General features: G+C 34.3%; 48 protein-coding genes and 1 riboswitch (2 of these 49 cut by a window edge). Of the genes, 3 read left to right on the top strand and 45 right to left on the bottom strand.

Annotation, left to right across the window (positions count from 1 at the left end; translation table 11 throughout):
- From NQ558_RS13160 to NQ558_RS09830, 7 genes are all read right to left on the bottom strand, one after another.
- Nucleotides 1–949, bottom strand: the 5' portion of a protein-coding gene (locus NQ558_RS13160; protein WP_040446402.1) for a S8 family peptidase. It extends 854 nt beyond the left edge of the window; only the first 949 of its 1,803 coding nucleotides appear in the window; its start codon is at nucleotides 947–949; its stop codon lies beyond the left edge, outside the window.
- Nucleotides 950–1,095: 146 nt separating this feature from the next.
- Nucleotides 1,096–2,085 carry an aldo/keto reductase gene (locus NQ558_RS09805; protein WP_005360843.1) on the bottom strand — a complete coding sequence of 330 codons (990 nt, stop codon included), beginning with the start codon at nucleotides 2,083–2,085 and terminating at the stop codon, nucleotides 1,096–1,098.
- A gap of 14 nt (nucleotides 2,086–2,099) precedes the next feature.
- Nucleotides 2,100–3,017: a SufB/SufD family protein gene (locus NQ558_RS09810; RefSeq protein ID WP_005360842.1), complete on the bottom strand. Its 918-nt coding sequence runs from the start codon at nucleotides 3,015–3,017 to the stop codon at nucleotides 2,100–2,102.
- A gap of 25 nt (nucleotides 3,018–3,042) precedes the next feature.
- On the bottom strand, nucleotides 3,043–3,771 hold the full coding sequence (locus tag NQ558_RS09815; protein WP_005360833.1) for an ABC transporter ATP-binding protein: 729 nt from the start codon (nucleotides 3,769–3,771) through the stop codon (nucleotides 3,043–3,045).
- Nucleotides 3,764–4,774, bottom strand: coding sequence for a S66 family peptidase (locus NQ558_RS09820; RefSeq protein WP_005360831.1), 1,011 nt, complete (start codon nucleotides 4,772–4,774; stop codon nucleotides 3,764–3,766). The genes NQ558_RS09815 and NQ558_RS09820 overlap by 8 nt, the downstream gene beginning before the upstream one ends.
- 13 nt (nucleotides 4,775–4,787) lie before the next feature.
- On the bottom strand, nucleotides 4,788–8,450 hold the full coding sequence (gene addA, locus NQ558_RS09825) for a helicase-exonuclease AddAB subunit AddA (RefSeq protein WP_005360829.1): 3,663 nt from the start codon (nucleotides 8,448–8,450) through the stop codon (nucleotides 4,788–4,790).
- The gene (locus tag NQ558_RS09830) at nucleotides 8,434–11,868 is read right to left on the bottom strand and encodes a PD-(D/E)XK nuclease family protein (protein WP_005360827.1); all 3,435 of its coding nucleotides are present in this window, start codon (nucleotides 11,866–11,868) and stop codon (nucleotides 8,434–8,436) included. Before NQ558_RS09830 ends, addA begins: the two co-directional genes overlap by 17 nt.
- A 191-nt stretch (nucleotides 11,869–12,059) precedes the next feature.
- Here NQ558_RS09830 and NQ558_RS09835 point away from each other — a divergent pair, with 191 nt between their 5' ends.
- The gene (locus NQ558_RS09835) at nucleotides 12,060–12,500 is read left to right on the top strand and encodes a hypothetical protein (RefSeq protein ID WP_005360825.1); all 441 of its coding nucleotides are present in this window, start codon (nucleotides 12,060–12,062) and stop codon (nucleotides 12,498–12,500) included.
- 541 nt (nucleotides 12,501–13,041) lie between these two features.
- On the opposite strand, the gene NQ558_RS09840 is transcribed toward NQ558_RS09835, so the two are convergent.
- The 16 genes from NQ558_RS09840 to aroD form a co-directional block, all read right to left on the bottom strand.
- Nucleotides 13,042–14,955, bottom strand: a complete 1,914-nt coding sequence (locus tag NQ558_RS09840; RefSeq protein ID WP_005360823.1) for an NAD(+) synthase — start codon at nucleotides 14,953–14,955, stop codon at nucleotides 13,042–13,044.
- Nucleotides 14,956–15,298: 343 nt separating this feature from the next.
- Nucleotides 15,299–16,081 carry an N-acetylmuramoyl-L-alanine amidase gene (locus tag NQ558_RS09845; RefSeq protein WP_005360822.1) on the bottom strand — a complete coding sequence of 261 codons (783 nt, stop codon included), beginning with the start codon at nucleotides 16,079–16,081 and terminating at the stop codon, nucleotides 15,299–15,301.
- Between the two features lie 91 nt (nucleotides 16,082–16,172).
- The gene (locus NQ558_RS09850) at nucleotides 16,173–16,496 is read right to left on the bottom strand and encodes a hypothetical protein (protein WP_040446399.1); all 324 of its coding nucleotides are present in this window, start codon (nucleotides 16,494–16,496) and stop codon (nucleotides 16,173–16,175) included.
- 202 nt (nucleotides 16,497–16,698) lie between these two features.
- Complete coding sequence (gene dapB / locus NQ558_RS09855) at nucleotides 16,699–17,454, bottom strand: 4-hydroxy-tetrahydrodipicolinate reductase (protein ID WP_005360819.1); 756 nt, start codon at nucleotides 17,452–17,454, stop codon at nucleotides 16,699–16,701.
- A gap of 96 nt (nucleotides 17,455–17,550) precedes the next feature.
- Entirely contained in the window at nucleotides 17,551–18,435 is an 885-nt protein-coding gene (gene dapA / locus NQ558_RS09860; RefSeq protein ID WP_005360818.1) for a 4-hydroxy-tetrahydrodipicolinate synthase, read from the bottom strand.
- A 157-nt stretch (nucleotides 18,436–18,592) separates the two neighbouring features.
- A riboswitch (Lysine riboswitch) is annotated at nucleotides 18,593–18,791 on the bottom strand.
- A gap of 162 nt (nucleotides 18,792–18,953) precedes the next feature.
- Entirely contained in the window at nucleotides 18,954–20,231 is a 1,278-nt protein-coding gene (locus NQ558_RS09865; protein ID WP_005360817.1) for a glycosyl hydrolase, read from the bottom strand.
- Nucleotides 20,232–20,369: 138 nt separating this feature from the next.
- Entirely contained in the window at nucleotides 20,370–21,863 is a 1,494-nt protein-coding gene (locus NQ558_RS09870) for a glycosyl hydrolase (RefSeq protein WP_005360809.1), read from the bottom strand.
- Nucleotides 21,864–21,877: 14 nt separating this feature from the next.
- Nucleotides 21,878–23,422 carry a glycosyl hydrolase gene (locus NQ558_RS09875; protein ID WP_005360807.1) on the bottom strand — a complete coding sequence of 515 codons (1,545 nt, stop codon included), beginning with the start codon at nucleotides 23,420–23,422 and terminating at the stop codon, nucleotides 21,878–21,880.
- A gap of 202 nt (nucleotides 23,423–23,624) precedes the next feature.
- Nucleotides 23,625–24,890 carry an InlB B-repeat-containing protein gene (locus tag NQ558_RS09880; protein ID WP_040446397.1) on the bottom strand — a complete coding sequence of 422 codons (1,266 nt, stop codon included), beginning with the start codon at nucleotides 24,888–24,890 and terminating at the stop codon, nucleotides 23,625–23,627.
- Between the two features lie 94 nt (nucleotides 24,891–24,984).
- On the bottom strand, nucleotides 24,985–26,142 hold the full coding sequence (locus NQ558_RS09885; RefSeq protein ID WP_040446395.1) for a fibronectin type III domain-containing protein: 1,158 nt from the start codon (nucleotides 26,140–26,142) through the stop codon (nucleotides 24,985–24,987).
- A 306-nt stretch (nucleotides 26,143–26,448) separates the two neighbouring features.
- Nucleotides 26,449–28,161, bottom strand: coding sequence for a glycosyl hydrolase (locus tag NQ558_RS09890; protein ID WP_040446394.1), 1,713 nt, complete (start codon nucleotides 28,159–28,161; stop codon nucleotides 26,449–26,451).
- Between the two features lie 225 nt (nucleotides 28,162–28,386).
- Nucleotides 28,387–29,016, bottom strand: a complete 630-nt coding sequence (locus tag NQ558_RS09895) for a single-stranded DNA-binding protein (RefSeq protein WP_005360799.1) — start codon at nucleotides 29,014–29,016, stop codon at nucleotides 28,387–28,389.
- A gap of 185 nt (nucleotides 29,017–29,201) precedes the next feature.
- Nucleotides 29,202–30,071: a fibronectin type III domain-containing protein gene (locus NQ558_RS09900; RefSeq protein WP_005360797.1), complete on the bottom strand. Its 870-nt coding sequence runs from the start codon at nucleotides 30,069–30,071 to the stop codon at nucleotides 29,202–29,204.
- 114 nt (nucleotides 30,072–30,185) lie between these two features.
- The gene (locus tag NQ558_RS09905) at nucleotides 30,186–31,145 is read right to left on the bottom strand and encodes a D-2-hydroxyacid dehydrogenase (protein ID WP_005360791.1); all 960 of its coding nucleotides are present in this window, start codon (nucleotides 31,143–31,145) and stop codon (nucleotides 30,186–30,188) included.
- 154 nt (nucleotides 31,146–31,299) lie between these two features.
- Nucleotides 31,300–31,857, bottom strand: a complete 558-nt coding sequence (gene efp / locus NQ558_RS09910; RefSeq protein ID WP_005360790.1) for an elongation factor P — start codon at nucleotides 31,855–31,857, stop codon at nucleotides 31,300–31,302.
- An 83-nt stretch (nucleotides 31,858–31,940) separates the two neighbouring features.
- Nucleotides 31,941–33,245: a type I 3-dehydroquinate dehydratase gene (gene aroD, locus NQ558_RS09915; RefSeq protein WP_198006733.1), complete on the bottom strand. Its 1,305-nt coding sequence runs from the start codon at nucleotides 33,243–33,245 to the stop codon at nucleotides 31,941–31,943.
- 276 nt (nucleotides 33,246–33,521) lie between these two features.
- Here aroD and NQ558_RS09920 point away from each other — a divergent pair, with 276 nt between their 5' ends.
- Nucleotides 33,522–34,391: a shikimate dehydrogenase gene (locus NQ558_RS09920; protein WP_005360786.1), complete on the top strand. Its 870-nt coding sequence runs from the start codon at nucleotides 33,522–33,524 to the stop codon at nucleotides 34,389–34,391.
- A 192-nt stretch (nucleotides 34,392–34,583) separates the two neighbouring features.
- Here the strand turns inward: NQ558_RS09920 and NQ558_RS09925 are convergent, their stop codons facing one another.
- The 17 genes from NQ558_RS09925 to lgt all read right to left on the bottom strand — a co-directional run bounded on the left by NQ558_RS09925 (nucleotide 34,584) and on the right by lgt (nucleotide 51,316).
- Nucleotides 34,584–35,090 carry a YqeG family HAD IIIA-type phosphatase gene (locus tag NQ558_RS09925; RefSeq protein WP_005360784.1) on the bottom strand — a complete coding sequence of 169 codons (507 nt, stop codon included), beginning with the start codon at nucleotides 35,088–35,090 and terminating at the stop codon, nucleotides 34,584–34,586.
- Nucleotides 35,091–35,106: 16 nt separating this feature from the next.
- Nucleotides 35,107–35,556, bottom strand: a complete 450-nt coding sequence (nrdR, locus tag NQ558_RS09930; protein ID WP_005360782.1) for a transcriptional regulator NrdR — start codon at nucleotides 35,554–35,556, stop codon at nucleotides 35,107–35,109.
- Nucleotides 35,557–35,682: 126 nt separating this feature from the next.
- The gene (locus tag NQ558_RS09935) at nucleotides 35,683–35,943 is read right to left on the bottom strand and encodes a PRC-barrel domain-containing protein (RefSeq protein WP_005360778.1); all 261 of its coding nucleotides are present in this window, start codon (nucleotides 35,941–35,943) and stop codon (nucleotides 35,683–35,685) included.
- Nucleotides 35,944–36,009: 66 nt separating this feature from the next.
- The gene (sigG, locus tag NQ558_RS09940) at nucleotides 36,010–36,786 is read right to left on the bottom strand and encodes an RNA polymerase sporulation sigma factor SigG (RefSeq protein WP_005360776.1); all 777 of its coding nucleotides are present in this window, start codon (nucleotides 36,784–36,786) and stop codon (nucleotides 36,010–36,012) included.
- Between the two features lie 157 nt (nucleotides 36,787–36,943).
- Entirely contained in the window at nucleotides 36,944–37,645 is a 702-nt protein-coding gene (sigE, locus tag NQ558_RS09945; RefSeq protein ID WP_412098421.1) for an RNA polymerase sporulation sigma factor SigE, read from the bottom strand.
- Between the two features lie 36 nt (nucleotides 37,646–37,681).
- Entirely contained in the window at nucleotides 37,682–38,512 is an 831-nt protein-coding gene (locus NQ558_RS09950) for a sigma-E processing peptidase SpoIIGA (RefSeq protein ID WP_005360772.1), read from the bottom strand.
- 92 nt (nucleotides 38,513–38,604) lie between these two features.
- Complete coding sequence (gene ftsZ / locus NQ558_RS09955; protein WP_040446391.1) at nucleotides 38,605–39,735, bottom strand: cell division protein FtsZ; 1,131 nt, start codon at nucleotides 39,733–39,735, stop codon at nucleotides 38,605–38,607.
- 129 nt (nucleotides 39,736–39,864) lie between these two features.
- Nucleotides 39,865–40,641 (bottom strand): cell division protein FtsQ/DivIB, encoded by a 777-nt coding sequence (locus NQ558_RS09960; protein ID WP_005360766.1) that lies wholly within the window; start codon nucleotides 40,639–40,641, stop codon nucleotides 39,865–39,867.
- A 32-nt stretch (nucleotides 40,642–40,673) separates the two neighbouring features.
- Nucleotides 40,674–41,840, bottom strand: a complete 1,167-nt coding sequence (locus NQ558_RS09965; protein ID WP_005360764.1) for an FtsW/RodA/SpoVE family cell cycle protein — start codon at nucleotides 41,838–41,840, stop codon at nucleotides 40,674–40,676.
- A gap of 54 nt (nucleotides 41,841–41,894) precedes the next feature.
- Complete coding sequence (murD, locus tag NQ558_RS09970) at nucleotides 41,895–43,259, bottom strand: UDP-N-acetylmuramoyl-L-alanine--D-glutamate ligase (protein ID WP_005360762.1); 1,365 nt, start codon at nucleotides 43,257–43,259, stop codon at nucleotides 41,895–41,897.
- Between the two features lie 19 nt (nucleotides 43,260–43,278).
- Nucleotides 43,279–44,253, bottom strand: coding sequence for a phospho-N-acetylmuramoyl-pentapeptide-transferase (gene mraY / locus NQ558_RS09975; RefSeq protein ID WP_005360760.1), 975 nt, complete (start codon nucleotides 44,251–44,253; stop codon nucleotides 43,279–43,281).
- A 1-nt stretch (nucleotide 44,254) separates the two neighbouring features.
- Nucleotides 44,255–45,958 carry a peptidoglycan D,D-transpeptidase FtsI family protein gene (locus NQ558_RS09980; protein WP_005360758.1) on the bottom strand — a complete coding sequence of 568 codons (1,704 nt, stop codon included), beginning with the start codon at nucleotides 45,956–45,958 and terminating at the stop codon, nucleotides 44,255–44,257.
- Nucleotides 45,959–46,068: 110 nt separating this feature from the next.
- Nucleotides 46,069–48,021: a peptidoglycan D,D-transpeptidase FtsI family protein gene (locus NQ558_RS09985; RefSeq protein ID WP_005360757.1), complete on the bottom strand. Its 1,953-nt coding sequence runs from the start codon at nucleotides 48,019–48,021 to the stop codon at nucleotides 46,069–46,071.
- A 2-nt stretch (nucleotides 48,022–48,023) separates the two neighbouring features.
- Entirely contained in the window at nucleotides 48,024–48,497 is a 474-nt protein-coding gene (locus NQ558_RS09990; protein WP_005360755.1) for a hypothetical protein, read from the bottom strand.
- Between the two features lie 3 nt (nucleotides 48,498–48,500).
- Entirely contained in the window at nucleotides 48,501–49,436 is a 936-nt protein-coding gene (rsmH, locus tag NQ558_RS09995) for a 16S rRNA (cytosine(1402)-N(4))-methyltransferase RsmH (RefSeq protein WP_005360752.1), read from the bottom strand.
- Between the two features lie 148 nt (nucleotides 49,437–49,584).
- Nucleotides 49,585–50,043, bottom strand: a complete 459-nt coding sequence (mraZ, locus tag NQ558_RS10000) for a division/cell wall cluster transcriptional repressor MraZ (RefSeq protein ID WP_330030749.1) — start codon at nucleotides 50,041–50,043, stop codon at nucleotides 49,585–49,587.
- Between the two features lie 361 nt (nucleotides 50,044–50,404).
- Complete coding sequence (gene lgt, locus NQ558_RS10005) at nucleotides 50,405–51,316, bottom strand: prolipoprotein diacylglyceryl transferase (protein WP_005360750.1); 912 nt, start codon at nucleotides 51,314–51,316, stop codon at nucleotides 50,405–50,407.
- A 311-nt stretch (nucleotides 51,317–51,627) separates the two neighbouring features.
- Here lgt and ychF point away from each other — a divergent pair, with 311 nt between their 5' ends.
- Nucleotides 51,628–52,725 carry a redox-regulated ATPase YchF gene (gene ychF / locus NQ558_RS10010; protein ID WP_040446387.1) on the top strand — a complete coding sequence of 366 codons (1,098 nt, stop codon included), beginning with the start codon at nucleotides 51,628–51,630 and terminating at the stop codon, nucleotides 52,723–52,725.
- Between the two features lie 122 nt (nucleotides 52,726–52,847).
- On the opposite strand, the gene rpe is transcribed toward ychF, so the two are convergent.
- From rpe to rlmN, 5 genes are all read right to left on the bottom strand, one after another.
- Nucleotides 52,848–53,510, bottom strand: coding sequence for a ribulose-phosphate 3-epimerase (rpe, locus tag NQ558_RS10015; protein ID WP_005360748.1), 663 nt, complete (start codon nucleotides 53,508–53,510; stop codon nucleotides 52,848–52,850).
- Nucleotides 53,511–53,666: 156 nt separating this feature from the next.
- Nucleotides 53,667–54,551, bottom strand: a complete 885-nt coding sequence (gene rsgA / locus NQ558_RS10020) for a ribosome small subunit-dependent GTPase A (protein WP_005360747.1) — start codon at nucleotides 54,549–54,551, stop codon at nucleotides 53,667–53,669.
- A gap of 60 nt (nucleotides 54,552–54,611) precedes the next feature.
- Nucleotides 54,612–56,636 carry a Stk1 family PASTA domain-containing Ser/Thr kinase gene (gene pknB / locus NQ558_RS10025; RefSeq protein ID WP_005360746.1) on the bottom strand — a complete coding sequence of 675 codons (2,025 nt, stop codon included), beginning with the start codon at nucleotides 56,634–56,636 and terminating at the stop codon, nucleotides 54,612–54,614.
- Nucleotides 56,637–56,650: 14 nt separating this feature from the next.
- Nucleotides 56,651–57,430 (bottom strand): Stp1/IreP family PP2C-type Ser/Thr phosphatase, encoded by a 780-nt coding sequence (locus NQ558_RS10030; RefSeq protein ID WP_242652107.1) that lies wholly within the window; start codon nucleotides 57,428–57,430, stop codon nucleotides 56,651–56,653.
- A protein-coding gene (gene rlmN / locus NQ558_RS10035; RefSeq protein WP_459539772.1) for a dual-specificity RNA methyltransferase RlmN crosses the window boundary here: on the bottom strand, nucleotides 57,423–57,671 show its end. It continues 810 nt past the right edge of the window; only the last 249 of its 1,059 coding nucleotides appear in the window; the start codon falls outside the window, past its right edge; it ends in the stop codon at nucleotides 57,423–57,425. Before rlmN ends, NQ558_RS10030 begins: the two co-directional genes overlap by 8 nt.

The raw sequence follows: 57,671 nt of genomic DNA on the forward strand, positions 1-57,671 counted from the left end.
ATGCCGAAACCTGTAGTTCCACATCCTCATTAGAAAAAGCATAACCTGATGTATGTCCAATGCCGTCTCCCTCATTTCCCGTTCCAATCTGTACTGAAATTCGGTTTCCGTCTATAACCGAATTAATATATGAGGATACTAATGTTGTTCCATCATGAGAGCCATATGTGTTGCCAAAACTAATGTTAAGTGATAATGGCATTTTATATTCGTTTGCTGTTTTTACAATAAAATCTATTGCCTCCATTAGTCGCGTTGTTCTTGGAAAAGAATTTTCTGTTGCTGTTGCCATTTTTACAATTACCAATTTGCTTTTTGTTGCAATTCCAAGATTATTATTTTTATTGTCTGCAAAATTTCCAGCAGCAATTCCGGCAACATGAGTTCCATGTCCTGTTAAATCCCTTGAATTAACTTTCGTATAAGAGTTTTCAAGCATCAAAGCCTGATTAATATCCGATTCACTATAAACCGTATCCGTTACCTGATCCCACAATCTTAAAATTCTCGTACTTCCGTCCTGATTTCTAAAAACCGAATTGGTGTAATCGATTCCACTGTCAGCAATGCCAACAATAACGCCTTCTCCAAACAAACCCATTCCATTATTTAAAAAATTGTCCTGTTGCACCTGATTAATACAAGACTCTCTCTTTCCATTTAGTACGCTATATTCTAATCTCTTAGGTTTTTCAATAAAAATAATTTGCTCTAAATTGCTAATTGCATCAATTAAGTTTTTAGGTGTTGTTATAACTGCATATCCATTAGATAATTCTCTTACGTTAACATTAGGCAATCTCCTCAGTTCATCCAAATCCCCCTGATATCTTATAATTAACTCCCAAATATCATTTTCTATTCCCACAGATAATTCCTGAGACTTTTCCAAATCTTCTTCCGGCAGATTCAATGCAATATTTAATGTATTATCTATTTTTTCATTCATAAAAAAGACCTCAAACATATTTCTTTCCGAAATCTTTAACTAAACTTAATCTAACTCTAATTGCTTTTTGCAATACTTATTAAATTTAATTAAATAATCTCTATCACTGAAATATATTTAAGGTCTTTAAATATTATTCTTTGAAATTAAAGTGCTATATCATTAATCTTCTTTATTTCTTCATCTGAGAAATCTGTATTTTCCACAGCCTTAATGTTGTCAAGAATCTGTGATGTTTTTGAAGCACCTGCAAGTACAGTTGTAACAATACCGTCTTTAAGAATCCAACTTAAAGCCATTTCTGCCAGTGTCTGGTTTCTCTCTTTTGCGATTTCATTAAGTGCTCTTACCTTATTCATTCTCTCTTCTGTTAATGATGCTGCCTGAAGGAAACGTCCATCAGTATTTACTCGGCTGTCCTTTGGAATACCATTAAGATAGCGGTCTGTTAAAACTCCCTGATCCAATGGTGAAAAAGCTGCAATTCCCTTGCCAAGTTCTGCTGACTTATCCTTTAATCCATTATATTCAATTGTTCTGTTTAAAATTGAATAGCTATTCTGATTAATAATAAATGGTACTTTCAAATCATCTAAAATAGCTGATGCCTTAGCCATTGTTTCACCATCATAATTAGATAATCCTACATATAAAGCCTTTCCGCTTTTTACTGCCTGAGCCAATGCCCCCATTGTTTCTTCCAATGGTGTTTCAGGATCCATTCTGTGATGATAAAAAATATCAACGTAATCAAGTCCCATTCTTTCAAGACTCTGATCTAAACTTGCAAGAAGATACTTTCTGCTTCCACCGTCCCCATAAGGTCCGTCCCACATTCCATATCCTGCTTTTGTTGTGATGATTAGTTCATCACGATAGGCACTCATTTCTTCTTTCAAAATACGTCCTAAGTTCTTTTCTGCCGCACCTGATTCAGGACCATAATTGTTTGCCAAATCAAAATGTGTAATCCCATTATCAAAAGCTGTGAAGCATAAATTCTTCATATTCTCATAAGGTGCAGTACTTCCAAAATTGTGCCAAAATCCTAACGACACTGCCGGAAGTTTTAATCCGCTTGTTCCTACTCTGTTATACTTCATGTCCTTATAACGCGTTTGTGCTGCCTGATACATAAATTACATCCTCCTTATTTTAGGAAACCGTTAACAATTTGTTCTTCGGCTTCCGCTTCTGTCAGACCTAAAGTTTGTAACTTAATAAGCTGTTCCCCTGCAATTTTTCCTATAGCTGCCTCATGAATAAGTGAAGCATCTAAATCATTAGCTGTAATTTCCGGTATGGCACTAATCTTTGCATTATCCATAATAATGGCATCGCACTCTGAATGACCATTACATCTTGCATTACCGTTAATTACAGAATAAAAAATCTGTTTTGAATTATCCCTTGCCACAGAACGGGAAATAACATTGGCACTTGAACCGTCACCATCCATGTCAACTTCAAAACGTGTTGTTGCTGTCTGGTTTCCGTGAGTCATAATTCTCTCAGTAATTACAATCTTGGCATCCTTGTCAAGTTTTCCCTTTGTAACTCGGTTAGTGGAATCTATTCCCTTAATCTGAACAGTTTCCATTTCCATATATCCACCCTCTTCTATATTTACAATAGTTGTAGGGTTCATAACATTTTCACCATTCCCATCGCCTTTGCCATAATGCTTTTCAACATATTTTACTCTGGCATTCTTACCAATGTAAAATGTATGAATTCCATCGTGTCTAGAAAGCTTGTCCCCACTATTGTGAATTCCGCATCCTGCTACTATAAGTACATCTGCACCTTCACCAATATGGAAATCATTATATACACATTCCTCCAAACCTGTCTTGCTGATTACAACAGGGATGTGCACACTTTCATTTTTTGTTCCCGGCTTAACATAAATATCAATGCCGTCTTTGTCTTCTTTAGTTACAATATCTATATTTGCAGTTGTATTTCTGCTATCCTTTTTGCTATTTGCCCTGATATTATAAGCACCGGCAGGAATCTCATGTAATCCTGTAAGTTGCTCAAATAATTCCATCTGTATTTTATCCATAACAATTCTCCTTACACAATTCCATCTATGCTTTTAATTTCTTACATATGCCATCGCTATTAGTACCAAGTACCATTGGAAGAATCTCTTCCTTGTTACCGTGAGCCTTAATCAACCCATCTGCCAACAAAACAATGTCATCTGCTATGTTTAATATTCTTTCCTGATGTGAAATAATAAGAATAGAATTATTATTTTCAAGCTGCATCTTTTCAAACACTTTAATCAAACTATTAAAACTCCAAAGGTCAATTCCCGCTTCCGGTTCATCAAATACAGAAAGCTCTGTTCCCCTTGCAATAATAGTTGCTATTTCAATTCGTTTTAGTTCTCCACCTGAAAGACTTGCATCCACTTCTCTGTTAATGTAATCTCTTGCACAAAGTCCAACCTCTGACAAATATTCACAGGCTTCACTAATAGTAAGCTGCTTTCCTGCTGCAATTCTTAAAAGGTCTAACACTTTAATTCCCTTAAAACGTACAGGCTGCTGAAATGCAAAACTTATTCCAAGCTTTGCTCTGTCTGTAATTGACATTTCCGTAATGTCCTGCCCATTATATAATATCTGACCTGATGTTGGCTTTATAATACCCACAATTAATTTTGCAAGTGTGGACTTACCTGAACCGTTTGGTCCTGTTATTGCAACAAATTTTCCTTCATCTATTTTAAGATTTATGCCATTAATTATATTCTTTAGCTGTCCCTTTTCATCAGTCACGCTAAATCTAACATCTTTTAACTCAAGCATATTCTAAAACTCCTTTTCCATTTTTGCTTGTAACTTTAGCCTTAGCTCCCATTATAACAGAAAACTGAGGTCCTTTGTGTCCTATATCACTATCAAAAATAATAGGCACGTTTAAATCCCCAAGTACAGACATAACTGCATCCTTATATGGTTGCTCTATCCATGTATTATACATTAATGGGCGACCAAAAACAAACCCTGTTGCATTTTTAAAGTAACCTTTTTCCTTCATTTGCCATAAATGAGTTATAAGAACCACGTCTTCCATGTTAAAACTTTCAAGAACCCATACAATTCCGTCATCTTTATACTTTTCAATAAACTGTTCTGTTCCGTCATATTTTGTTCCAATTAAGAAAGCCAATACATCAAGACAGCCTCCAACAAGTCTTCCTGAAATTTCAATTTTTTCCTCACCTCTGCCATTAACCCAGTTGACTTTCTCATCATTACAATATCCTTCAAAACCTGTTACATATTCGTGTCTGTCTGATTCATAAAAATCAAAAGATTCCTGTTTCTTTACAGTTCCTTCCAGAACACCTAACGCATTTTCAACAGGTTTCTGCCATGGTTTCATTCCAAAATCACTTATATGACAACCATAAACTGCTGCCACGTCACATTTTGTAACAATTGGATAAATCAATGTTGTGTTATCTGAAAATCCCTGAAACCATTTAGGATTATTCTTAATACTTTCAAAATCCACATATTCAAGCATCTCCATTAAATAATCCCCACCTGCTACTGAAAATATACAGGAAACATCTTTATTTTTTACAAGTTCATTAAACTGCTCTCCTCTTTCTTTTCCTGTCGAGCTACAACCTCTCCAGTCAGACGTATATACATTGTCAGTAACCTTAACATTGTATCCTCTGTTTTCAAAATTCTTAATTGCATTCTTTATTCTTTTTTGTTTTAATTCATTTACAATACCGCTTGAAGTTGCAGTAACTCCAATGGTATCACCTTTTTTAATGTATTTAGGAAAAATCATATTGTACTCTCCATTATTTTATAGTTATCTGCTGACCAAGATGAACTGAATAAATAATCATTTCAGAAACCTTATTAACTCCCGGCTCACTGCCAAGTATCTGCTCAATTGCAAGTTTGTAGCATTCTAACTGAACATGATATCTTTCAACAAGTTCCTCCATTGTGTCAACTTTGTCTGTCTTGTAGTCTACAATAACATATTTATCATTTTCTACAAAGCATAAATCAATTATCCCCTGAATAATCATTGTTTCTTTTGATGTGGTATTGCTGTTAATTTCACAAGCCGGAACTCCCATTAAGAAATGCTGTTCCCTATATAGCTGATTATTAGCATATGCCTTCTTCATTCTTCTAAACAAATCAGACTTTGTAAAATCAATTATATCCTTTCGCATAACAGATGCTGCACCCATTCTGTCTATTAAACCTGCATCAACAAAACCGTCAATCATCTTCTTCACTGTTTCCTGATTATATTCTTCAAGTTCCATATCGAGAAGTTCAAAAATTCTATGGTACGCTGTACCTCTCATTGCACCTGTAAGATATTGTGGCTCATCAATATCTTCTTTTTCAAAATCAGGTATAATTTCCGGTAATTCCACTTCTTCTCCAAAAGCCTGAAATGCATCCTGTTCTTCTTCCTGCTCCATACCTTGGCTTTGCTTCTTAATTTCCGTAACGCTTGCCTTTGAATGAAGAGTAATATCTTCAATATATGGATACTGAAACTGAAACCTTTGGAAAAGTTTTTCAATTGATGTATTTTCTTTGTTTGCCAACTGCTTCATTTCCATAAGCATAGTTTCTTTTTTAATACTGTCTGTTATATCTTCTGCTGCAAGACCTAATATAACATCCGGCTGTTCTTCCACTTTCACTTTAATAAAACTATCCTTATCATATAAAGGATTACCACATTCAGTTGCATCTTTATCTGTTCTTACACAGTCAAAAGCCTTATTTCTGCCAATTGTTTTTCCAATTAGCTCCATTATGGTTTTTGCACCAATAACATCATTATAAAGCATTAATTCACTATTATCATATATCTGACTTTCAAATTCTCCAATCTGCTTTTCAGCATTCTTAACAAGCCCTGTAATATATAATTTCTCTTTTGCTCTTGTTAATGCAACATAAAGAATTCTCAATGTTTCTGCCACATCCTCTTCCTTATTAGACATTCTGATATATGTTTTTAAAAGAGGTGTCTGTTTAGTCTTTAATTTATTATTAATGCAGTCTATTCCTATGTTTCCATCTGCCCCTGACACAAGCTGATTTGCCTCATTCTTGCTTGTTCCATTAGTATTGCACAAGAATACTACAGGGAACTGTAATCCTTTACTTTTATGAATGGACATTATTCTTACTATATTGTCATTCTCATTAACTGTTGATGCCTCACCGTCATCTTTTGCAAGATACTGAATCTTCTCAATATATCTTAAGAAGTTAAACAGACCCTTGTAACTTGTTTCATCATATGCCACAGCTTTCTCTTTTAATGCCTGAATATTTAAAAGACGTTTCTTTCCACCGGGCATTGATCTTATATAAAAAGCATAACCTGTTTCATCTAACAATGTATTAATTAAATCATATACAGTTGTATACGGAACCATATTTCTAAATTTTGTAAGTGTATTCAGAAACTCTGTCAGTCTTGTTCTAAGTTCAACATCACTTCCTGATAAAGAATATTGTTCTACACAATCATAAAAACTTTCACAAACATTTTCTGTTTTTATAATTGCTAACTGATTTGAATCAAAACCAAACATTGGAGAAGTAAGTACTGCTGCCAAAGGTATGTCCTGTCTTGGATTATCTATAATTGACAACATATTTGTAATAGTCATAACTTCCATTGTTTTATAATATCCTGTCTTTGATTCTGCAAAAACAGGTATTCCATTATTCTCCAACTGCTCTCTGTAAATATCACTATTATCCTTCATACTTCTTAAAAGAATAACTATATCTCCATATCTTACAGGTCGCATGTCTTTACCTTTTTCAGTTATCTTTAACCCGGTTTCAGGATTAGTAATCTCTTTTATTTTTCTTGCAACATAAGCTGCCTCATCACTTTTATCTCCACCTTCAACCATTACAAATTCTGTTAAATTATCCTGTCCTGCAGGTGGCTCATCATAATCTGCTCCAAGTACAAGGCCATTGCCGTTTTTGTAATCAATGCCTCCCACTTCTTCATGCATTACAAAGTCAAATAAAAAGTTTACACTCTCAATTACTTCCCTACGGCTTCTAAAATTCTTGTCAAGAACAATCTTCACACTGTCTGCACTAGGATCATCTGAAAAACTATTATATTTTTCAAGGAAAAGTTTAGGTTCTGCATTACGGAATCTGTAAATGCTCTGCTTCACATCGCCTACCATAAACATATTATTTATGCCAAAACCTTTAGTTATGGCTGACAAAATAGCTTCCTGAATAATATTACTGTCCTGATATTCGTCAATCATTATTTCCTTAAACTGAGTTGCCATATTTTTTGCTGTTTCAGATGGTACAAGATTTCCATCCTTATCATATTCATTTAAAATATGTAAAGCAAAAAACGCCTGGTCGTTAAAATCCATTATGCCCTTTTCTTCTTTCTGCTCCTTAAGTCGCTTCATAAATTCAAGGGTTAATTTTCCAATATATTCAACACTTGATTTTGTTTCACATATGCTTTCAAAAACCTGATTCAACGTTAAATTAAACTGTTTAGTTGTTAAATCTTTTATTGCCTTTGTGGCATCGTTTTTTATTGCCTTAACCTGCTCCTTCTTTCTCTCATTACAATCCTTCTTACCGGACACTCTTGTTGATGGAATATTCTGAAGTTCACTTTGCATTGCGCTATAAGTTCTGCTTTCAGTTATCTCCTGTAACTTGTCAATAATAGGCGTAAGAGCTTTGGCGCACTTTGGTCCATCCTCGCTTTCAGATATTGTAAGAGCTATGTTAAGCTGGCTTAATATTCCCTCTAACCTGTTTTTCTGCAATTCCAAATATCCCTGCATCCACTTGGACTGCTCCATTTCTTCTTTAGATGAAACATCATATACACTTATGGCTTCTTTAATCCATTTCTCAGGCTCAATCTGACCTGAGGCAAACTTATACATTCTAAGAATCAGTTCACCTATACTGTCGCTGGTCTTTCCTGTTGAATATTTTTCGGCCAATTCCATAAACTCATCATCAGCCGCCAAATAATACTCTTCCAACATTTCTTCCACAATATCAGATTGAAGCATTTCTATTTCGTTCTCGTCGGCAATTCTAAAATTAGGATCTAAGTCTATCTTATCAAAATTATCCTTTACAACTCTTGCACAAAAACTGTCAATTGTAGAAATATTGGCATTATGAATTAAGGATAACTGCTTCTGAACATTTAAGTCATTGGGATTATCCTCTTCCATCTTCTCCAATGCTTCGCGAATCCTCTCCTTCATTTCAGAAGCGGCTGCCCTTGTAAATGTAACAACCAAAAGCTGATTCACATCAGTAGGATTTTCTTCATCTGTTATCATTTTTATTATTCGTTCTACTAAAACTGCTGTTTTGCCTGAACCTGCTGCTGCTGAAACAAGTATGTTTCTATCTCTTGTATCAATAACTTTTTGCTGTTTATCTGTCCACTTCATTACACTTCTCCTCAATATCACTTAGTGATACTTTTTCAACCTGACGGTATCTGCTTCCAAGTTTTCTGTCAAAATTACATATTCCACCAAAAGGACAATAATCACATGCACCTTCTACCGGATTAATGCTAATGTCCCCTTTTATAATCTTATCCTGCATTTCTCCTGCCATATTTGAAACATGATTAATAAATTTAGAATAAGTTTTTGTTTCAATGGCTGTACTTCTTGCATCAACACCGCTTTTTGTAATATTAACCGGCAATATTGCTGAAGAACCTGTTTTTGTAATAGTGTTATGGTCCATTGCATTTACAATTTCAATCTCTTTTGCCACAAGACCTGACATTCTATATGCCTTAAAACGCTCCCCTTCTATAGCCATCTTTTTCAATTCTTCATCACTTAACTCACTGTCCGGATTATTTTTTCTAAAATCACTCACAGCTTTCTCACAGTCAATTTCCGAAACATATGGATCATAAACATGAAAATACAAACCTGCTGCCGGATAAACATTCTTATCCGGATTATTTTTCTTAATGTAATCCACAGTGTCCTTTAAATAAACCATTAACTGCATCTGCAATCCCAAGAAAGTTTCCGTAACATTAAAAACTTTGTTTCCTGATTTATAGTCAATTACCTTAACATATATATTGTTTCCATCTTCAAAAGTGTCCACTCTGTCTACTCTTCCGTGGGCAATTCGCAGCTCGTATTCTCTTGGCAGGAAATTTCCTGATCTGATATGTTTAACCAATGCATTTACAGTTTCTGTTGATGTATCTTTAACCTGCTTCTTTATAAATGCAGACCTTGCAATATCATTTAAAGCATCATTTTCATATTGCTCCATTACTTTTTCAATGCTGTCATTTATAATATTTTCACTTTTTTTGTCATCCAAGTCTGCCCATTTAATATTATTCGTATTAATGGTATCAAAAAATTCCTTAATTGCTGAATGATATAAATTACCTATGTCAAATGCGGCAAGTTCAAATTTCTTTCGCTCTCCTAATTTCAAGCCATTATTTAAAAACTGAGAATATGCACAGGCTGCAAAACGTTCCAATCTTGTAATTCCAATATTTTCTTTATTTCCGTACAACTGTCTTGCAACATTTTCATCCAGAATTGGATTCTTTGCTGAATAAAAAGCTCCGTCAAACATTAAGTTTATGACCTTGCTATATTCCTTATTCTTCATAACTGTTGCCATCAACTCTTTAAAGATTCCACTGTCACCTTCCTTCGAATATTCATATATATTCTGAGAAAGGTAATCCAAAGCTTTACTTCTTGTAGTAACCTGGTTTAAAGTTATTTCACTTTCATCCTCATCTATAATCTTAAGATTTTCAAAAAGATTCATTAAAGTACTTATTATATAAGACTTTCTTCTTGTTGCCCCGTCTGAACCCGACTTGCTGAAAGTAATGCACATCTTCTCCGTAGGCTTGGCAAATATTGTGTACAAATAAAATTTCTGTTTAAAAACATTGTCCGTTGCCGTAGGAGCCAGAATATAATTATTCTTTTCTAAAAACTCTCTATCTGTATCCGTAATTATTCCCCCTGCCTGACCTGCTTTTGGAATAATTCCGTCATTAACTCCCATAAAGAAAATAATTCTCTTAGTATCTTTCAATCTTGTTCTTTCAATATCACCTACCATAACTGTATCAAGTCCCGGAGGTATAATTCCCACTTTCACACTTTCAAAACCTGCTTGAAGAATCTGCTTATATTCCTTAATTGTTAAAACTTCATCTCCCATTAATTCAACTATTCTGTCTAAAAGAGTTATGATTGTCACATAAACCTGCTCATACTCTTTGGCTCTGCTAATCTCACCCTGATTCTGAAATTCAATTCTATAATCGTCAATCTGTCTTTGCATATTATTAGCCTGTACAAACTGATATACCGCCTTAGTATACTCTCTTACAGTAGCCTTTTTCTTTTTTAATTCTTCTCTTAAAGGTCTGATAATCTCAACTAGCTTCTCCCTTGCCTGATTAACCATATCAAGTTCTTCAGCAGTCATTCCTTTGTAAGCCTTCTCCCAAAGTCTGCCATAACTTTTAAAACCACGTCTTCCTGACTGCAAAACATAATTCTCCATTATGTCTACAGCCTCCCTGTCAATTGGAAGAAAACCTAATCTGATAAGATGAAATACTGTTTCATAAGAAAAATCCTTTTCAACAATCTCAATTGCCGCCTTTATTCCGTCAACAAAAGGATTTGAAGCAATATTATGCTTGTGGTCAATAAATGCAGGTATATTATTCTTGGAAAACTCTTCCTCAATATATCTGTAATAACCGTCCATATCACCTGTAATTACAGCAATATCATTATATCTATATCCTTTGTCCACAATAAGCTCCGAAATTCTGCCTGCAACATAAGCTGCCTCTTCTCTTGGATTGGACATACTGTGAACTTCCAACGCTTTACAGTTCTCTCTATATTTAGATGAATTATTTCTAAACAGATTCTTTTCCAAAAAAGTTAACTCTTTATTATCTCTAATTCTATATGGAGCCTGTCCTTCTCCAACAATTACAGTTTCCTGTTGCTCAATATTGTTTCTGTTGATTATATCTTTAAGCTTCCATAAAGTATCCTTGCTTAGATTAAATAATTCATATTTGCTAATTGCATTATTTCCTTTGCTATACGCATTTCTCAATGACTGAAATTCATCTTCCGGCAATGTAATTGCAATCTTTACCCCTGCGCAATGTTTAATCAAAAGTTCAAGAACCTGATACTGAATAGGTGTAAATCCTGTAAATCCATCTATGTAAAAATAAGTATTTTTTATAAAATCAGAACTAGAAATATATTTGCAAAAAATAGTTAAAACGTCCTCTGTTGTTATAACCTTCTCTTTAATATACTCATTAAAAGCATCACTTATAATTTCCACATCATTAAGCTTATGTCTGAGCAGTGGCTTAGAATCGCATTCTGCCTTCATATTATTTAAAACGTCATCAGTAATCCCGTACTGCTTAAATTCCGATACAATAGTCTTCATCTTCTCAGCAAATCCGGGCATTGATGTCTTAGACTTATAGATTGTAAGTTTATCCTTACACTGTTCCATAACCTTTCTCATAATAAGAGTCTTGCCTAAGTCATCCATAACTTTGTATTCATTAAACCCCTGCTCCTCAAAAACCGTATAGGCAAGTCTTGTCATGCTTGTAACTTCAATATTAAAACTTCCCCTATTAGGATGCATTGTAAGAATCTGCTTCTGTGTTTCCATAGAAAACTGCTCCGGTACAATTGCAATAAAATTCTTATTTCTATATTTCAAAGACTTCTCTATTAACTTTTCATATAAATAATGGGACTTTCCGGCTCCCGCTCTGCCAACAATAAATTGTACTGCCATTTATTCCTCTTTTCTTAAATCTTATTTACTATTATCCTACTAACTCTTTACCAATGCTACTAGTATATCAACTTTACTAATATAATATCAATATGCATAGGACAAAAATGTCCCATATATTTTTCTTTCATATTTTTTAATCTTTAATAATAAATTAGAATATAAGAAATAAAATTTTTGAAGGAGTTTGTATGGCAAAAAGTCCAAAATTTATGGTATTTCATCTAAGGGAGCTTATTTATACCTTAGTCTTCATACTCCTTGGTATAATCCTGATTATATCACTTGTAATAATGTTTTATAATAGAGGAAACAAGCAGGAAAAAGAGGAAAATACCGGAGTATACGAACCTGGAGTTTACACATCATGTGTCACACTTAACGGCAATCCCATGGATGTAAAAGTAACACTTGATGATAATCACATTAACTCCATAACGGTTGACAATGTTAGCAACACAATCACAACAATGTATCCTTTAGTAGAACCTGCTTTCAACGATATAGCAAATCAAATAGTTACAAACCAATCACTTGAAAACATTAAGTTTGATGACAATAGCAAATATACATATACAATATTATATAATGCTATACTAGATACAATTGAGAAAGGGAAAGTTGGGGAATAGCAAAAATTTTTATAATCAATATTGGTTATTCTTATTTTTGCTTCGTATGAATTAATGTTTTTGCGTGATTATTCACCCTAAAACAGTATGATGAATTGTTCATTTGGATTTACGTGTCATATGAATTGTTTTTTGTATGACACGTAATTTATTTTGGGAATTACGGTCTATATGAAATTTTTGTCGTATGACACGTAATTTTTCTTTTTTATTTTACAATTTACGTGTCATATTGAACTTTTCTTCATTTCACACGTAATTCATTTCTTCAATTACGGTCTATATGAAATTTTTGCTATATGACACGTAATTCAGCTTTTTCATTTTCTATTTTACGTGTCATATTGAACTTTTCTTCATTTCACACGTAATTCATTTCTTCAATTACGGTCTATATGAAATTTTTGCTATATGACACGTAATCACTTCAGGATATGATACTGAATTGTCTCAGGATATGCTAATTCCTTTTCTATGTGGCAACTCCTTCCAACTGATGTATGACAAAATCATAACAATTATCTCCACCATAATTCTTCAACTACTCTATGTTTTCCAACTGGTTCATCCATTCTCTTACACAGCCATCGCTTGGCATTCGCAAGTCTCCTCTTGGTGAAACTGCTACTGTTCCTACTTTTGGTCCGTCAGGAAGGCAGCTTCGTTTAAACTGCTGTGAGAAGAATCTTCTGTAGAATGTTTTTAACCACTTTAATATTGTTTCTTTGTGGTATATTCCTTTAAATGCCATTTTTGCAAGAAAATATATTTTTGTTGGTGTGTATCCAAATCTCAAAATATAGTAAAGGAAGAAATCGTGTAGCTCATAAGGGCCAACTAAATCTTCTGTTTTCTGAGCAATCTTGCCGTCTTTAGGTGGCAATAATTCAGGGCTTACAGGTGTATCCAAAACATCATTTAAAACATCTGAAAGTTCCTTGTCTTCACATGTATCTGAAAAATATTTTACAAGGTGTCTTACAAGTGTTTTTGGAACGCCTGCATTAACACCGTACATTGACATATGATCGCCATTATATGTTGCCCATCCAAGTGCAAGTTCTGACATATCTCCTGTACCAATTACCATTCCATTGTGTTCATTTGCAAAATCCATTAGCAAATATGTTCTCTGCCTTGCCTGTGCGTTTTCGTATGTTACATCGTGAATGTTAATATCATGTTCAATCTGGTTCATATGAAGAACTGTTGCTTCACTAATGTTTACTTCCTTAAAAGTACATCCCAACTTTTCAATCATTGAAACTGCGTTAGTATATGTTCTGTCAGTTGTTCCAAAACCGGGCATTGTAACTGCAATAATTCCCTTTCTGTCAAGATTTAACTTATCAAAAGCTCTTGCTGTAACCAACAATGCCAATGTTGAATCAAGGCCTCCTGAAATTCCCACAACTGCGTTTTTGCAATTAGTATGCTCCAATCTTTTCTTAAGTCCCATTGTCTGAATTGAAAGAATTTCCTCGCATCTTTTCTCTCTTTCATTAGTATTTGATGGGACGAAAGGTGCATTATCTATCACTCTTTCCACTTCAAAATCTATTGGCTCCAATTCCACTTCAACTTCCTCATAAGACAATTCTTCATCAGGAATAAAAGTAGTCATTTTTGCTCTCTCCGCTGCTAATCTGTCAAGGTCAATATCTGCGTAAATAGTCTGATTTTCAAATCTCTTAGACTGTGACAAAATATTACCGTTTTCAGCTATAATATTGTGCCCCGCAAAAACCAAGTCCGTTGTAGATTCACCCTCTCCTGCATCTGCATAAATATATGCGCTAAGAGTTCTTGCTGACTGACCGCTTACCAAACCGGTTCTGTAAATATCTTTTCCTGTTGTTTCGTCACTTGCTGAAAGGTTTGCAATAACTGTGGCTCCTGCAAGAGCATGGCTTGTACTTGGTGGATTAGGAACCCACAAATCCTCGCAAATTTCGATTGCAAAACTAAAGTTTTCAAAATTAACACAATTAAACAAAATCTCTGTTCCAAAAGGTACTTCTTCTTCGCCAATCATTACATATCCGTCTTTATTTTTGCCACTTGTAAAATGACGTGCCTCATAAAATTCAGAATAATTAGGTATATAAGTCTTTGGCACAAGACCTAAAATCTCTCCATCATAAATAACTGCTGCCACGTTATAAAGCTTACTTCTATAAATCATTGGCAATCCAACAATTGCCACAATCTCCTTATCTTCGCAATGCTCTGAAATAAACTGCAAATGAGTTTTTGCCATATCAAGCATTGATTTCTGCCAAAATAAATCACTACAAGTGTACCCTGTAATGCACAACTCAGGAAAAACCACAAGCTGAGCTCCATTATCATACACTTCATCTATAATCTTGCAAATCTGTGCTCCGTTATAACCACAGTCACCTACTTTTATTTTTGGTGTTGCCGCAGCAACCTTTACGAATCCATTGTTCATTTTATCTTTAATCCTTTCCGATTTGATATATACTGTTATGCCCTATTTTGTACACATTAGCATATTTCTATCTTATATGTATCTTTACTTTTCAACTTATATTCTAGATTTATTCTATATTAAAATATTACATCTTCTTATTGTATCAACTTTGTTAAATCATTTCCACCTTCATAGTTAATTTTTTTCATAAAATAAAAGATAGTGTAATTATCGGTTTTCAACCATCCGAAAGTTACACTATCTTTTTCTGTATTTTTATTCCTAATATATTTTTCAATAATAAAATATATCAACTACAAAATATTCCGGCAACAGAGTACTCTTAATTATGATTCAAGCTTCAACTTACCACAAAAGTATTATATCCAAGCAACCTTAGTTTCAATTCCATTGCCACCGCATTATCCAGTGTTCTGAAGTCTCCAACTCTTACTTTAAATAGATTGTCTTCCATTACAACTCTTGACGGGAATCCCTGTCTTCTAAGCTGCAGGTTAAGGCTTTCAGCCAATTGTCTGTTTCTAAAAGCCCCCACCTGAACCGAATAGCTCTGACTATTGTTAGGTTTACAGTCATTTGCATGAATGCCTCTGTCATATAAAGTATCAATTATTGCATCGGCAATAGCCTGAGCAATTTCGTTTTGTTTATTATCGAAGATTTCATTATCCACAGCCGAATTAATAAAACCTGCCTCAATCAAAACAGCGGGCATTTTTGTTCTTTTTAAAACTACAAGATTAGGTCTTTCCACTACTCCTTTGTCAGCAAAACCAAGTGCCACAAGGTTCTCGTTAATATTTCTGGCAAGTTCAGCCTTTAATCCCTGGTCATTGTACACCAGTGTTTGCACTCCGTTGTACATGTCTGCGTTAGGTGCAGAATTTCTATGGAATGAAACAAATAAATCTCCCCCCATATTGTTGGCAATTGTTGCTTTTTCAAAAGGTGTATTATAAATATCTGTAGTTCTTGTATATGCAACATCAAAGCCTGCGTTTTCCAAAAGTTTTCCCACAGACATAGCAAGACCCAGGGCTTCATCCTTCTCCTGTCTTCCATTAAAAGTCGCTCCTGGGTCTGATCCGCCGTGTCCCGGATCTAAAATTATTTTATAAGCCATAACAACCTACGATTATCATTATCATAATATGATATGCTAAAAGTCTAAAAATAGTACCAATTACGGCTGTTTTCGTTTGAAACTATATAATCTACTTCTTTGTTGTAGTTGTCTTATTGTTGTTCTTTGTCTGATTCTGATTATTTGTTGTATCAGTTGTATTTTCATCATTGCCATCCCCAACAATATCATCTACACCCTCTTCTATATCGTCACCAATATCTCCTATAACACCATCATTTTTGTTGTCAACTTTTCCTGAATTTCCACCCTGTGTAGTATTTTCAGAAGATGACTCCTGATTTGTTGCTGTAGTTGTTTCGTTGTCTGTTGTGGTATTATTTCCACAAGCCACAAAACAAACTGACATTAATGCCATAGTAAATACAAGTAAGTAATTTCTTAAAGTGTTCATACTATAAATCCTCCAACTTAATTTAAAATTTTGTTCGGTATAGGATTATTTTTTGCACTTTCAAAAAAAATATACATTTTTAAAATTTTTCCTCAAAAAAGAAAATGCACAGAGAATACAAAAAGCATTTTCTGTGCATAAAAAAGTTTCAAATTTAAAATAATTTCCATATAAAATTCTAAAAAAACTTTCTATATTAATCTTATCCGATTACATCTGCCATATTGTACATTCCGGCTTCTTTTCCTGCAATATATTTTGCAGCATCAATAGCCCCCTTAGCAAAAATTGCCTTCGAGTATGCTGTATGTGAAATCTGGATTACTTCATCTGTTCCTGCAAAGATAACATCATGTTCACCAACAATTGTACCACCACGAACTGCTGAAATACCGATTTCATTATGTTTTCTCTTCTGTCTTACTGTACTTCTGTCATAAGTATAATCATATTCATTATCTAATACCTGATTCATACAATCTGCAAGAGCTAAAGCTGTTCCACTTGGAGCATCAAGCTTCTGATTATGATGTTTTTCAACTATTTCAATATCAAAACCTCTGTTAGCAAGAATATCTGCTGCTGTTCTAAGAAGCTTCATTAAAGTGTTAATTCCAAGTGACATATTGGCTGACTTAAGAATTGCTACCTTTTTGCTTGCCTGATTAACTTTTTCAAGCTGTTCTGCACTAAGTCCCGTTGTACAAAGAACAACAGGTGTACCTGTTTCTACAGCATATTCAAGTAATCCGTCAACTGCCTGTGCTACTGCAAAATCTATAATAACATCAGCCTTAACTGTGCATTCCTTAATTGATGGAAATACAGGATACTCATTCTGAACGCCTGTGTAAGCATCAATACCTGCTACTATCTGAACATTCTCATCTTTTTCAATAAATTCTGTTACAACTCTTCCCATATGGCCATTGCAACCATGCATTATTACATTTACCATTTTAACCTCCGTAAGTCTTTATTACACAGCGTGTCCTAAAGCTATTATCCCACCATTGTGCATGCACCGGTGGGATATGACTTTTAACACTGTAATTTATAAAATTCCGTATTCCTTCATAGCTTTCTTAAGACCTTCTTTATGTTCATCTGAACATTCTGTTAAAGGTGCTCTCATAGGACCTGCCTTGTAGCCTAAAATGCTCATTGCAGCCTTAACAGGAATTGGGTTAACTTCGCTAAATAATGCACCAATTAAATCAATTGCTTCTAACTGCATCTTTGTTGCCTTTGCAATGTCACCATCCATAAATGACTGAACTGTATCATGAACCTGCTTTGGTGCAACGTTAGACCATACTGAAATAACACCCTTACCACCTAATGATAAGATAGGTAATACCTGATCATCATTTCCTGAATAAATATCAATGCATCCGTCAGCTAAAGCTGCTAACTTAGCAACCTGTGAAATATTACCTGATGCTTCCTTAATTGCAACTACGTTCTTAACTTCCTTTGCAATCTTAACAGCTGTTTCAGGAAGGATGTTTGTACCTGTTCTTGAAGGAACATTGTACATAATAATAGGAATATTTACAGCATCTGAAATAGCCTTGTAATATTCATATAAACCTGCCTGAGTTGCTTTATTATAATAAGGTGTTACACAAAGTAATCCGTCAACACCGATTTCTTCTGCTTTCTTAGATAAATTAATTGATTCTCTTGTACAGTTAGAACCTGTTCCTGCAATAACAGGAATTCTTCCTGCTACCTTTTCTACACAATATTTGATAGTTGCAAGATGTTCATCATCATCCATAGTTGATGCTTCACCTGTTGTACCACATACGATAATTGCATCTGTATGTCCTGCAATCTGATCTTCAATAATCTTTCCAAATTCTTCAAAGTTAATTGATCCATCTTCATTAAATGGTGTAATAATTGCTACACCTGCGCCTGTAAAAATTGACATTTACAAAACCTCCTAAATTATATGTATTTCATTAAACTTTAGTATGCTATTTTAAGCCTGTGTGGTATTTTGAATTTCCATTAACCGGAGCATATTTTGTAACTTTTTACAAAACAAAAGGAGCTTTCATAGCTCCTTATAAGTACCGCACCGAATGCTTATAAGTAGCTCTCCATCAATGTGATTGTCGATAATGGCTCTCCATCAAATGATGACAGTCATACGGCTCTTAACCGTATGCCCAGGATAAATCTTCCGGTGGATTCTCCTTCGGCGCTACATCCTTTCCAACATAATCATCTGCCTCCGGGGCATCTTATAATGTACTGATAGGTAGCGCAACCTCTACTATTATTTAACTAAAGTAATAATATCATTCATAGGCTTTAGTGTCAACACGCCTTTATATATTTTATTCTGAAATGCCATAAATGATACTATGTATTAATATTTTAACTAAGTTAATCAATGCCTGATTATTTGTAATAATTTTCTTATTTAACATCTAATATGTCTGATTATTTTACCGTAATATAATACTTCTTTATTACATCTTCCTTCGGATTAGCTTTAGCCTTAACAGGATTGTTTCTATCATATCCTTTAGGCATTCCTAATTTCTGATATAAATATCCTAAATCAGTGATTTTGCCTTCATAATGATTAAGCAAACCTGAACCGCCGTTTTTGTAATCCGTTGGACTAAACGAGAACCACGCGTAACGTTCCACATAATCTCTTTTATCAAGTCCGGCAATAACTTTTTTCATATATCGCATTACTACTTTTCTCTGGAATTTAGTTTTACCCGGATCTCCACTAATGGCAAATTCAGTAATCCAAATAGGCTTATGGTACATTTCCCATGTTTCATCAACAAGGTCGAGAAATGCCTGTGCCCCTTCATCTGCATACCAGTTCCAATAATGATGTATTGGTATAAAATCCACATCCATGTTCTGTTCTTTCATCTTCTTCATAAAAGGCACAAACCAATTATCTGACCATGGCGGACACAAAGATGTTGCAGGTGCTCCAACACGTATTCCTTTATTCTGAAAAGCTTTCATTCCCTTAACTGCCGTATCAACATCCAAGTTTGCCTGATCCTCTCTGTCAGGCTCGTTGAAAGCTAACACTGACTTATACCCCATCTTTGGAAATACTGCAATCTGGTCTTTATCTCCCGGAAATGACGACCACATCATAGGTACAAATTCCATCTCCTGAAATGAGTCATAACTAAAAGGTGTCATGTCCCAATTATAATACCAAGATGTACCCCAATCTGTTGCTGTTACATTCATAGACATATCTTTATTAAGACAAAAGCCTTTCTTATTTACAAAGAAAGTGTAAATATCAGAATAAACAACTGATCCATACTGCATATCAGCTTCCACATATATTTCATGGGATTGTATCTTCGTTGTGTAATATTCAAAAGATGTAGTCTTTGAATCTGTTTCTGCCACTTTTTCATTATCTATATATAACTTATAGCCTTCAACCTTTCCCATATTCTTGGCTGATTTCCATTCAATTGTTATATATCCTGCTGCTTTAAGTGAACCTGATGTCGGTGTAATGAAGGCATCACTTTTCCACTTATCCTTTTCTTTTACAATCTTCTCTGCTGCAGAGATTCTGGCTTTCTGCTCTCTTTTTGCAGCCTCTACATTTTGATGCTTTATTATTGCAACAATACACGCTGCAAGAACAGTGGCTCCCAAAATCAATATTAATATAATTTGAAATATTCCTTTTAATGATATTCTTTTATTTTTAGAAGTCATAATCTATCCTCTCTACATTTGCTAATGACACAATTTCAGATTTTTATTTTAATGTCACATACGTAAATAATATCAAAAAGAAGAGGCTATTAAAACCCCTTCTTTTAATATGCTGCCATTTTAGGCTACTTAATCTAATTACTTTTTAACTGTAATTGATTTTACTTTGCTGTAAGAACCATATAACTTCTTGTTTCCATTTATTACATAAGCTCTTACTTTAAAGTAATATTTAGTCTTCTTATCTAATTTCTTAACTGTATATGTATTCTTCTTTGAATTCTTCTGCCAGTATCCGTTAAACTTCTTGTTATCAGAATATTTAATCTGGTATCCCTTAACTTTCTTGATTTTCTTAATAGATACTTTAACTTTTCTGCCTTTTACATTTTTAAGTTTAGAAATCTTTGCTCTTGCAGGCTTATTAACCTGTGGCTGAGTATTGTTGTTATTATTGCTACTATTGTTTGAGCCATTGTCTGATGAAGGCTGATACTTATTAACTGCACTTCCCTGAGCTGCAAGCTCTGTTGGGTTACCGTTATTTACATAAATATTGCCTAAATCTGTAAGCTTACCTGTTGAATTAGTCCATAATGCTGATGCACCGTTACTATTGTCTGTAGTGTTAAATGAGAACCATGAATATCTTTCAACATAACTTCTCTTATTTAAACCTTCAATAGCTGTTTTTAGGAATGCTTCAACCTGTTTTCTATTTGAAGCATTGCTATACCCCCAACCACTTACTGCAAACTCAGTAATCCAAATAGGTTTATGATACATATTATAAGTTGCGTCTACCACTTCTTTAAGGAATGTATTTGCTCCTGCTGCACCACCATATGTTCCGTAATAGCAATGTAATGGAATAAAATCAATAGTACTCTTGTCAACCAAATCACTATCCATAAATGTTCTAAACCACGTTCCGCTATTCCATGCCGGACAAAGAGCCGGTGCCGGTGCTCCTAAGTAGTCACTTTTTCCTGTTAATTTTGCCCAATGAGAAGCTGCTACATTAACATTAATATTACTGCCACCAACATCACCTTTCATATCTGGCTCATTGTACCCAAGTAAATATTTGTAATTTTTCTTAGCAATTGCATCTAACTGAGACTCACTACCTGTTCCCCAAATCATAGGAACAAACTCAATTTGCTTATATGTTGTGTAAGAAAATGGTGTGGTTCCCCAAGTATAATACCATCCCATATTCATAGCTACAGGATCAAGTCTTCTACCCATATCATTATTAACTGCTAAACCTTTCTTAGAAACACCAAACTTAACTGTTTTAGTATATTCCTTACTACCATTTGACAGTACAGCTTCAATCCATGTTGTATGATATTTCACACTTGTTGTGTAATAATCATATCTGTTTGTATTAGTTGAAGTTACATAATTTCCGTCAATGTATATATTATATTTTGAAACAGTTCCACTAGTAGGATTATTCCAATCAATGTAAACATGACCTGCCCCAACAATACTTTCATTTGTAGGACTTGTTATCTGAAATTCTGTAGCTGCCTTGACGCTTTCAGTGAATGTACCTGTTACATTCACTGAAAATGCCATAGCTACTACCAAAACTAAAATTGTTATTTTTTTTAATACCTTCATATTTATGTCCTCTTCTATCTAGTCTTAACTTTAACTTTATCTTTGCTGCTCCATGCGCAATATAATCTCTTTCCATCAAGAGTCTTATATGCTCTTACACGTACATAATATTTAATTCTCTTAAGCTTTTTCTTCTTAATCTGTTTTTTCTGTTTCTTTGTGAACTTAATCTTAATTGTTCCGTTTAATTTCTTAACATATTTGCTCTTTGAGCCTTTCATGTTCTTCTTAACACCATACTGTACCTGGTATCCTGCTGCTTTTGAAACAGCTTTAATCTGATACTTGAAAGCTTTCTTTTTAGCTTTTGCACTATATAATGTTGTTGGCATGGCTAATGCACAAGCTGCTGGTGATGTATTAGTTGAAATGTAAGAACTTACACCATACGTTTTTGCATTATATCCTAAAGGATTTCCAATCTGTGCATAAATCTTTCCTAATGTTGTTAATTCACCAGTCTTGTAATTAAAGATACTTGATGAGCTTGCTGCATCTTCTTCTATATTTGGACAGAACCATGAATATCTTTCAACATAGCTTCTTTCATTAAGACCTTTAATAACGATCTTCATAAATTCCTGTACTTTTGCACATCCTGCTGCATCGTTAATGCTGAATTTCCAGAAAGCAAATTCTGTAATCCAGATTGGCTTATGATAAGTTTCCCAGCATTCATCAATTGCCTGAAGGTACTGAAGTGCTGACTTAGCTCCATCATAGCTTTTCTGGTATGAATGAACTGCTATAAATGACATAGCATTCTTCTTGTCTGCTGCCATTGAGTTCCAGAATGGTGTCCACCAATCGTTTGACCATGTAGGGAAAACTGAAACTGCTGGTGAACCAAGTCTTACATTACCTTTGTTATTTACACAGTCATTCCATCTATACTGCATAACATCAGGTCTTACATTTGATTCCCATGTTAAATCAGGTTCATTATAAGCTAATAAATACTTATAACCTTTGCTCTTAACATTATCAAAAATCTCGCTTGTTTCTGTCATGCTGTCGCCCCAAATCATTGGTACAAATTCCAAATCATCAAACTTCTTGTTTGAGAAGTTCATATCTTTAAATGACTTCCAATCCCAGTTGTAATACCAACCAACATTCATTGAGGCTGGATCTACTGCTGTACCCATATCTTTAGTGTTTACACAAACACCTTTCTTTGTTACATAAAAACGTCTGTTAGCTGTCTGAACGTTTGAACCGTTCTTTAATGTTGCAACTACATATACATTATGTTCACTTACCTGTGTTGTATAGAACTCTGTACTCATAGTCTTGTCTGATGAAGGTGATACTGTTACTTTTAAATCACCATCAACATAAACTTTATACTGTGATACGTCTGTTAATGTGTTATCCCATTTAACATCAATGTATCCTGCGCCAATTAACTTGTCCTGTTTAGGACTTACAATGCCATTAGCCTTCCAATTGTCTGTTGCTGTATCAGCTTTTACTGTAGTAGGTCCGCTTATTGCAATACCTGTTGCAAACATTGCCAATGCCAAAACAATTGAAGTGATTCTTTTAAATCCTTTCATATTGTAATCTCCTTCCTATAAAAAGTACCCTCTTTGTTATATATATTTTACAATTTATATTTGATAATAAATTGTTTGTTTTTAATTTTATTATTTTCTTTTTAAAAGAAAATAAAAGGGCGAAAAATACTGCATACACCATACAATATCTTTTCACCCTTTCACCTGCTCTAAGATTAATATTATGTTATCTAAAAATTAATTACTTTATGAATACTTTCTTCTTAGCTGAGAACTTACCGTATACCTTCTGTCCTGTAGAATCTTTTGCAAAAGCTCTAACCTGAACATATGTGAACTTTCTTGATTTAAGTTTCTTAATAGTATACTTAACCTTAGTAGTTGTCTTAGTCTTAGCACCCTTCATGTTCTTCTTTGCAGAATACTTAATCTGGTAACCTGCTGCATTCTTAACCTTCTTATATCTAACTGTTGCTTTCTTCTTAGCACCTTTAACCTTAATTGATGGTTTTCCAGGCTTAGCTGTCTTATTAAATACAGCAACAAGTTCTAAATCACTGTTAACTGCTGAACCAAAGTTGTACATAGCACCTGTAGCTTTGTTCTTGAATCCTGCTAATGTGTAGCCTTTCTTTGAAAAGCTTGCTGGTGTAACCTGGCTTCCTGCATTAACATACTTAGCCTGTGACTGGCTTCCGTCAGTAAACTTAACTGTATACTGATCACCTGCAATAACCTTTAAATCCTTAACATAAACTGTTCCCTTCATGTTAACTTCTTCTGGGAATGTTTTGATGAATGCACCTAAAGCGAACTTAAGTCCCATAACATCTCCGCCAAATGCCTTTCTTGTATCTGGAATCTTAACTGTAGCTGTTACTGTCTTATAATCATCACCATTCTTTACTGTGATATAACCACCACTAGTAGCACCTGAAACTGATGTGAAGTTTACACTTGGTTCACCCTTAGATTTCTGATCATATGCTTTGAATAAGATATGTTTTGAATCTATTGTCTTTTCTTCCTTTGTTTCTTCGTTTGTAACAGTACCCTTTAATGTACTTTTAATCTTGAAAGAAATTGTATAATTACGACCTAATTCAACCGGAATGTCACTAACTGTCATTGTTAATCCCCATGGATTATCTCCAACTAAAGCGCTTGTGAACTTGTTGTACTCTCCATCCCATCCTGTGTTCTTAACAAACATTTCCATATTAGATGTTGATATTTTACCATTCTGATCTGTAAGCCATCCTTCTGTTACGAAATCTTTTCCGGCAACCTGTCCATTAGGATATTTGTCTGTTCTGATATTTTCTAATGCTTTCTTCCAAACTCCACCATCTTCTTCTGTTAAGATAGAAAATGAACTAACCTTAGCATTTGTTGCAACATCTGCTCCATTAGAAGCATGTGCTGCTGAAACAACTCCTGTCATTCCAACAACCATTGTTAATGACATTGCTACTGCTGTAGCTTTCTTTAAAATACTCTTTCTCACTTTAAGTCCTCCCGACTAACATAAACTCTTCTTATTGTTACAGTTACCCAATGCATACGCATTGGGTAACCTAATAGTTTATAAATTTTATGTATTATTTTTTAATTTTAACTTTTACAGTCTTGCTCCAAGCACCTGTTTTGAATCCTGTTGCTTTAGCACGAACTTTAATCTTGTATGTCTTGCCCTTCTTTAACTTCTTAACTGTTAAAGTAGCTTTCTTTGCTGTATAAGTTTTATTTCCAACCTTAACTTCGTACTTCTTAGCGTTTGCTACTTTTCTCCAAGTAACCTTAACTGTTTTAGCCTTGTTATTCTTAGCCTTAACTTTAGCTACTCTTGCAAGTTTTTTAGCTGCTGGCTGTGCTGGCTGTGCTGGCTGTGCTGGCTGTGCTGGCTGTGATGGCTGTGATGGCTGTGATGGCTGTGATGGCTTTGTTGGCTGTGTTGGCTGTGTTGGCTTAGGTGGTTCTACTATAAAATCTGGATTCTGACCCTTATCTGTAATAGTGAAATCACTTACACTAACAGTTCCTTTCCAACACTTTTCTACTTCTGTAATAATGTTTGAAACATCTGCGCCAGCGAAATCTGCCTGTGCATCAAATGCACCTAACATCAATGTTGTTTTAAGTGTGCTAGCAGATACCCAGTTTGTAAATGTAAATGTAAATGTCTTATCCTTTGTTCCTAATGTAATAATCTGATTTGAAGCATCATTTGCAAATTCAACTGGAGCCTGATCATATGGTGCCAAGTCTTTTGTTTCAGTTCCAAATGCAACATAAGCATGTTTTTTCTTATCTGCATGAGCCTTAAATGAAACTGTATAAATATGTCCCGGTGTCATAGATGTCTGATTTATCGCCTGAATTGACCATGGATTAATTCTGTCTGTTGGAAAACCTGTATTAACCTTCCACTGGCAATCCCAACCATTATTGTTGATTACCATATCAAAACCTGTTGCTGACTTTGTTGCTGACTTTTCCTGATTAACACTTTCTTCTCCTTTTGTTAACCAGCCATCAATTTTTTCACCAGTTCCGTTCATTGTAACTGAACCAATGTATCCTTCATTGCCTTCTTCAGTTGGACTGTACTGTCCTCCCTGAACAAATGACCAATTTGAAAGTGCAACTGCTGTATCAGCAGCCTTTACACTACTTGAAACACCAACGCCAATAGCCAATGATGCTACAAGTGTTGTTGCTGTAATTCCAGCTAAAACTTTGTTGAAAACTTTTCTCATTTTCAATTCCTCCTTAATTTTTAATTGTTTTAAATATTGCTTGAAATTCATCCCATTTCAATTGTTTTGATTATATCATAAACGTTTTTATTCTACAACACTTAAATGTTTATTTTTGCCAATAAAAAAAGTTTTATCATAATTTCTATGTGTATTTTCACTTATAAACAAATACTTCTATGCTATTGTAAAAGATTTTACTTGTGTAATTTATTTAAAAAAAATAAATATCAAAAAAATATTTCTACATATATTATATATTATTTTGTTTTTAAAAGGAACAGCCTTATAACTGTTCCTCTTTTACTATTTGCGTATAACTATTTTTTTAACATTTGACCATTTGCCGATTCCCGCACTATTAATTGCTCTAATTCTAAAATAGTATTTTTTCTTTTTTGACAATCTGTTTATTTTTATATTTGGCTTTGTTGTTTTCTTTGTTTTAACACCTTTCCTAAACTTCTTATTTAAAGAATACTGTATCTGATATTTTGTCTTTCCGCTTACTTTTTTCCATGTTAGTTTCACTGTTTTCTTTTTCACATTTCTAGCTGAAATTATTTTAACCTTATCGGGTTTATTTATTTTTTTACCTGTGGTCTGATTATTTTTTCCGGTAGTTGGTGAAACTGATGTTGGATTGTTTGTTGTTTCTGTAATTTTTTCTGTAGTCTCTGGTGTTGTCTGTGGAACATACACATACATTTCGTTATCAGATATAGTTTCTGCATTGTAACCTTCAGGGTTACCTAAATTGCAATAGATTCTTCCTAGATTTGTATACAAACCTGTTGCATATTCAAACATAGCTGTTCCGCCTGATCCGTTATATATATCTATATCATTTGTACTGTCTATGTCATATGGGAACCAACAATATCTTTCTACATAAGGTACTTTGTCAAGTCCTTCAACTAATTTTGTCACGTATTCTTCTACCTGCTTACGTCTTTCTTCATTCTCATAACTAAAATCTGTGTATGTTCCCTTTACACCAAATAAAGACATTTCAGTAATCCATATTGGTTTATGATATGTATTCCATAGTCTTTCCACAGCATCAAACAATCCTTGAGGATTTATTTGATTTCTGTAGTAATGAAGAACTACAGCATCTACATCTTCTCCAATTCCTTCTGACCATTTTTTTGTAGCATCATCTTCATAATCCTTATATAATCCCCACTCTCCCTTTGGTGTCTTACATATGTAATCACCGTTCATAAATCTTTTCAGCCACATAGAATCACCACCCGGTGCTGCAGGTGCCGGTGATACTTTTCTTAATTTAAGTGGTGATATATATTGTTTCCACACACTTACTGCATCAAAAAACATTGGTATATTTGCCTGTTTTTCAATATCAGGTTCATTAAATCCCAATATATAATTGGATGTTGTTTTTAAATTTTCCATATTTTCTTTATTGTCGTCACCAATTCCCCACATCATAGGAATATGTGCAACATTGGCATCTACATTGTTGTTAAATGATTCTGTTGACCAATTGTAGTACCATGAACAATTTAACTTACTTAATGTGATTTTATCACTCATGTCACCGCCAAGTGCAAGTCCTTTTTTTGAAACATAAAATGTTCTTGGTTCTGATGTTATAGTCTGACCATCCTTTTTTGCCTCTACAGTAATTTCATGTTTGCTAACTGTATTGGTGTAGACTTCTGTCTTTCCTTCATCACTTGATGTAAAAGACTTTGTTTTTGATACAGCTGAAACTTTTTCTCCCAGTTCAGATCTTACTATACTATTTCCATCCCAGTATACAGGTTGTCCATCAAGGTATACTGAGTATGTATATCCTTCCATGGAATTGTCAAATTCAACATCAATATAACCTGCTCCAATCAACTTTCCTTCTGCAGGCGTTTTCACAGCGTTTGCTTTCCATTCATCTTCCCGTGTAACAGCACTGACATTTTTTGTGATTCCAAGACCACTTACTACTAATGTTAATGAAAGTACTGTAGCCACAAATGACTTAAGCATTTTTTTCATGTTCATTCTCTCCTTCTTTAATTATAATCTTTTATTCAATATTACGACATGGAAGTATAAAAGTCAAAGTCTTTTAGATGTTTTGCCCAAATATTTGTATCGATTTTATTTTTCCATAAGTATGTATTCATAGTAGAACATTTTTATGTAATAAAAATGTTGAAGCAATATTCTATCACATAAAAACAATGCTGTAGCACCACTTAGGTTACTACAGCATTATTTTTAATCGTCAATATATTCAAGTTTGCTTACAGAAACTTCGTAAGCAACATGCTTTTCGCTTTCCTCTTCGTTTATTTTTTTCACATACTCGCGACTCTGTACTCTTCCCCAGATTTGAATATGACCACCCACTTCAAAAGTTGATGCATATCTTGCATTTCGTCCCCATGCAATACAAGGTATGTAATCTGACTTGCCATAAGGTCGATTAACTGCAACTAATAAATCTGCTATCTCTCTTCCAAGAGGTGTTTTTCTATAAATAGGTGCTTTGCAGATATAACCATCTAAGAATATCTGATTAGTTTTGCCTGATTCAAGGTTTTCTTCTACTTCTTCCCATTCCCTTACAAAAATCGATAGAACTAACTTGTTTTTTGTTCCTTCATGACGATTATAAGATCTGAACTGACCTGATACTTCAACAAGCCTTCCCTGATAGTCTTCGCTAACATCAACAAGTCTTTCTGACACCATTAACGGAATTACATCTGTTAATTCACTTAATCTGTCCACCGACACGTCAACTGTGTAGAAACCTTCGCCAAAAACTTCATGACTGAATTTAAACTCAGAAACTATCTCTCCTATAATACTTACTCTGTTGTTTTCAATAACTTTGTCAATCATTGTATTTCCCCCTTTACCATACTTTGGTTTATTATTTTTTTATCATTACTATTATATGTAAAAAAATACCAAATATGTAAAAAATCGTTCGACTTATAACGACTTTCTACTTAGAAACGTTTTTTGATTGATTAAAAGAAACCCCTCATATCAAAGGATATGAGGGATAACAAAATTATTCTTTATTATTTAACCTTAACAGCTTTCTTATTGCTCCAATCGCCGTAAGCTTTCTTACCTTTGTTGTAAGCTCTAACTCTTACATAATATTTTTTACCTTTTTTAAGTTTTGAAATTGTGTAAGTAGCCTTTTTTGTTGTTTTGCTCTTAGCTGACTTCATGTTGCTCTTTAATGAGTACTGAATCTGATATCCTGCTGCTCCTGAAACTTTCTTATATTTAACTTTAACTTTGCCCTTTTTAGCAGCCTTAACACTCTTTAAGCTAACCTTAGCCGGCTTAGCAGCTCCTAAATAGAAATTAGTAAGTTTAACTGTTGTTGAGAATGTTGGATCAACATCTGTAAGCTGTGAAAGAGCACCCTTTGTTGATGTGAATACACCATATCTGATTGCTGCATCCTTATCTGTGTCAACGCCCTGTCTATCACCAAATTCTCCACCAATACCGAAGTATACTGATTTAGCATTAGCCTTAGCTGTAAATGTTGTTGAATACTTAGTTGTGCTACCTTTCTTTAATTGAACCCAATCTGAGAAAGCTAATGTTTCATCTGTTGAAACCTTAATGTATACCCACTTATCACATGTTGATGACTGTGCATCAAATGAAAGTTTATACTGCTGTCCCTTCTTAACACTGATTCCGTTCTTATAAACCTGAGCACCCCAAGCTCCACCGTATCCGATAGATGCCATCTGTGCTGTCCAAGCCTTATCTGTGTTAGATGTTAAAGTTCCTTCAGCTCCTTCAGACCATCCTTGTGAGCCTCCGAAATAGCTACCCCAGTTTGCAGCAAAACACTGTGTTCCCATAGTAAATACGAGAGAAAGTGCTAAAGCAGATGCTGCAATCTTCTTTGTCAATCTTCTCATGACTGTTCCTCCTTAAAAAATTAATCTGCTGAGAACATAATAATTTCAATCACTGTTCCCGCCACTTTTTTAGATTAGATTAACATTAATCCGTTCTAAACACCTTTCGTAATGCTATTCTATAACATTTATAGGGGTTCCTGCAACCCATTTTTGCAAATTTTTTGAAACAATTTTAATAAGTCGTGTTCTAGCCTCGATTGGAGCCCACGCAATATGTGGTGTAATAATAATGTTCTTAGCCTTAAGTAATACATTATCCTTTTCCATAGGTTCTTTTGAAACTACGTCTACTGCTGCATGAGCAATAATGTCATTGTTAAGTGCCCAAGCCAAAGCTTCTTCATCTACTACGTTTCCTCGTGATGTGTTAATGAATAAGGCATCTTTTTTCATTTTCTTAAAAAACTCTTTATTGCACATATATTTTGAATCTTCATTAAGAGGACAGTGCATTGTTACAATATCTGAATTAGCAAGAATATCATCAATTGATGCATATTCTAATATTCTAAAGTTAGGATCTTTCTTTTCCTGACTTCTACTATATGCCATAACCTTCATTCCAAAAACTCTTGCTACGTCGGCAACTTTTCTTCCGATTGATCCATAACCGATAACCCCAATAGTCTTCCCCTGTAATTCTCTCATGGCAAAGAATGGAGAAAATGTTTCAGCATTAACCCAACCTTCATTCTTAACGAATGTATTATACTTGTCTACTGTGTTATATTCATGCAAAATAAATGCAAATACATGCTGGGCAACTGCTTCTGTTGAATAATCGCCTGCATTACATACAGTTATGCCATAAGCTCTTGTATAATCAATGTCAATATTGTTATATCCTGTTGCGAATAATCCGATATATTTTAAATTAGGTGCCTTGCTTAACTTGTCTGCGTTCAAAACTGTCTTGTTACACAAAACAACTTCTGCATCTTTAATTCTTTCCCCTACTTCTTCATCAGTGCTTGACTGATATATCGTTACATTCCCATACTGGTTAAACACTGAAAAATCAATGTCGTTATCTAATGTTAGTGTGTTGGCATCTAAAATAACTATATTCATATGTCCATCCTCCTTATATCCCTTTTATTTTGTTAATTTTTTAACAAAATAATATAAAAAAAGAATTTCTTTCCACTTTTGAATTTTTGTAAAAAGATTCTATATTATATAAAAAGCTGCGCATCAGCGCAGCTTTTTATCAGCTTACTATGCATTAAACACGCTTTGAATATTCTCCTGTACGTGTATCAATAACAATTGTTTCACCCTGTTCAACAAACAATGGAACATATACTGTTGCTCCTGTTTCAACAACTGCAGGCTTAGTAGCATTAGTTGCTGTGTTACCCTTAAATCCAGGTTCTGTTTCTGTAATCTGAAGTTCAACTGTAATAGGTGGTTCAATTGCAAAAATATCACCCTTACATGAACAAATCTTAACTGTTTCATTCTCTTTTACAAACTTAAGTGAATCGCCTACCTTTTCAGCACTTACTGCTATCTGGTCATATGTCTCACCATCCATAAAGTAGTATAAATCACCATCGTTATATAAATACTGCATATCCTTTCTATCGATATGTGCATTTTCGAATTTTTCTGTTGGTCTGAATGTTGTTTCTACAACACCACCACTCTTGATATCTTTTAATTTTGTTCTAACGAACGCTGCGCCTTTTCCCGGTTTAACATGCTGGAATTCAATAATCTGACAAATCTTTCCATCATATTCAATAGTAATACCATTCTTGAAATCGCCTGCTGTTACCATAATTATTCCTCCTAAAGTTCGTCTGTGACTAAGTCACGCTAAAAAATATTATAAATTATATTTATATTTATTTCAACCACTTTTTATTCTACACTAAAATGACCTGTTTTTTCAAGTTCTTTAAGTATGTAATAACAAGTTTCTACTCTGTCTCCCTTATCAACATTAACCTGTATGTCCGCAACTGAATTATATCTTGGTTCTCTCTGATTCATTAATTCAGTAATGTGTCTTACACTCATGTCATTATTTAAAATAGGTCTGTGTGTATGGTCTTTTACTCTTTCAAATACTGTTTCAGGTGTAGCCTTAAGCTGTACAATAACACTTCCAGTATTTAGTATTTCCACATTTTCATCTCTTAAAACAGCTCCTCCGCCGCAGGAAATAATTGTTTCTTTTTCTTCCTGTAAATCTCTTAAAGCCTGAGTTTCCAAATCTCTAAAATATTGCTCGCCATTTTCTGCAAAAATATCTTTTATTGCCATGCCTTCTTTTTCAACAATATACTGATCCACATCTACTTCCTTAAAACCTGTTATTCTTGATAAGGCATTGGATATTGTTGTTTTTCCTGTTCCCATAAAACCTATTAAAGCCACGTTGCAATCTATCTTTCCACTTTCTGAAGCTTTCAAAAGGAATCTAACCATTTCACATGGTGGCTGTCCCGGTGCAGATGCATTAACTCCTGCCCCAAATGTAACGACTGATTCTGTCATTCTTGTACAAATTCTTGTTACCGCTCCAAGCTCTCCCATTGACATTGTTATAATCGGCGCATTTAATTCTTTATTAGCTTTCTTTGAAGCATTTATTAATGTTTTAACATCAACTTTTTCTTTAGGCATTACTGCAATCTTGCAAATATCTGCCCCTGCTTCTTCCATTGTTTTCAATACATTGAATATATCTTTTTCTGATGGTGTGCCCTCAAAATGATGATTAGAACCAATAACCTTAACTCCGGTGCTTTTAATATCTAAAAGCAACTTGCCAATGTCCTTCTGGTCTTTATTTTCATATAACTCCACATCAATCATTGCCACATTGTATTTCTCAGATATTTCTGAAACATACTTGCAAAGTCTGCAATAATCATCAACATCAATACTCTTTTCTCCACCTTCATTTGATGTTCTATATGTATAAATAATTGGGATGTTTTTTAGATTATCATTGATAGCCTTAAGACACTGTTCAAACTCAGTTTCGTCATTGTTCTTTACATCATAGAAGTCTGCTCTCCATTCCACAACGTCAGGATTCATATTAGCAATCTTCTCTGCCTGTTCTTTTATTTCTTCTAAATCAGTTCCTGTTATCGGAACGCAAATCTTAGTTTGCTTATCACTTAATGTGATTCCTCTACACTCTAAAGTCTTCATTGGTACAAAGTCCTCCCTTTTTCGCATATACAAAGTATAAATTAGCAAAAGTTCTAAGTCAACCTTAGGGCCTTGGCTAATTTGTTTTATTGAGAAATTTTTCCTTGTTATTTCAAAAAAATTTTGACCATATTATATTTGTGTTGTATTATTTAAACAGATATGATTACAGTAGGTTGTGAAAGTGAAAAACGAAACACAATCCGTATAATCTAAATGTCGACTTTTTTTACGTGTCGGCTTTATTTTTACATATTAGGAAAGGCGGATACAATTATGGGTTGTATATCAGAAATTACAGGACAGACTAGACTTACCGGACTTCTTGGAAGCCCTGTTTCACACAGCAAATCTCCTTTAATGCATAACGAGGCATATAGACTTTTAGGTCTTGATTACGTTTATTTATGTTTTGATGTACCTGAAAATAATCTTCAGGTTGCTTTTGAAGGTCTTAAGAAATTAAATGTTGCAGGTTTTAACTGCACTATGCCTGACAAAACATTAATGAGCAAATTAGTTGATGAATTATCACCTGCCGCAAAAATAATCGGCGCAGTTAACACTGTTGTAAATGATAATGGCAAATTCGTCGGTCACAACACTGACGGAACAGGCTATATCCGTTCACTTCAGGATTGCGGTCACAATATTGTTGGCAAAAAAATGACACTTTTAGGTTCAGGCGGTGCTGCTTCATCTATTTGTGTTCAGGCAGCTTTAGACGGTGCCCGTGAAATTGATGTTTTAAGCATAAAAGATAACTTCTGGAGCAAAGCAGAAAAACTTGTAAGCGACATCAACGACAACACAGACTGTAAAGTAAACTTAATTGAAATGAACGACGATTCAATTGGTGAATCAGTTTTTTCAAGCGATATTCTTACAAATGCCACACCAATCGGAATGGCACCAAATACAGACGGATGCCTAGTAAAGGATTCTTCAATCTTAAGACCTGAATTAATAGTTTCAGACATAATCTATAATCCTTTAGAAACAAAACTATACAAGATGGCAAAAGAAAAAGGCTGTTCAGTATTCAACGGATTATATATGTTACTCTACCAAGGTGCAGAAGCATTCTTTCTTTGGACAGGCAAGGAAATGCCTACTGAAGAAATCAAAGCAAAGTACTTTGATTAGTGCAATAAAAACTTACTAAAAGTTTTTCAAAAAAGAACAACCAGCTCAACGAAAACACGCTCCCGCTGCCCTCAGTTCATATTGGTACTAAGAATCTGTGACAGCTACACTGCCCCATCTTCTAAGGGCCTACGGCTTCAGAGTACTTTCTTTAGAGTTGGTTGTTCTTTTTTATATACTATTTCCAAGTTTTTACTGTGTTTTTTGAAGTTTCTTTCGCCATCTCCACAAAACAAATTTTTCCGGGATTCGTTTTAAGACTATCTGTATTTCTTCTTTTTTGTCTATTTTTTTGAGCATTACTGTTTGCACTCCTGCTCTATTAGCTCCCCATATGTCTGTGAAGATTTGATCGCCTAAAAATAGCGTGTTCTTAGGTGTTGTTCCCATAAGTTCCATTGCTTTCCTGTAGTTTTTTGTGCTTGGCTTATGAGCATCAAATATGTATTTTGACTTCACTGCATATGCAAATGGCTCAACTCTTGGCTCTTGATTATTTGATATAAGACATGTATCTATTCCTAATTTATGTATTTTGTCAAACAATGCCACTATTTCTTCCGTGGCAGGTGCTCCGTGAGGAACCAATGTGTTGTCTATGTCTGAGATTATTCCTCTGATTCCCTGTTTGTAATACATTTCAAAATCAATATCATAAACTGAATCCAGATACTCATTTGGGTAAAATCTTTCCAGCATTTTGTCTCCTTAAGTTTTATTTTAGTAATTTTTTCAATTCATCCATAAAGGTATTTACGTCCTTAAATTCCCTATATACAGATGCAAAACGCACATAGGCTACCTGATCAAGCTGTTTTAGTCTCTCCATTACAATCTCGCCAATAACCTGACTTGGAATTTCTTTCTTTTCCATGTTAAAAATAGTATTTTCAACATCTTCCACAGCCTGCACTATCTGGTCATATGATACCGGTCTTTTATGGCATGAGCGAAGTATTCCTGCCTCTATTTTTCCTCTGTCATATGGCTCTCTTATGTTTTCTTTTTTGATTACTATTAAAGGTATTGTTTCTACTTTTTCATATGTTGTAAAACGCTTGTTGCATTTCTCGCACTGACGTCTTCTTCTAATGGCATTGTTCTCTTCCGCCGGTCTTGAGTCTATAACTTTTGTATCATCTGTTCCACAATATGGACACTTCATTTCAATCCTCCGTACTTGTTAGTTCTTATAAGTTTTTACATATTTTCTTTTTAACTATTACATTCTTCTAACTAAAATGTTTTTACTACTAGATTATATGGAACTTTTATCCATAGGTCAAGAAATTTACACTTTTATTTTGTTTCTCACTTCTTTTTCATCAACTTTTACAAGAATTATGTCAGGTCCCACCTGAACAATACATTTAAATGGAATTACATATTCAAAATCACTGCACACAAGACCACACCATTTTCCCGGTCCCGGAACTATTATTGCTTCAATACAGCCTGTACAAATATCAAACTCTATGTCATCTGCACAACCTAATATTTTGCAGTTGCAAGTATTTATAACTTCTTTTTGTTTCAATTCTTCTATACGCATTATGATTGAACAATTTCACCCTTTTCTTTAGTATATACAGATTCTTATAATTGGTTCCTGATTTTATTACTCCATATATTTCTTCATTGCCTTCAGTGCGTTCTTTTCAAGTCTGCTAACCTGTGCCTGGCTTATGCCAATTTCATCTGCTATTTCCATTTGTGTTTTTCCATTAAAGAATCTCATATCTATTATTTTTCGTTCTCTTTCACTTAAACCTTTTAATGCCTCATTTAAAACTATATTCTCTACCCATTTTTCTTCTTTATTCTTTTTGTCACTTATCTGGTCCATTACATATAAGGTATCCCCACCCTGGTCGTATACAGGATCATATAAAGACACCGGGCTTTGGATTGCGTCAAGGGCATACACCACATCTTCAGGTTCCACTCCTATCTCTTTTGCAATTTCTACCACAGTAGGCTCCCTGTGAGTAGTTTTTATTATATTTTCTTTACAATATATTGCTTTGTAGGCAATGTCCTTTATGGAACGACTTACCCTGATTGCTGCATTATCTCTTAAATATCTTTTTAATTCGCCCGAAATCATCGGAACGGCATAAGTAGAAAATTTCACATTTAATGTATCGTCAAAATTGTCTACTGCCTTAATCAAACCTATGCAGCCTATCTGGAACAGGTCATCCACATTCTCATTGCTATTAGAAAATCTTTGCAAAATGCTTAAAACCAGTCTTAAATTTCCTCTTATATATTTTTCTCTCGCAACTTCATTTCCTTTCTTTATTTCTTTAAATAATTCCTTCTTCTCGTCCTCTGTTAACAAAGGTAATTTTGATGTATTTACTCCGCATATTTCTACTTTAAAAAGAGCCATATATTCCCCCGCAATTACAAATCTATAGATATTTATTTTTTATTAAAAACCCGATTATTTTCATTTTTAAAAATAATCCACTTTTCAAAAATCTAATAATTATATTTATATCTATCTTTTATAATTGCCTAAAATATGGCTCTTTATTCAAAAACTTCTATTCGAATTTTAAAATTTCTCTTTTCAAACGTTTTATTATTTTCTTTTCAAGTCGTGAAATATATGATTGAGATATACCTAGGGAGTCTGCAACTTCTTTTTGTGTCATTTCTTCCCCATCTTTGTTGTTTAACCCATAACGCATTTCAACTATGACTTTTTCCCTATGGTTTAGCTTTTCTATGGCTTTGTATAAAAGTTTCTTTTCCACTTCACTTTCAATCCCTTTAGAAATCACATCTTCGTCTGTTCCCAAAATATCTGAAAGCAGTAATTCATTGCCGTCCCAGTCCACATTTAAAGGCTCATCAATTGATACTTCAAGCTTTGTTTTGTTGTTTTTTCGTAAATACATTAATATTTCATTTTCAATACATCTTGAAGCATAAGTTGCAAGTTTTATGTTTTTGTCCGGCTTAAAAGTGTTTATTCCCTTAATCAAACCTATTGTACCTATGGAGATTAAATCTTCCACTCCAACTCCTGTATTGTCGAATTTCTTTGCTATGTACACTACAAGTCTTAGATTATGTTCAATAAGCATAGACTTGGCTTCCTCATCATTGTTTTCTATTAAATTCTTTATGCACTCTCCCTCTCTGTCCGTGCTAAGTGGTGCAGGAAGAATATCATTACCTCCTATATAATGTATTCCACCCTCCCTTTTTATAATCATTCCCTGCAAAAAGGAAAATTTCATTTCATTTGTTTTCATTTCACGATTAATTAACATACCTTACTCCCCTTTTAATATTTTAGGATGCAATATTAACTGATACCGGTTATTTCCACCAAAACTTCCTTTATGGATTCCTATTATGGGCTTTTCCACCGTTCTGCCATTTACAATCATATTGTCTGCCACAAAAGCCCTCATTAGTCCTCTCTCTTTTCCAACAGAATTATAAGGTACAAGCAAAATTTTATCCGGAATCTTTTTCAATTCTTCTGCCTGTATAACTGACACCGGTTTTCCTGTTATGGGTTCCGTAAGACTGTTCCCCGTGTCTGCCAGACCTATTACATTAATTCTGTTTCCATCAACCAATAATGTTACCTGATAAAGAGATGTAATTGATACATCTTTCTGACTTCTTTTAACCAAAACAACTAAAAATACTTCTATAAAAAACACAAGCAAAATAGTTTTTGTTACATTTATACCATCTACCCTGTTTTCACAGTAATATGCATTGACAGCACCGCTTAAAATAAAGGTAATTATGTATATAATAATCATGTTTCTTGTCATTGTAACTGCATTGTATTTTCCATATGCAATTAGCTCCATAACATAAACTATCACAACATAAGTTAAAACTATTTTTAACGGTTTTGTAAGGTCTTCCCCTATACCTTTTTGAAATATTCCTATACTTTTTTGATATATTTCCATGCCTTCCGTAATCATAACTATTGTTGCATATGTTGCCCCAATTATGGCCGATACAATGGTTCTATATATTTTTTTGTTGTTTTTTATAATTATTCCTGTCAAAAAAAGCACAAAAAAATCCATAAGGAAATTAAAGCTGAAATAAACATCTAAATAAATGTCTTGTTCCATTGCTTACTCCTTATGGATTTTATTATAGTTATTCTGTTATAAAAAGTCCGTCGAAGTATGTTTAGAATACTTCAAAATTGTTCGACAGCCTATTACTTTTTCTGTAAAAATTCAGGAATCTTAATAGGTCTTTCTTCAACTGTACCATGAGGTGCTGTTGCTACATTTCTTGTGTAGTCAGTCATTGGTGTTGTTGATGTTTTAGGCTTTGCTACTGTTGATGCAAATGGGTTTGTCTTCATCTTTGTTGAGAATGAAGTCTTTTCTGTTGCAGGTTCACCTATACCTGTAGCCATAACTGTAATAGAACATTCATCAGGATATGTATCCTCATATCTAACACCGAAGATAATATTTGCATCTTCACCTGCAAGTTCCTGTACATAGCTTGCTGCTTCATTAGCTTCAAATAAGCTTACATCACCTGTAATGTTAATGATAACGTTCTTAGCTCCGTTAATTGTTGTTTCAAGAAGTGGAGATGTAACAGCCTGCTGAACTGCTTCTGCTGCCTTCTCGTCACCGCTTGCTTCACCAATACCAATATGAGCGATTCCTGCATCTCTCATTACTGTCTGAACGTCAGCAAAGTCAAGGTTAATTAATGCTGGTACGTTAATTAAGTCTGTAATACCCTGAACTGACTGCTGTAAAACTTCATCAGCCTTCTTTAAAGCTTCCGGCATAGTTGTTCTCTTATCTACGATTTCAAGTAACTTATCATTTGGAATTACAATAAGTGTATCTACGTTTTCTTTTAATCTTTCAATACCTGAAATGGCATTGTTCATACGTGTCTTTGCTTCAAATCTGAAAGGCTTAGTAACAACACCTACTGTAAGAGCTCCCTGTTCCTTAGCAACACGTGCTACTACAGGAGCTGCACCTGTTCCTGTTCCGCCTCCCATACCGCAAGTTACGAATACCATGTCAGCACCCTTTAATAACTGTGCGATTTCTTCTACGTTCTCTTCTGCTGCAGCTTCACCAACTTCAGGCTTAGCTCCTGCTCCAAGACCTTTAGTAATCTTTTCACCAATCTGTAATGTTGATGGTGCTTTACTTCTCTTAAGCACCTGAGCATCTGAGTTAACTGAAATAAATTCAACTCCTCCGATATTCTCATCTATCATTCTATTAACGGCATTATTTCCTGCTCCACCTACACCTACAACTATAATCTTTGCAACTGCTTCACTTTCGTTTGTAGTAATCTCTAACAAGGTTTTATCCTCCTTTGTCCATATTCTTTCTTAATTTATTTTACATATTTTCATACTGAGATATAGTATTACTTATTTACATATAGTAATATAATATAATTCTTTGAGAAAAATATCAACAGTAAATTTTTATTTTTTGTTATTTTTTGTTTTAGTATTTTTAGATTTTGTAGTTTCCTGCTCTTTTTTCAGTGTATAACTTCCATCTGTACTAACCCATTTCATATTAAGTGTTCCCTTATATTTGGAAGCATTCTTATACAAATCATTAAAGTCGCTCAATTTTTTATCAAGATTGTTATTTTTTCCCAATTGAACTTTAAGGTCTTTGATATACATTGTTATTTCGCAGTTCCTGTTAATATCTATTTTCTTAGGCTTTAACTTATATGCATCTAATTCCTTAAACATATTAGTAAGTGCCGGTATGTCACCTTTGTTTCCAGTTTCAAGTACATTGTACATTGAAGCTTTCTTAATATCCAAACCTGTTATTATGGGAATGTCTTTAGGTTTTACGGCTGTTATCTTTAGAACTTTTCCATCTTCGTCAACCTGATAGAAGCTATTATATATCTTAATGTATCCTTTTAGTTTCTTTTCGTAAGAAATTATTTTAACTTTCATTGGATTTTGCATTTTTACAGTGTATTCTTCAAACAAGTCAATGTTTTCACTTTTTCCTATTTTGTTTTTTATCCAAAACAAAAGTGTATTATCTATTTTTTTTGCATTAAGATATGCCTTTACTTCTTCTGCCGAATATTGTTGTAAATCAGAAGAATAGCTTACATCTTTTAATGCAAAGCCATAAATACATACGATAGCTATCACCGCTATAATCGGAATCAATATTAGAAGTTTTTTAACACTTTTTTTCAGTTTTCTCTTCTTTTTTCTTTTCATATAATTTCTCCTTTGATAATACATTTTTTATATTATCGGATTTTCTTTACACTTTTTGAAACCGAAAAAACCAATCCCATTTCTGCCATCAGAAATACAAGGGACGTACCTCCGTAACTTATAAACGGCAATGACACACCTGTGTTAGGCATACTGTTTGTTACAACTGCAATGTTTAAAACTACCTGCATTGAAATCTGAGCCATAACCCCAATTACAATCATTGAACCGAAAAGGTTAGGTGCATTACACGCTACCACTCTCATTCTTCTAATCATAAATATAAACAGAAGAATGATACATATCGCTCCAAAAATTCCTAACTCTTCACATATAATTGAAAAAATCATATCATTAGTTGCTTCTGGAACAAATCCAAGCTTCTGTGCACTATTTCCAAGTCCCTTTCCAAAAAGTCCACCTGAACCTATGGCATACAAGCCCTGCATTACCTGATATCCACCGGAATCTGCATATTCTTCAGGATTAAGCCATACCATAATACGGGAAAATCTAAAGCCTTTTCCCATCGCGGCTCCCGCAATCAGAATAACCACAAGGAAAAGTCCTCCAAGTGCCACAAGGGATAAAGCAAACTTCTTATCTGCTCCGGCAATAATTATCATTATAGCTCCGATGCCAAAAATAATAATTGCAGAACTTAGGTTAGAAGTTATTCCCACAATCAAAACACCGCCTATAATTGCAGGTGCATAAATTTGATAACATATTCTCACATTTCTAAGAGCATGAGCGCCACATTTAGAAAGCATATATGCAGTCATAAGAATAACTCCAATTTTGACTACTTCTGCCGGCTGGAACTGTAACGATCCAACACCTACCCATCTTTTGGCGCCATGATTTTCAATTCCAATAGGTGACAAAACCAAAAATACTGTAATCAATGAGCCCATATATGCGTATTTTGCAAAGTTCCTCCAACGTCTGTAATCTATAATTGTACAAAATCCCATTGGAAGTAAACCTACGGCTGTGGAAAATACCTGTTTTCTCAGAAAATAAAATGAGTTTCCATAAGAAGTTAACGCCACATACGAGCTTGCGCTATAAAGTAAAACATATCCCAACAGCATAATAAAAATCCATACAAACAACAGGCTATAATCAAAATAACCTCTTGCTCTTCTTACCGGCTTTTTTTCAGGTTCAGTTTTTGTTGTTTCCAATTCTTCCATTGTTGCCACAGCAAAATCTCCTTTCTTTTTATGTCAGGATATCTTCTAAATTCATTATTTTTCACACATTGCTCTTACATATTCCTTGAACATATCTCCACGCTGTTCATAATTGTCAAACATTCCCCAGCTTGCACATGCAGGTGACAATAATACTGCATCTCCCGGTTTTGCATTCTTAGCACATTCATCAACTGCTTCTTTAAGTGATTCAGTAAATATAATGTTAGTAAATCCGTGTTTTTTAACTGTATCCGCAATCTGTTCTGCCGTTTGACCAAGTAAAACAAGGCACTTAACCTTATCTCCAAAAGCTTCTGCCCAATCATCAAATGAAACCTTCTTGTCATATCCTCCTGCAATAAGAATTGTAGGTCTTGACATAGCTTCAATAGCCTTAATTGACGCATCTGTGTTTGTACCCTTTGAGTCATTATAATAAATTACATCATTTATTGTTTCCACATATTCTATTCTATGTGGTACAGCCTTAAACTTTCTAATTGTTTCTCTTATAATATCAACAGGTACATCCATATTAATAGAAATAGCAATTGCTGCCATAATATTTTCAACATTATGAATTCCAACAAGTGTAGTATCTTCTGTTGTTGTTACAAATGTTTCTTTTTTTCCATCTGCATAAATTATGTTCTTTCCTTCAAGATAAACACCAGGATTAACTTTCTGCTTACTGCTAAACCAAATAATTCTGTTAGTAAGTTTTCCTGCATATTCTCTCAAAATAGGATCTTCATAATTTAAAACTATAGGCTGATTGCTGTCCTGATTCTTTGCAATACTCATTTTTACATCTGTATAACATTCCATTGTATAATGTCTGTTAAGATGATCAGGTGTAATATTTAAAACAGCACTTACATCAGGCTTAAATGTATGTATTGTTTCTAACTGAAAGCTACTGATTTCGGCAACTGTAACTGTATCATCAGTTGAATCAAATGCTGTTGTTGTATATGGATTTCCAATGTTTCCAACAACATCAACCTTATCATAATAATTAGCCATAATCTCGCCAACTAAAGCTGTTGTGGTTGTCTTTCCGTTAGTTCCTGTAATTGCTGCAAGCTTTCCTTTTCCAATTACATAAGCAAGTTCAATTTCACCCCAAATTGGAACTCCTGCCTCTTTTACTCTTAAAACAAAAGGTGCATCAATAGCTATTCCCGGGCTTAAAACCATCATATCTATTTCATTAATAACGCTATCTTCAAGTTCTCCTAAAATAACTTTTACATCTTCTTTATTTTCAAGTTTGTTTAAAACATCCTCTTCTTTAAGCTTATCGTTACCATCATAAATAATAACTTCTGCTCCAACTTTCTTTAATAAATCAGTTGCTCCTATTCCGCTTTTTCCTGAACCTGCAACTAAAACCTTTTGTGTTTTCCAATCCATGACTTGTTCGACCTTTCTTTTATAATCCTAAATATCCAATTAAACACAATATTGCTGTTACAACAGCAAATGCTGCAACAACCTGTGTTTCTGTGTAACCACTTTCCTGGAAGTGATGATGAAGAGGTGCCATCTTAAATATTCTTCTTCCCTCTCCATATTTTTTCTTTGTATATTTAAACCATGTTACCTGCATCATAACTGAAATAACTTCAATTAAATAAATGAATGCCACAATAACAATAAATATAGGCATTTTTAATACAAATGCAATGGCTGCAACATATCCACCCAGTGCTAATGAACCTGTATCTCCCATAAATACTCTTGCCGGATATACATTATATAAGAAAAATCCCATTAACGCCCCTACAAAAGCCGCTGAAATAGGTTCTAACCCGGTTCCAATTGAAACCATTGTAAAGAATACTGCAATAATAATTGTTACGCTTGTTGCAAGTCCATCAAGTCCGTCTGTAAAGTTTGCTCCGTTAACAGTTCCAATAACTGCAATAAATAAGAATATTACAAATAACCATGTTGGCATTGTAATTTCATATCCGCCTGTAAACGGAATTATTGTTGATGTACCAATATATTTTATCATATATACACAAAAAACTGCTGTTACAACAACCTGCAATGAAAATTTTTGTATTTCCGTAAGTCCAAGATTTCTCTTTTTTACGACTTTTATATAATCATCTATAAAACCAATAAGACCAAATCCAACTGTCATAAAAAGAACAGGTGCTATCTTAGTATTCTTTTCCACTATCATGAAAATCAAAGATGTTACAATAACTCCTGCCAATATAATCATTCCACCCATTGTAGGTGTTCCTGTTTTGCTCTGGTGAGATTTTGGTCCTACCTCTCTAATATACTGTCCAAATTTCATTTTTTTCAAAATCGGAATTACTATCGGACATAATATTACGCTTACTGCAAATGAAATAATAATTGCCATAATAATTGTTGTACTTGTACTCATTTTATTCTCCTTGTTTCTCTCCTTCCAATAAATAAGGAAGTATATTTTTGTATAACTGACTGATAAGTGGCGCTGCCACCTGTCCGCCATAATAAATACCTTTTGGTTCATCAATAATAGCCATTGCTATTACTTTTGGCTTATCTGCCGGAGCAAAACTCATATATGAAGCTATGTATCTGCCTGAACCTCTTGGTAATTTTTGTGATGTTGCTGTTTTTCCACCAACCTTAAAACCGGGAACCTGACCTTTACTTCCGGTTCCTTCTGAAACAACTTTTTCAAGTATAAACTTCATTGTTTCTGATGTGTTTTTGGAAATAACATTACTCTGACTTTTATATTGAAACTTTTCAACTAATTTATTGTCAGCATTTTCAGCCTTTACGGCAAAATGAGGTGTTACCAATGTTCCTCCATTTACCACCGCACTTGCAGCAACTAAATACTGCATTGGTGTTATCTGAAAAGACTGTCCAAAAGACATTGTGGCAAGTTCCACTTCTCCCACATTCTGAATCTTGTGGATTATTGTGGATGCCTCACCCGGAATATCTATTCCTGTTCTATTTAAAAGCCCTAGTTTTCCAAGATATTTGTAGAAGTTCTTTGCTCCTACTTTTAAGCCAACCTCTATGAAAACCGGATTACAGGAGTTCATTGTTCCATGTAAAAAATCCTCACTTCCATGACCTGTGATTTTGTGGCATCTAATCTTTCTGTCCTCTACTATCTTGAATCCCGGGCAGTTAAACTTTGAGTCTATTGTTACGGCTCCTTCTTCCAAAGCTGCTGTTGCGGTTACAACTTTAAAAGTTGAACCTGGTTCATAAGTGTCATTGATGCACTGATTTCTCCACATCTTATTTAACAGCTTCTGCTTTTCTTTAGCCGATATATTATTATCTGTTTCATAAATTAACTTATATGGATTATTCAAATCAAATTCCGGAACATTAACCATTGCCAAAATCTCTCCATTGTTAGGATTCATTACAATTATTGATACATAATTGGCCTGCTTGGCTTTTAAGGCATTGTAAGCTATCTGCTCTGAATACTTTTGAATATTTACATCTATGCTTGTTGTCAGACTGTTTCCGCTTACAGGTTCAACTCTTTGTTCCAAAGCCTTCTCCTGTTCAACACCTCTGGAATCTGTTGGTGTAAGAATCAGTCCGTCTGTTCCCTTTAAGTATTTGTCATATTTAATTTCAAGTCCAATTATACCTTGATTATCGGCTCCTGTAAAACCCAAAACTTTAGATGCCAGACTTGAATAAGGATAATACCTTTTATAATCTTCGTCAACCTTTACCCCTGAAAGATTATAATTTCTTATGGCATCGCCTTTTTCTTTAGGCACATTGGATTTTATTTTTTCCCTTGAACTTCTTTTTGTGACTTTCTTACGCACCTCTTTGTCGGTCATTTCCAGCTCTTTTGCAAGAATTTCAATAACCTTTTCAGTTTCCTTAACCTGATTATATATAACGGATATTGTGCAAACAGTCTTGTTACTTGCTATAACCTTTCCGTTTCTATCAAGTATCTCTCCACGTGGTGCTTTAATCTTTCTTTCTCTTTCCTGAATTTCAAGAGCCTTAGCTCCGTAATATTCTGACTTGTATACCATTAAATATATTAGCTTTCCTATTACAATAATGCAAATAGAAATTATAAAAGCCATATATATCATAAGCATTTTTCGGTTTATTGTTTTAACTGTATGCACTTGTGGGCCTCTATAAAGACATTTATTATAACTTATTCTTTATAGCTGCCCACAATTACACTTTAAATATATTAACTTAATTAATCTTCTTTGCTCTTCTTCACTAATGAACCATCATCGCCTTCTATTATTCCATCTGAATAAAATTCTGTTTCAAGGTTCTGTTTCTTAGCTTTCTTTTCTATCTTTTCAGTTTTTTCAACACCTAAGTATGGTAAAACCTGTTTCATTATGTCGGTCCACAATTCCGTGTTATAAGCTGTTGCCTGTGGATCTTTTTTAGGTGTATCCATAAGTGTATAACATACTACCTGTGGATTTTCACAAGGTACACAACCTAAGAACGACAAAATATATTGGTTCTTTAATCTTCCTTTGCCTTTTCCCGATGTATCAACCTTTTCGGCAGTTCCTGTTTTACCACCGACTGTATATCCACTTATTGCGGCTGTTGAACCTGTACCATCAGTTACAACAGATCTTAAACATTCTTTTATATAATCAGATGTTTCTTTTGTAATTGTCTGCTTAACCAAAGTCTTTGAGTAGTTCTTTACAAGCTGATTGTCTGATGTTACAACCTGCTTTACCACTCTTGGTTCGTAGTAATAACCACCATTAATTAATGATGAAAATCCTGAAACCATCTGAATCATATTTACTGTAAAGTTCTGTCCAAATGAGTTAGTTGCAAGTGTTGACGAACCCATATCTGTTCCATATACCAGTCCTCTTGTTTCATTTGGAAGATCAATTCCTGTCTTTGTGCCAAAGCCAAATCTTTCCTGATATTTGACAAATTTCTTTGCGCCAAGTAATTTTCCTATATGCATCATATAGTCGTTACATGATTCTGCAATGGCTTCCTTAACTGTTATTGTTCCGTGCCCGTCAACTTTATGGCATTTAATTGTAAAGCCACCAACTTTTTCCTGACCATCACAGGTAAATGTTGATTTTCTGTTTATTTTTCCTTCCTCAAAAGCTGCCGCCACTGTAAAAGGCTTAGCAGTTGAACCCGGTTCGTAAGAGTCTGTTATACAGTAGTTATTCCATATGCTGTTTAATTTTTCTGACTGTTTCTTTTGTGACATTGACGAAATCTGTGCTTCTGTATAATAATCTTCTAAATTATATGGATCATTCAAATCAAAAGTAGTATCATCTGCCATTGCCAAAATTTCCCCATTGTTAGGATTTGCAATAACAACTGAAATTCTCTTTGGACTGTATTTTTTCATATATTTCTTTATAGATTTCTGAACAATACGCTGAATGTTCATATCTATCGAAGAAACAATATTGTCTCCATCTTTTGCATCCTTAATTACTGTTTCCATATTATTATCGGAATCCATATAACCGTACTCTCTTCCATCTGTCCCCTGAAGAAAGCTGTTATAGCTGCTTTCAATTCCGATTGTGGCACTATTATCACTGTTTGCAAAACCTAATAGCGAACATGCCAGATTATTATACGGATACATTCTCTTGTATTTCTTTTCAAACCAAATACCTTTGGTATTCTGAACTGTGGTTTCCTCTTCTTTTGTATCTGCATATTCGTAATTAAGATAACTTTCAAACTTTTGAATATCCTTATACTCAAGGTTCTTCTTTGCAACCCAATAGCTGTTATTTTTTCTTTCTTTGATTGCTGTTCGAAGGTCATCTTCATTAAAATCAAAATACTTTACCAATGCATTAACTGTTGGCGTAAGGTATTTTTCATTGCTCATTACTACTTTAGAGTCTATTATAAGATTGTATACCATAACGCTTGTTGCCAATACATTGCCGTTTCTGTCCTTTATGTCTCCTCTTTTATAAGGAATGGTCTTGCTTGTAAAGCTTTGCTGTTCTAAAACTTTTATTGAATAGTTATCTCCCTTTGCCACATTAAGGTAAGCTATTCTTGTACACAATGCAAATAAAGCTAGTACTACAATCCAAAATAGTATTCCTAGCTTTTTGTACATTTGCTTATCAAATTTTAACCTTGGTTTTCTTCTTCTAACTCTTCTCTCACTCATAACTATTTATTAGGTATATCCCCATACTGAACTGTATAACCTCCATCACTTAATTTGTACTTGGAGATTTGGTCATCTGTAGCCTGCTTCATTCCTAACTTATTTGTAGCCATCTTGTAAATATTGTCAGTATCTATGTAGCTGTTAATTGAGTAATTTAAAGCATCATTCTGTGACTGAACTGTACTAATCTGACCTTTTAATGTTGCTATGTTTGTTCTTGTTTCTGATATGTCTGACTGAATATTTAAGTAACATACGCACATTATAAGGCAAACTGCTGATACGATTGCAAGGAATGCTACATATGGTGCATTCATTATTTTTGCGTATTCTCTTGCTCTTATCTGTCTTTCATTTTCCTGTACTCTTTTTCCGTCAACATATACTCTTCTATCTCTATCCGGATTAAGTTTTCTTACGGTATTTCCGTCCACATATTCTCTTCCGTAATTACTTCTTCTTACCTGATTCATTTTTTAACGCCTTTCAAAAATTCTTAATTTTGAACTCTTTGATCTCTTATTCTCTGTCATTTCTTCTTCTGAAGGAATAATTGGTTTTCTTGTTATTACTTTTCCTTTTGAAACTTTTCCACATACACAAACCGGAAAATCAGGTGGACATGTACAAGGATTCTCATTCTCCCTAAATTTAATCTTTGTAATCCTATCCTCTAATGAGTGGAATGTTATCACACAGATTCTTCCACCCGGATTCAAATGATCAATCATTGTATCCAAAGATTCTTTTAAAACTGTAAGTTCCTGATTTACTTCTATTCTGATAGCCTGAAAAGTCTTCTTTGCAGGATGTCCGCCTTTAGCCTGAAACTTCATTGGTATTGAAGCCTTTATAATCTCGCTTAGTTCTGCTGTTGTCTCCAATGGTTTTTCTTTTCTTGCCATAACTATATGCTTAGCTATATTCTTTGCAAACTTATCCTCGCCATAATCTCTTATTATTCTAAAAAGTTCGTTTTCGCTATAATTATTAACAACATCTGCTGCTGTTTTGTTCTGTCTCTGATCCATTCTCATATCAAGAGGAGCGTCTGACTTGTATGAAAAACCTCTCTCCAAATTGTCCAACTGATATGAAGAAACTCCTAAATCTAATACGATTCCATCGACTTTCTCTATTTCCAAATCCTTTAGGATTGTGTCAATCTCACAATAGTTACTTCTAACTAATGTAATCTTGTCCTCAAATTCCTTTAAGCGTTCTCTGGCAGCTTCTAATGCTTCTCCGTCCTGATCTATTCCGATTAATCTGCCCTTGTCTGACAATCTCTTACATATTTCGTAAGAATGTCCGCCACCGCCTAATGTTCCGTCTACATATATTCCATCAGGATTTATATTTAAGCCATCAATGGTTTCGTTTAATAATACTGATACATGTTTGAAATCCATGTTTGACCTTCTTTCTTTTTTATTATTCTTAACTCTCGCGCCTTTATGCTGTTACACTTCTAATTCGGCCTCAAAACTAAATGTTATCTTAAATGCAATTTTAAAATGCTATTTTTAAGTTTATCTTCTTTTTATTCTTTATTGGTCTTTAAATTCCCAACTCTGCCATATAAGATGCAAGGTCTTCTATCTTCTCTTCTACGTCGTCTCCTTCAAGGTATGACATCATCTGTTCATTCCACTTATCACTGTTCCAAATTTCAAGTCTGTCGCCAACACCAACCCAAACAACTTCTTTGTCTAAGTTTCCAAACTTTCTTAAAACTGCCGGCATAAGCACTCGTCCCAACTTATCTGTCTCTAATTCCGATGCTCCTGCAAGAAAGAAACGGTTAAAATCTCTAACTTTTCTGTCTGCAAATGGTAAACTGCTAAGTTTCTCTTCCAAAGCATGCCAAGCTTCTTTTGAGTACGCAAAAAGACAGCCATCGAGTCCCCTGGTTACAACTACGCTTGTACCAAGTTCTTCTCTGAACTTTGCAGGGACGATTGTTCTTCCCTTAGTATCCATTTTTTGTGTGTACTCTCCTGTAAACAAAAAACTCACCTACTTTTTTTCGAAAAGCAGTAATTTTTACCACTTTTTACCACTAATTGACATCAATTTACCACTCATAAGGAAATTTTATACTATTTCAGGGATTATTGCAACCCCTTTTTTGATGGTTTTACACTGTTCTTTTCCTTGTTTTATGGGAGTATTGGGATTTTCTTGATATTTGGTGGTAAAAGGTGGTAATGATGTGGTTGGATTGTAAACTACACAACAACTTGTTCTCTTCCTAACAACAAAAAGAATGGGAACCTTGATTCTTCAAAGCTCCCATTCTTCTTCCTTAGAAAAACTTGTTATCTATAACTTGTCTTATATTTAATTTACTATTTTCGTTTTAACTTTTCTGCTTCTTCTACGCCATCTTTTCCTGCCTGCTTATCTTTACTCTTTTAACTACGACTACTACTGCTGCAACCACTGCCAACACCAGTGACAATGCCTGAGATACTGGCCAGCCTGTTACCGGCATTATAAGTTGGTCTGTTCTAAAGCCTTCTATTACAAATCTGCCGATTCCGTATCCAAAGAGATACCAGAGAAAGACTTCTCCATCAAACTTTTTCTTTTTTCTGAATATTAGCATTAATATTAATACCATCAGGTTCCACACTGATTCGTAAAGAAATGTTGGCTGTACCTGAATATAACCAATCTCTGACAAATCCATTCCCTTAAGGTTTTCCATTCCGATTCTTACAGCATCAGGTACCTGATTTATGCTATAATTATCGTCAAAAAATATCCTCATCATAAAAGGATTCTTGCTTGTGGCAACCTGACCGAACGCTTCTCTGTTAAAGAAGTTTCCCCATCTTCCAATTATCTGACCAATAATCAATCCTAAAACTGCTGAGTCAGCCACCTTGAAAAATGAGATTTTTTTAATCTTTGTATAAACAATACATGTAATTATTCCGGTTATTACTCCGCCATAGATTGCAAGTCCACCTTCTCTAATGTTAATAATCTCTGAAGGATGTGCACTGTAATAATCCCAACTAAAAACTACGTAGTATAATCTTGCACCAATCACGCTTAAAATAATTGCATACATTGCAAAATCTATATACAAATTATAATCCTGACCTGATGACTTGGCATCATAACATACAAGTGCAATTCCTGCTAACATTCCAAATGCAATAATAACTCCATAAAAAGCTATATCAACGCCAAATAAACTAAATGACTTTGGAAGGTTATTTAATGAAATATGCAAATTAGGAAATTCAATTGATGTTGTTGCTAACAAATTTAAATTCATTATTGTGTCCTCTCTTTATACGCTCATTTACTTTAACTATGAAATTATACCACATTTATTTTTATAATAATACAGCCTTATGAGATACTTATTGAATTTATTTTATTTTTTATAATTTTCTTCGCAATGCTTTTTTGACTTTAATTTTTGTAACATATTACTTTTTGCGGAAATACTTTGTTAGAAATACTTCTTTATTTTATTGAGGGTTTTTCAAAAATATGTTAAACTATCATTTGGTATTTACAATTGATTTATGTATAGCCAATAATAATTTTATATATATAACTAAAGATTGGAGGATTCTAATTATGAAATTAGGTATTGTTGGACTACCAAATGTAGGAAAAAGTACTTTATTTAATTCACTAACTAAAGCAGGTGCTGAATCTGCTAACTATCCATTCTGTACAATTGATCCTAACGTAGGCGTTGTTGCAGTTCCGGATGAAAGAATCGATAAGCTCACAGCTTTATATAATTCAAAAAAAACTATCCCTGCTGTTATCGAATTTGTTGACATTGCAGGTTTAGTCAAGGGTGCATCTAAGGGTGAAGGTTTAGGAAACCAGTTTCTTGCCAACATTCGTGAAGTTGATGCAATTGTACATGTTGTAAGATGTTTTGAGGACACTAATGTTATCCACGTTGATGGAAGCATTGATCCTATTAGAGATATTGAAACAATTAACTATGAATTAATTTTCTCTGATGTTGAAATTCTTGAAAGACGTATTGCAAAAACAACACGTGGTGCAAGAAATGACAAAGCTTTGGCTAAAGAATTAGATTTCCAACAGAGAATGAAGGCTTTCCTTGAAGAAGGAAACCTTGCAATCAAATATGAAACAGAAGATGAAGACGAATTAGCTTGGCTTGCTGAATACAATCTTTTAACATACAAGCCTGTTATTTTTGCAGCTAATGTTTCAGAAGATGATTTGGCTGACGATGGCAATTCTAACCCACACGTTGAAGCAGTTAGAAAGTTTGCTGCTGAAAACGGAAGTGAAGTTTTTGTTATCAGTGCTGAAATTGAACAGGAAATTTCTGAATTAGACGATGATGAAAAGCAGATGTTCTTAGAAGACTTAGGTATCAGCGAATCAGGTCTTGATAAATTAATCAAGGCTAGCTACTCTCTTCTTGGTTTAATCAGCTACCTTACATCAGGTGAAGCTGAAACAAGAGCTTGGACAATTAAGAAAGGTACTAAGGCTCCACAGGCTGCCGGAAAGATTCACACAGACTTTGAACGTGGATTTATCTGTGCCGAAGTTGTTGCTTACAAAGACTTAATTGAATGTGGTTCTTTAGCAAAGGCTAAAGAAAAAGGTCTTGTTGGATTACAGGGTAAGGACTATGTTGTTCAGGACGGAGATGTAATTACATTTAGATTTAATGTTTAAATTAATAATATCATTTTTCTAAAATAAATATTAAATAATTTTAGTAACAAAAAAAGGTGTCCCGGCAGTTTTGTCAGGATACCTTTTTATATTATGTATAATTCTTCTCATTTTTTCAATTATTAGTCTTCAAAATTCTGAAACTGTTCTTTAAAGTTTTTAACATTTTCTTCCACATTTCCGCCAAATACTGCTGAGCCTGCAACAATTACATTAGCTCCGGCATCTAAAGGAATGCATACGTTATCCACTTTAATTCCACCATCAACTTCTATCAATGTTTTAAGATTGTATTCATGTACAATTGCGTTTACAATCTCAATCTTTTCTGTACACTCGTCAATATATGACTGTCCGCCAAATCCCGGATGAACTGTCATTATCAAAATCATTTCAACCTTATCAATAAAAGGAACTATATCTTCTACCGGTGTTTCAGGATTGCAAGCCAGACCTGCATCCATTCCCTCTGCGTGAATTGCATCAATCGTAGCCTGAACATCTTCACATGCTTCCACATGTACTGTAAGCATATCTGCTCCTACTGCCTTGAATTCCTTTACATAACGAATTGGTTCCTGAATCATTAAATGTACATCAAAGTATTTTTTTGTGTATGCTCTTGCAGCTTTGGTTACAGGCATTCCAAATGAGATGTTTGGAACGAACATTCCGTCCATTATGTCTACATGTATCCAGTCACAGCCTGCCTGGTCTATTCTTTTGATGTCGTTGCCAAGATTGGCAAAGTCTGCTGATAAAATTGAAGGTGCTAGTTTAATCATTTTCTTTCTCCTTTAAATGTTCTTTTACTTTTTCCACGTAGAATTTTCTATTGCAAACACGTTGTCTTTCTTATTTTGCTCCGCCGTCTATTGTTTGCTGAATAGAAAATTTTATGCGGCAAATATATGTATTACATTTTTATTATATTTTTATATTTAGTATTTATTTTTTTCTAATTGTTCTAGTTCTTTGTATAACAGTACGTAGTTTTCGTACCTTTCCCGGGCTATTTTGCCTTGTTCTAAGGCGTTTTTGATGCCGCAGTCCGGTTCGTTTATGTGGGCGCAGCCTGTGAAACGACATTCCGGTTCGTATTGTGGCATTTCAGGAAAGCAGTACTGTAATTTTTCTTTGGTCATTCCCGGTACGAATAGTGAGCTAAAGCCGGGTGTGTCAAAAACGTATGAGTTGCTGTCTATGTTGAATATTTCTGAGTGTCTTGTTGTATGTTTTCCACGACCGATTTTTTCACTTATTGCACCTGTTTCCATTTTGTAGTCTTTGGTTAGTGCATTAAGCATTGATGATTTTCCAACTCCTGAAGGTCCGGCAAACACGGTACTTTTGCCTTTTAGCATTTTTTTGATTTTATCTACCCCTTGTTCTTTTGTGGCACTGGCAAACATTACTTTGTAGCCTGCCTTTTGATAGATGGTCTGCAATTGGTTCATATAGTCATCATCGCCTATGTCTATTTTGTTGAAGCATATTATTGTTTCTATATTTTGAAACTCCATCATTACAAGAAATCTATCTAAAAGATTCAAATTTGGATTTGGTTTTTTCACGGCAAACACTATCATTGCCTGATCTACATTTGCCACAGCCGGTCTTATAAGCTGGTTCTTTCTCTCCAAAATTTCTGATATGTTTCCTTTTTTCTTTTCTTCATCAATAATGTCCACCATTACATTGTCCCCAACTAATGGTTTTATGCTTTTGTTTCTAAATTTTCCTTTTGCCTTGCATTCATATATGCCTTTGTTTTCAACATAAACATAATAAAATCCTGCAATTCCTTTTATTATTTTTCCCTGCATACCTTCTTATTCCACTTAACTTCATTAAAGGTGCCGTAGCATTTACCACGGCACCTGATTTTATTTTAGTTTAACCTTATCTGTTTTTACAACTTTTCCGTCTATTAACAGTTCAATTGTTGCCTTGCCCTTTGTATCACTTGTAAGTGTCATTGTGTAATCTCCCGGCCACTTTGATACATCTGAATATTCAGGATCAATTCCCTGTGATGAGCCGTTTAATAAAACAACTACTGTTCCACTTTTAATAGGATTGCCCTCTTCATCCATTAAGTCCTCTTTTGCAAAAGTATATGTTCCCTTATACTTCTTGTCAGCATCTTTTGAGCCTTTACTTACAACAAGGCTTATTGTTGTTCCCTTTGGTGCATAGCCTGACTTTATTGTCTGTCTGATTACAATACCCTTTTCTATTTCTTCATCGTAAACTTCCCTTGTGTCGCCAACAGAATATCCTGCATTACTAATAAGCTGCTGTGCCTTGTCAAGCTTCTTTCCTTCAACATTTGGTATTGTACCAATATTGCTGTTTTCGACTGTCTTCTGCCCCCTGCTTACAGTAAGCTTAATTGTATCTCCCTTGGAAACCAAAGCCTGTTCTATTGGATAACATGAAATAACTCTGTTAATCTCACTACTACTGTATTCATAAACCAATTCCCATTTAAGGTCTTTATCTTCAAGTTTTGAAATTGCAGTGTCAAGGTCTGAGCCCTTTATTCCTGATGGAACTTCGATCTTTTCGGCTCCCTTACTTACAGTAAGTAAAATAGTTTCATTCTTATCAATTACTTTTCCTTTTGCAACTGACTGTTTAATAATATAACCACTCTGATACTGATCATTGTATTCATAAGCTTCATATTTTACACCTAATTCTTTTTCATGAAGTGTTTTTTCTGCTTCATCTTCACTCATTCCAACTACGTTAGGAACTTCTGTCTTCTTAGGATCAATAGTTGTTTCCACATCACTGCCTGTAACTGTATTCTGCAACTTAATCTTGTTGCTGTTAACCATTGAAAATACAAAACTTGTAACTATTGCAGCCACAATAATTAACGCCACAATGCCTGCAACAACACTACCAATTGTCACTGCATTGCCTACTTTAGGTGGTAAATAATCAATGTCATCGTCAGGTTTGCCATTATCATCCTTTACTTTCTTATTACTTCCACTTCTAAGCTGGTTAATTTCATCATCTGTAATCATTACTGTTGAGCCATTGTCTACTCTCTGTTCAAGCTGAACAAAATCAACATTTGGTTCAGACAAAGCTCTCTTTAAATCAGATATAAGCAATGAGATTTTTGGATATCTTCTGTCTGCTCTGTTCTGTGTACATTTCAGAATTATTTTTTCAATGCTTACAGGTACGTTAGGCAAATATTCCCTAACACTAGGTACATTGCTTTTAATATGCTTTAAGGCTATTGTTACTGTTGATTCACCGTCAAAAGGAACTCTGCCTGTAAGCATTTCAAACATTGTAATGCCAAGTGAATATATGTCACTTTTCTCGTCAACATACTGTCCACCTGCCTGTTCAGGTGAAATATAATGAACGGACCCCATTGCACTGCCGTTAATAGTATTGGCTGATGCAGCCCTTGCAATACCAAAGTCTGTCACCTTGACTTTTCCTTCTCTTGAAATCATAATGTTCTGAGGCTTTATGTCTCTATGAACAATCTGATTATTGTGGGCACATTCAATACCATTGGCAATCTGGATTGCTATACTTATTGTTTCTTTAACAGAAAGCTTGCCTTTCTTGTCAATATAGCTTTTTAATGTGATTCCCTCTATCAATTCCATAACAATATAATAAAGACCCGCATCCTCACCTACATCATATACATTTACAATATTAGGATGAATAAGGCTTGCCGCTGACTGTGCTTCAACCCTAAATTTGGACACAAAATTTTTATCCTTGCTAAATTCATTTTTTAGCACCTTAATTGCTACGTTTCTATTTAATTTATGATCCTTAGCTTTATAAACATCAGACATTCCGCCTGCCCCTACTCTGCTAAGAATTTCATAACGGTTATTAATAAAAAATCCTCTTTCCAACATAAACTTTCTCACTCCTATTGTTCAGATAGCAGACTATCCTGATTTTCCGTATATTCTGCACTAATAAGAATTGCTGATATATTATCTTTCCCGCCATTTTCGTTTGCAGTATTAATTAAAGTTCTCACCGCATCCTCAATTGACTCACTTTTCCTGATAATCTTATTAATGTCATAGTCAATTACCATGTTAGTTAATCCGTCTGAACACAATAATAATTTGTCCCCATTATCTATTTCTATCTCAAATATATCAGGTGTTGCTGTTTTGTCCTCAGCAACGCCAATGGCTTTTGTAATTACATTTTTCTTGTAATGAGTTCTTGCCTCTTCTTTCTCCAAAAGTCCCATTCTAACCATATCCTCAACCAAGGAATGATCCCTTGTTATTTGTTGTATATCTTTTCCAATATAATATAATCTGCTGTCTCCAACATTGGCAATATAAACATGACCTTCTGCAATAACAGCGGCAACAAAAGTTGTTCCCATTCCGCTATAATCCCTGTTGGAATTAGCCATATCGTATATTTCCTTATTAATGGACATAATACCGGCATCCAATATGTTAGCCGGATCTGTCATATGTGTTGTGCAGGCATATTTAACAAACTTCTCGATTGCTACTCTTGATGCCACATCTCCAGCTTTATGTCCCCCCATTCCATCGGCTACAATGAAAAGGTTTGGGAGTTTACCCACCGGCTTAGTGGAAACAAAAATGCTATCCTGATTAATGGTTCTCATTAACCCTACATCAGTTTTCCCAAATGCATTTATTTTGTAATTATTCACCTGATTCCTCCCTTTCTTCCCGCATAGCGTCATTTCTAAGCTGTCCGCAGGCACCATTAATGTCTCGTCCCATTTCTCTTCTTATAGTAACATTTATCCTATTTTTTTCAAGTACCCTTTTAAATCGTTCAACAGCCTTCTTTCCCGTCTGAACGAAATCTCTTTCTTTAATAGGATTAACCGGTATAAGATTTACGTGACAGTTAAGATTCTTAACCAGTGCTGAAAGCTTCTCTGCTTC

This window comes from Eubacterium ventriosum (assembly GCF_025150745.1).
In the GTDB taxonomy this organism is placed as follows: Bacteria; Bacillota; Clostridia; order Lachnospirales; family Lachnospiraceae; genus Eubacterium_G; species Eubacterium_G ventriosum.

What these genes read in the sequence shown, in the direction of transcription:
- NQ558_RS09805 (WP_005360843.1), bottom strand. Translation starts at nt 2,085, where the DNA reads ATGTATCAGGCAGCACAAACGCGTTATAAGGACATGAAGTATAACAGA.
- NQ558_RS09810 (WP_005360842.1), bottom strand. Translation starts at nt 3,017, where the DNA reads ATGGATAAAATACAGATGGAATTATTTGAGCAACTTACAGGATTACAT.
- NQ558_RS09815 (WP_005360833.1), bottom strand. Translation starts at nt 3,771, where the DNA reads ATGCTTGAGTTAAAAGATGTTAGATTTAGCGTGACTGATGAAAAGGGA.
- NQ558_RS09820 (WP_005360831.1), bottom strand. Translation starts at nt 4,774, where the DNA reads ATGATTTTTCCTAAATACATTAAAAAAGGTGATACCATTGGAGTTACT.
- addA (WP_005360829.1), bottom strand. Translation starts at nt 8,450, where the DNA reads ATGAAGTGGACAGATAAACAGCAAAAAGTTATTGATACAAGAGATAGA.
- NQ558_RS09830 (WP_005360827.1), bottom strand. Translation starts at nt 11,868, where the DNA reads ATGGCAGTACAATTTATTGTTGGCAGAGCGGGAGCCGGAAAGTCCCAT.
- NQ558_RS09835 (WP_005360825.1), top strand. Translation starts at nt 12,060, where the DNA reads ATGGCAAAAAGTCCAAAATTTATGGTATTTCATCTAAGGGAGCTTATT.
- NQ558_RS09840 (WP_005360823.1), bottom strand. Translation starts at nt 14,955, where the DNA reads ATGAACAATGGATTCGTAAAGGTTGCTGCGGCAACACCAAAAATAAAA.
- NQ558_RS09845 (WP_005360822.1), bottom strand. Translation starts at nt 16,081, where the DNA reads ATGGCTTATAAAATAATTTTAGATCCGGGACACGGCGGATCAGACCCA.
- NQ558_RS09850 (WP_040446399.1), bottom strand. Translation starts at nt 16,496, where the DNA reads ATGAACACTTTAAGAAATTACTTACTTGTATTTACTATGGCATTAATG.
- dapB (WP_005360819.1), bottom strand. Translation starts at nt 17,454, where the DNA reads ATGGTAAATGTAATAATGCATGGTTGCAATGGCCATATGGGAAGAGTT.
- dapA (WP_005360818.1), bottom strand. Translation starts at nt 18,435, where the DNA reads ATGTCAATTTTTACAGGCGCAGGTGTAGCAATTATTACACCATTTAAT.
- NQ558_RS09865 (WP_005360817.1), bottom strand. Translation starts at nt 20,231, where the DNA reads ATGACTTCTAAAAATAAAAGAATATCATTAAAAGGAATATTTCAAATT.
- NQ558_RS09870 (WP_005360809.1), bottom strand. Translation starts at nt 21,863, where the DNA reads ATGAAGGTATTAAAAAAAATAACAATTTTAGTTTTGGTAGTAGCTATG.
- NQ558_RS09875 (WP_005360807.1), bottom strand. Translation starts at nt 23,422, where the DNA reads ATGAAAGGATTTAAAAGAATCACTTCAATTGTTTTGGCATTGGCAATG.
- NQ558_RS09885 (WP_040446395.1), bottom strand. Translation starts at nt 26,142, where the DNA reads ATGAGAAAAGTTTTCAACAAAGTTTTAGCTGGAATTACAGCAACAACA.
- NQ558_RS09890 (WP_040446394.1), bottom strand. Translation starts at nt 28,161, where the DNA reads ATGAAAAAAATGCTTAAGTCATTTGTGGCTACAGTACTTTCATTAACA.
- NQ558_RS09895 (WP_005360799.1), bottom strand. Translation starts at nt 29,016, where the DNA reads ATGATTGACAAAGTTATTGAAAACAACAGAGTAAGTATTATAGGAGAG.
- NQ558_RS09900 (WP_005360797.1), bottom strand. Translation starts at nt 30,071, where the DNA reads ATGAGAAGATTGACAAAGAAGATTGCAGCATCTGCTTTAGCACTTTCT.
- NQ558_RS09905 (WP_005360791.1), bottom strand. Translation starts at nt 31,145, where the DNA reads ATGAATATAGTTATTTTAGATGCCAACACACTAACATTAGATAACGAC.
- efp (WP_005360790.1), bottom strand. Translation starts at nt 31,857, where the DNA reads ATGGTAACAGCAGGCGATTTCAAGAATGGTATTACTATTGAATATGAT.
- aroD (WP_198006733.1), bottom strand. Translation starts at nt 33,245, where the DNA reads ATGAAGACTTTAGAGTGTAGAGGAATCACATTAAGTGATAAGCAAACT.
- NQ558_RS09920 (WP_005360786.1), top strand. Translation starts at nt 33,522, where the DNA reads ATGGGTTGTATATCAGAAATTACAGGACAGACTAGACTTACCGGACTT.
- NQ558_RS09925 (WP_005360784.1), bottom strand. Translation starts at nt 35,090, where the DNA reads ATGCTGGAAAGATTTTACCCAAATGAGTATCTGGATTCAGTTTATGAT.
- nrdR (WP_005360782.1), bottom strand. Translation starts at nt 35,556, where the DNA reads ATGAAGTGTCCATATTGTGGAACAGATGATACAAAAGTTATAGACTCA.
- NQ558_RS09935 (WP_005360778.1), bottom strand. Translation starts at nt 35,943, where the DNA reads ATGCGTATAGAAGAATTGAAACAAAAAGAAGTTATAAATACTTGCAAC.
- sigG (WP_005360776.1), bottom strand. Translation starts at nt 36,786, where the DNA reads ATGGCTCTTTTTAAAGTAGAAATATGCGGAGTAAATACATCAAAATTA.
- sigE (WP_412098421.1), bottom strand. Translation starts at nt 37,645, where the DNA reads ATGAAATTTTCCTTTTTGCAGGGAATGATTATAAAAAGGGAGGGTGGA.
- NQ558_RS09950 (WP_005360772.1), bottom strand. Translation starts at nt 38,512, where the DNA reads ATGGAACAAGACATTTATTTAGATGTTTATTTCAGCTTTAATTTCCTT.
- NQ558_RS09960 (WP_005360766.1), bottom strand. Translation starts at nt 40,641, where the DNA reads ATGAAAAGAAAAAAGAAGAGAAAACTGAAAAAAAGTGTTAAAAAACTT.
- NQ558_RS09965 (WP_005360764.1), bottom strand. Translation starts at nt 41,840, where the DNA reads ATGGAAGAATTGGAAACAACAAAAACTGAACCTGAAAAAAAGCCGGTA.
- murD (WP_005360762.1), bottom strand. Translation starts at nt 43,259, where the DNA reads ATGGATTGGAAAACACAAAAGGTTTTAGTTGCAGGTTCAGGAAAAAGC.
- mraY (WP_005360760.1), bottom strand. Translation starts at nt 44,253, where the DNA reads ATGAGTACAAGTACAACAATTATTATGGCAATTATTATTTCATTTGCA.
- NQ558_RS09980 (WP_005360758.1), bottom strand. Translation starts at nt 45,958, where the DNA reads ATGCTTATGATATATATGGCTTTTATAATTTCTATTTGCATTATTGTA.
- NQ558_RS09985 (WP_005360757.1), bottom strand. Translation starts at nt 48,021, where the DNA reads ATGAGTGAGAGAAGAGTTAGAAGAAGAAAACCAAGGTTAAAATTTGAT.
- NQ558_RS09990 (WP_005360755.1), bottom strand. Translation starts at nt 48,497, where the DNA reads ATGAATCAGGTAAGAAGAAGTAATTACGGAAGAGAATATGTGGACGGA.
- rsmH (WP_005360752.1), bottom strand. Translation starts at nt 49,436, where the DNA reads ATGGATTTCAAACATGTATCAGTATTATTAAACGAAACCATTGATGGC.
- lgt (WP_005360750.1), bottom strand. Translation starts at nt 51,316, where the DNA reads ATGAATTTAAATTTGTTAGCAACAACATCAATTGAATTTCCTAATTTG.
- ychF (WP_040446387.1), top strand. Translation starts at nt 51,628, where the DNA reads ATGAAATTAGGTATTGTTGGACTACCAAATGTAGGAAAAAGTACTTTA.
- rpe (WP_005360748.1), bottom strand. Translation starts at nt 53,510, where the DNA reads ATGATTAAACTAGCACCTTCAATTTTATCAGCAGACTTTGCCAATCTT.
- rsgA (WP_005360747.1), bottom strand. Translation starts at nt 54,551, where the DNA reads ATGCAGGGAAAAATAATAAAAGGAATTGCAGGATTTTATTATGTTTAT.
- pknB (WP_005360746.1), bottom strand. Translation starts at nt 56,636, where the DNA reads ATGTTGGAAAGAGGATTTTTTATTAATAACCGTTATGAAATTCTTAGC.